Origin of the sequence: Geobacillus proteiniphilus, assembly GCF_001908025.1 — a bacterium.
GTDB lineage: Bacteria > Bacillota > Bacilli > Bacillales > Anoxybacillaceae > Geobacillus > Geobacillus proteiniphilus.
The window spans coordinates 1-57318 of sequence record NZ_MQMG01000013.1 but is presented as its reverse complement, the minus strand read 5'-3'; the positions used below and the strand labels follow the sequence as shown (position 1 = coordinate 57318).

Here is a 57318-nt window from a genome sequence, read left to right as displayed (position 1 = left end):
CAAACAGCATTGAAATCGCCAAGGAAAACGAGCGCGGCTTGGTTGATATCGAAACGTTGAAGCGAACGCAAGAAAATTTGATCGCTACGCTCGAAGAAACGTTGAAAATCCAAGCGGAAGGCCGCTTAAAACGGCAGCAGGCCGAACGCGAGCTGGCGGCGATGGAAGCGGAATTGAAACAGACGCTGCTGGCGCTAAAGCGGCCGGAGCAATAAGGGCGGATAGGAGATCGTCCTGTTTCGGCTTGCGGCCAAGCGGTCGATGGATCGCCCATGGCTGCAGAGGAAAGCGCCGAAAAACCAAAGATCCTCATGCGAAACGGGTGTCTAGCGAACGAGAAGACACCCGTTTCTTCGTTCGCCATCTGTTTTATGATTTCCCGATCGAAGATCCCCACTTCCATTTTGTACAGGGCGCAACCCAAAACGAAGTGGAGATGCAACCATTGAATGTTCCAAACAAAGGTGGAGTCGTTCACGTTGAGCCCCTGTTTGGAAAGAAGAAGCGGCTGGCGTCCCGACTGCAGCCGCCCAACATTTGTTCCTCCTTCATAGGATGGGGGGATGGGGAGGATCTTGTTCCCGTTCATGCTCCTGGTTATCGGGACGGGCGATGCGGACATCAAACTCTTCTGCCGCCTCCGTTTGCCATTGGCGGCCGATGAGCGGGGCGCCTTCTTCGCCGTGCTGGACGGTGACAAATCGCAGCACATAAGCGTGAAACAGCAATTCTCCGAACGCCGTGAGCAGAGCAGAGAAAAACGCTGCGTTTAAAATGGCGGCGCCGGCGATGTCATAAAACGCGCCGATGCCGATCCATACCGCCACAAACACAAGCCCAAAGTCGGCGATCGTCGCCGAGACGTTGCCAAGGCGCGGCAGAACGTACAAGTCGCCGAGCGCATAGGCGACGAGCGTCAGCCAAAGGCTGAACCATAAAATTTCCGCTGATGAAATGCGCAAAAACAGCGGTAAAATGGCAAACATCACCGTGGCGGTCAGCAAATATTTCAGTACTAACGCAAGCAAATGTCTCATTGGGACTCGCCACCTTTATTCTGCTGGATGGTTTGGGCCTTCCAATTTTTTATCGCCGTATCCCGGCTGTTTTTCCATGTCTTTGTCCGGTTGTTGTTTTTTTTCTTGTGGTTCAGGGCTGTTGTTTTGCTTTGGCTGTCTCATTAGCCATCATCCTCTCTTTCCATTTGTTTATCGTTAGTTTGCCGCGTTTGTCTTGATGTATACATACATGATCCATAAACTTCCTCTTTTTATTTTCCCCCCTGTTCCACATTAATATAATGAACGGCATGAACAAGGAGAAATAAAGATGGCGGAAAACAAACAATCGCTCGAGATGGCTGGACGGCAGTATGTCCCGTCGAATGATGAGGCAGCTTCGTTTCTTGGTTCAGCATTGGCTGAAACACATGAACAAGTGAGCGATATGTATGCGGAGGGAACCATCGAGGCCACGGTCGAACACAAAAATGGCTCAGACTTCTCCCTTTCTCCGCGGGAGTAAGAAACGTCAAAGAACTGTTCCTTGGCGTTTTGATTTATGTTTGTGAAACGGGAGGGGAAAAAGGAAAGAAAAACAGTTCGTACTTTCCCCCATCGTCGTCTATACTAGTAGTGCGCACGGCGATTCACCGATATAAGGGGGATGATCATCGTGAGATGGCAGCGGGCTTTATTGGCGTTGCTCAAAGAGCGGAAAGACCATTCAATCGCGCTGGCGATCGACACATCAAATCGTCCGGAGCGGCCAATGCTCATTCAAAACATTGTGAAGCTGTTTGAAAAGCTGCGCCCGGACACGCTGCTCGTCCAAGCGGATTTTAAAATTCGCGATGTATCTCCGGTTGGCGTGGCGACGATTAAATATTTCAAGCACGGGAAATCGTCGTACACCGAAGTGCTGGAATGGGCCGCTGCGCAAAAAATCGATACGTTGTTTTACATCACCGATGTAACCGGCTATTTTTATGAAGAGCTGCAAGTCGACTATGAAGTGTTTTGGCTTGTGCCGGACGATTATATGCCGCGCGTGCCGTTTGGCAAGCCCATTCGCGTTGCGTAACACCGTGAGGAATGCCCTTCGTGATGAGGGGCATTCTCTTTTTGTTAGAAAACTTAACAAATTTTTTGCGTATGGAACCGATTGCAACAGAAAACAGGCATTGCTTTTAGTTGATTTGTGTTATATATTATGACATATATAAGGAATGATAAATGACAAAAAGGGGGATGCGTAAATGGATGAAAAAACGTTGACGCTTGGGCTTGATGCCCTCTGGGTCATGCTCTCGGCGGTGCTCGTCATCGGCATGCAGGCAGGGTTTGCTTTGCTTGAGGCCGGATCAACGCGCATGAAAAACTCCGGGCATGTGGCCGGCAAACAAATTTTAAGCTTTGCCATCGCCTCATTGGCGTTTTGGGCGTTCGGCTTTGCCATTACGTTTGGGGCTGGGAATAGCTTCATCGGGACGGAAGGCTGGTTTTTAAAAGAAGGAAAAGGGACGTTTGACTCGTTGTCGTGGGCGAATGTGCCGCTCGAGCTCAAATTTTTATTCCAGCTCGGCTTTGCCGGCGTGTCGCTGGCCATCGCTTGGGGCGGCTTCGCTGAGCGGGCGAAACTGTCTGTTTATTTTCTTTTCGGCACGATTTTTACGATCGCCATTTACCCGGTGATCGGCCATTGGGTGTGGGGCGGCGGCTGGCTTGGAAAAATGGGAATGCAAGATTTCGCCGGTTCGACCGTTGTTCACTTGCAAGGAGCGATTGCGGCGCTCGTGGCTACAATTTTGCTTGGGCCGCGCATCGGCAAATTCAATAAAGACAAGACGCCAAACGTCATTCCTGGACATAACCAAGTATATACGGTCATTGGCGGTTTGATTTTATGGATCGGCTGGTTCGGCTTTAACGCCGGCAGCACGATGGCTATTGGCGACGGGTTTTTTGGCTATGTCGCGCTGACGACGAATTTGGCCGCCGCGGCGGGAGCGATCGCCGCGATTGTGACGGCGAAAATTTTGGTCGGCAAAGCGGACATTCCAGCGATGGTCAACGGCGTGCTCGCGGCCTTGGTCGCCATTACCGCTGCGTGCGCGTTCGTCGAACCGTGGGCGGCGGTTGTGATCGGTGCAGTGGCGGGGTCGTTTACGTTCTGGACATCCATCTATTTTGAACGCAAAGGGATTGACGATCCGATTTACGCTTTTTCCGTCCATGGTGTCGCTGGCATTATTGGCACGATTTCAACCGGGTTTTTCGCCTCGCCGCGTTTAGTCGAGATCACGGGCATCGGGAAGGCTGGACTGTTTTACGGCGGCGGATTTGATCAGCTGATTGTGCAAACGGTCGGGGTGCTCGGCGCTGCGGTGTATGTCGCTGCTGTTTCGTTTGTCATCTTATATGCCATGAAGAAAACGATCGGGCTGCGTGTCACGGCGGAACAAGAAATTTCAGGTCTTGATATTAGCGAGCACGGCTCTTATGGCTATCCGGAACAGCTCGATCCGGCGTATCAGCCCAAGACCCTCGCCCAGCAGTAGCCAGGAGGGGAAAGGTGATGGAATCGTTGGCGGCAAAGGTGGTCGAGCGACTAAACCGAGCCGAGTCGGCCGCCGAACTTCGTTTTTGTCATGATGAACTGGCGCGCGAACTGCGGCGCTGTCTAGCACCTGAACAAATGAAGCAGCTTGCAAGCGACGTCGTTTGCGTGCATGAAGCCATCCTTCGCCGCGCGTTTTTCCTTGCGGAGCGGGAGACGATGAAACGATCGGTAGGCACTCGGCCATCGGCGTGGTGCTGGTACGTGATGGGAAGCATCGGCCGGCGCGAGCCGACGATTTGGACGGACCAAGACCACGGCATTTTATTCGACTGCCCCGAGGAGGAAGAGGCAGCCTGTTATGAATTCATCCGCCATACGGCGGCGGTTGGGGTGGACATGTTGCATGAGGCCGGCTATCCGTACTGTCCCGGTTATGTGATGGCGACGAACAAGCGGTGGGCGCAGTCGGTTCGCGGTTGGGAGCAACAACTTTCTTCCTATTTAGACAGCGGGTGGCCGAACGACATTCGCTTTTTGTTGATCGCGATGGATATGCGGCCGCTTTATGGCGATGCCGAACTCGCTGAAGCAGGAAGAAAGGCGCTGTTTTCGGCGGTGGCCAAACGGCCGCCGCTGTTGGCGCGCATGGGCGAACACGTCCAATTCCCTGCGGTTCCGCTCGGTTGGCTGGGCAACGTGCAAACGGAGCGATGGGGGCCGCGCAGCGGGGCCGTTCATATGAAACAAAGCGGCTACGTGCAGCTCACCAACGCTTTAAAATGGTTGGCCTGTTTTGCGCGCGTCCCGGCGGCGGACACGGCAGAGCGGCGGCGGGCGCTTGAAGCGGCTGGCGTATTGACGGCGCCGCTTTCCGCCGCCGTTTGCGAGGCGCTGTCTGTTTACTATTCGATTCGCCTTAAGTACAGCACCGAGGCGGGGGACGGGCGTGAATATGTGTTATGGCGGACGCTTGAGCGGACGGAGCAAAAGCAGCTGAAGCAGGCGATGCGCATCGCGAAGCGGCTGCAGCGCTTTGTCGCCCGGCGGGTGGCTAACATTCATGCATGAGCGGCACCGTTTTTGGCAGCGGGCGCTCCGCTTGTTGTCGCTCGGCGTTCCGCGCGAGGCATCATCCGCCTTATTTGGGCATGATCATTCGCTGCAACAGGAAACATGGCTTCGCTCGCTGCAAAAGGAAAAACAGCAGATCATCGATTGGCATGACCGTTTGGTTGACATCCCGTTTGTCATCATCGATATGGAAACGACTGGCTTTTCCCCGGAGCAAGGCGATGAAATTTTGGCCATGGCGGCAGCGAAAACGGTCGGAGGAGTCGTGACGGATGCGTACATGACGCTCGTCAAGCGGAAAAGCCGATTCCGGAACATATTTCCGCCTTGACCGGCATTGAGGCGAGGGATGTGGTGTTCGCTCCGCCGCTCGCGGAGGCGCTGCGCACATTTGTGCCATTTATCGCCGCCGGCGTCTTAATCGGCTACCATATCGGCCATGATTTGGCGTTTTTGCGCCATGCCCTTTGGCGCCATTACCGGCAAAAATGGAGCGGACGCTTTCTTGACTTGCAGCCGATGATGACGCTGATCGGCCATTCGTGCCCGACGTTTGACGATGCGTTAGCTTGTTATGGCATCCGTTGCCCGCGCCGCCATACGGCGGATGGCGACGTCGAAGCGATGGCGAAGCTATGGGCGATCTTGCTTGATGAATTCCGCCAGCGCGGCATCGAAACATTGCATGACTTGTACGCCGCGCTCAGCCGGTGTTGATGTTGCCCGTGCTAGAAGCCTTTGTCGATTTTTTTTGGCAGGGGAAATCAAGTTCCAACAGCCTATTTCTCTTGACCAAAAAGCAGTGGGCGCTCGGCGGGACAAACGGGGGACTGGCTGCAATGAAAAAAGCGCCGGATTTGGCGCTTTTTTCATTGGTATTAGAGCGGCTTCGTCGGCGTCGGTTCGGCATAGCCTTCTTTATATTTTTCATCGATCATGCGCCGAATGTCTTTGATCGATTTCCCTTGATCGTAAGCGGCGATCGATTCAGCGGCGATCTCGAGGCAGACGCCGCATTTGGTCGCATGGTCATCCCAGACGACCGAGCCGTTTGGTTTATTTTCATAGATAAAGCAATCGTAATTGTTTTTGTGGCCGGCCGATTGCCCGCAGCCGCAATAGCACGGGATATTCTCAAGCAGCTCGCGATGTTCGGCAGCCTGTTGGTACAAGACAGCCATCTCTTCTTCAAACGCGCTCAAAAAGCTTGGCAAATGCTCGACCGATTTTGTCGTTTCACGAATATCGCCGGTGGCGGTTTTCGTCATCTGCGAGTGGCTTTGTTCCTGGACGCCGTCATCGGTGCAGCTTGACAGCAGAACGCTGAGCGACAACATGCATGTGGCGATCCATGTCAGTTGTTTCATCCTCTTCTTCCTTTCCGTACAGTCTGCATTTTGAATGTACCATACTTCGCGGCAGGCGGCAACCGTCGTATGGTCAGGCGCGTTGCTGTTGTTGGGTGTGGCGGTGTTCGTGTTTTCGTCGTTTTTCGATCATGGCGAAATAAAGGGCAAAAACAGCGAGCAGAAACAATGCATCTCCGGCGTAAAGCGGTCGGAATCCGATTGAGGCCATCAGCACGCCGGTGAGAAAAGAGCCGGCGCTGATGCCAACGTCAAAAAACGATAAAAACGTGCCGAGGGAAGAAGAACTGCGCGACAAAGGGCCTGATTGAATCGCCATCGTCTGCAAAACCGGAAACAAATTGCCCCAGCCCATTCCGATCAAAGCTGCACTCAATAAAAAGATTCCTGCCGTTTTCGCTATGCTTAACAAAAACAGCCCGACGGCAAATGAAGATGTGCAAAATACAATAAGCGCCTTCGGTCCGTGTGCGTCAAACCATCTCCCGGTAAACGGGCGGGAAACAAGCAGCACCGCAGCATAAATCACGAAAAAGAGATTGCTGCTTTCCCCAAGATGAAGCGATTTGGCGTAGACCGACACAAACGACAGCACGGGCGCGTACGTCAAAGCGAACAATGCACCGATGAACGCCAGCGGTAGCACGGAAGGCTCGATCATCTGCTTCAGCGACAGCTGGATTCGCAGCTTCGAAGATGACTGCTTCACCTGCGGCGCCGCCGAACGGATAGACAGCGCAGAAAGGAAAGAAGCGACGGTGCATACAAGCGCAATGATCAGCATCCAAAACGCCCCAAGGCGTTCAAGAGAAAAGAGGCCGAAAAACGGCCCAGCCACCATAGCGAGATTGGAGGACAAAACAAAATAGCCCATTCCTTCCCCTTGCCGTGTCGATGGAACGATATCAGCGACGAGCGCTCCGCCTACCATCGTGGCAATGCCGAACCCTAAGCCGTGCAAAAAGCGGATGGCAAGCAAACTGAGCAGGCTGTGGGAAAATAGGTACAATACGGAAGATGTAATGAAAAGAAGAAGAGACCATCTCAGCATCAATCGCTTCCCGTAGCGTTCGACAAACTGGTTGGCGGCAAAACGGACGATAATGGCCGCCGCCAAAAAAACAGCCGACACAAGCCCTGACAGCGATTCCTCGACGTGCAAGTCATGAATGGCGTAAATCGGCATGGTGACCAAAAGAAAATAATAGTTGGCAAACAAGAAAAAATTGCAAATAAAAAGGCTGGCAAAGTGTTTTGTCCACAATGCTTCTTGGCCCATGAATCACGCTCCTTCCCCCATAAAAGGAAAAATGGCAGGGGGAGCGGCGATGTGACGCCTCCGCCTGCGTTGGATAAGAGTTGTGTAAAAATTATGATAATACTTCTGATTTGATTTTTCTAGTTGTATGCTCATAGTTGTATAAAAAGTCAGCCGCCTCGTAATTTTGCGGGGTGCGCTGTTTAAAAATCGTGTTGCGCAATAAAATCGTGATCGGATCGGCCGCATGGAGAATCTCTCCCCATGTCCGGGCGCTCCGTTGCACTCTGGCGGTGCGTGGAATCCGTTCTTTTTGATACGCTAAAAACGCTTTTTCATAGTCATTTGGATATTGTTTCAACATATCCGCCAAATATGAAGCATCTTCAAGCGCTTGGCAGCCGCCTTGGGCCAAATATTGAAGCATCGCATGAGCCGCGTCGCCAAGCAAGGTGACGTTTCTGTTCGTCCAGTTGTCGATCGGAACACGATCGTACATCGGCCAGCGGAACTGGCGGTTGATAAACGACAGCGCATGCCACACTTTCGGATGGCTGCCTTTGAAGCGCCGCTCCATTTCATCCGGCGTGCCCCAATCATCGCTGTTTTCTTTGTAACGGTACGATTTAAACACGACGACTTGGTTGTACAGCTGTTTGCTTCTGACCGGATATTGGACAAGATGCAAATATGGTCCGATCCACATAATGACATCATCTAACTCATGAGGCTCAGCTTGAATTTCTTCGATCGGAATTGTGCCGCGATAGGCGACATATTCTGAACAGATGGGTTCATCATCCGAGAAATATTTGCGGATGTTTGAGTGAATGCCGTCTGCGCCGATGGCAGCGTCAGCAGTGAACGTATCGCCGCTTTCGCTCGTTACCGTAACACCGTTGCTATTGTGGTTGACGGAGACGATCGTTTGGTTATTGACAAACGTCACTTTGCCCGTGCGGACGCACGCTTCAAACAAAATGCGATGCAAGTCAGCGCGGTGGAGGACGATGTACGGATGCCCGTAGCGCTCAAGAAACGCTTGGCCAAGATCCATCGCGCTCAGCTCTTCACCGGTGTAAACGTCTTTTAACACGAGCCGTTTCGGAAAGACAGCCACTTTTTCGATTTCGTCCATCACGCCAAAGCGTTTCAATACTGACGTAGCGTTTGGCGCTAATTGGATGCCGGCGCCGACTTCGCCGAATTCCGGCGCCCGTTCCAATACCATCGACGTTTTTCCGTTTTCGGCGGCGGCTAAAGCGGCAGCCAAGCCGCCAATTCCGCCACCGACAATGATCAAATCTGTTTTGGTCATGATGAAAACCCCCTATATTAGCATTTGAAATGATCGAACATGAATTATCCAAGAACGGGTTTAAATTCCCCAGTCACCGTTTGATAGCCATTGTTGTCCTCCAATGCCTCTTCGCGTTCTAAGCCGAATTTCTCGAGAATCGGCAAGTCGTTTGTCGAGAACAAATAGCTGTCTTCTTCAGCGACATGTTCATGCCACGCCCAGTTTGGCACAACGAAGAAGTCGCCTTTTTCCCAGTCGAAGCGGATGCCGTTGATAATCGTATACCCCGATCCCTCAAAAACGTGATAGATGGACGCATGTGTATGGCGATGGGCTTTCGTATGGAAGCCTTTGGGCAGTTTTTGCATCCAAGAAGCGATCGTCGGGCACGCCGTTTCGCCGTTGGACGGATTGATATACTCGACTGCGTACCCGTCGTACGGATCGGGCTCAAAGCGGCTGAGTCCCTCGAGCGCTTCGTGTGTGCGCTTCCATTTATATGCGGCCAGCGGCGCTTTTTTCGGATAACGGTCAGAAATCGGGCGCACCATTCCGCCTTCATAGCGCTGCGCTGAATAGTTGTCTGGCACTTCTGGATTTTGAAGCTTCTCTGGATATGGCTCAAAAAACGTACCGCCCAAGAAATAGATTGTCGGAATATCCAAGCAGTCCATCCAAATCATCGGTTGTGAGCCCGGATGGCCATGGCCGTGCCAAAGTCCGTTTGGTGTCGTCAAAAAGTCGCCGCGCTCCATGAAGATGCGTTCTCCTTGTACAATCGTGTAAGCGCCTTCGCCTTCCATCACAAAACGGAGAGCGTTTTGTACGTGACGGTGGGAAGGAGCCGTTTCGCCCGGCAAAATGAGCTGGACAGCCGCATATAACGTTTGGGTCGTTGATGCCCAGCCCCATGGCTTTCGGTAGTTCAGTCCTGGATTTTGCAAGTAGATGGCGCGCCGTTCACCACCGCGATCTGGGGTGAAAATTTGCGTCGCTTCCATCAACTTTTTCTTCAGGAGGCTGTATTTCCATAAGTACGCTTTGGCGTGCGGCTCCGGCTGATGCTTCATCAAATCGGGAATCGCGTTCCAAAGCGGGCCCAAATGGTATTGCTCAATATCGCGGTTGAAATCAAGGACATCTTGGTCTTGCAGAAAGTTCCCTTTTTCCGCCATACGGATCACTCCTTTTCATTCCATTTTTTGATGTTGCGCTTGATTTGGTTGAGGTGTTTTTGCACATGCTCGACAATCAAATGGTCGATGATAAAGCGCAACGGCTGGCCGTTAAACTTCGGGTTGCGGCTTGGCGCGACGATGGCTAAATCGCGTTCATCCAGCCTGCGGAACGCTGTTTCTACAGTTTCCGGGACCGTTTTTAGCTGCGCCAATAGTTCCGCTATAGAGAAGCGATTGACATGCGCTTCGTCGACAGCAGCCAGCCGAGCTTCATCCGCAAGCCCGCGGCCCCATGTGGTCGAGGTGTCTTGTTTGATTCGTTTGATTTCTTCCACCCAATACGGAATCGCTTCGTTTAAGTGGGAGAGGATTTGTGCGATCGACCATTCGTCTTCCGACGGCTTCCAGCGGATCAGTTCTTCGGAAAGCGATTGTACGAGTTCGACCATGTTGTCAACGGTTTCTTTGACTGTTGCGGACGAAGATTGCAAGAATGATTTCGTCATGACGGCACCTCCACCTTTTTCACCCGATTTTCGAGTACGCCGATTTTGTCCACCTCGATGCGGACGACATCCCCGTCTTTCAAGAACACTTGCGGGTTGCGGGCCACACCGACGCCGCCTGGAGTGCCGGTGAGGATGACATCGCCCGGTTCGAGTGTCATTAAACCGGATAAAAATTCAACGAGATACGGAACGGTAAACACTAAATTGGCGGTGTTGGAATGTTGCCGTTCTTCTCCGTTGACGAAAAGGGCGATGTCAAGCCCTGACGGATCAGCCAACTCATCGGATGTAACAAGCCATGGCCCCATCGGCGCGCTGCCGTCGACCGTTTTTCCTTGCAGCCATTGCAGCGTGCGGCGCTGTAAGTCGCGGTACGTCACATCGTTGACAATGGTGTAGCCGGCGACATAATCAAGCGCTTCGGCTTGTGAAACGTTGCGAGCCCGCTTGCCGATCACAAACGCGAACTCTGCTTCATAGTCGAGCTGCTCGGAAATCGGATAGAACGGAATATCGTCTTCCGGACCGATGATTGTATTGGCAAACTTCGCAAACACGACAGGATAAGGGGGGATTTCCCGGCCCATTTCCAAAATATGCTCTCGATAGTTATGACCGACGCAGATCATTTTTCCCGGATTCGGAACCGGTGCATTGAGCTTCACTTCCTCTCGTTTGAACACAAGCGGGACGTCGCTGTCATGGGAAAGGGCGAATTCCACCGCTTGTTTCGCATAGTTCATGCTTTCTTCGCCGCCCTGCAAAAAGCCGACCATATCGCTTGGAACGTAGGCCTCGGCGATTTGCCGGGCGCGCAATTTCCCTTCCGCACGCAATTTTTCATAGAACGCGCGGTGAAGGTCAATGATGGAACCGTTTTCTATGGCTCCGATGCGGGAGACTCCATCTTTTGTGAACGTGACCAGTTTCATCTTTCAACTTCCTTTCGCTTATAATCTAGCTGGCGTTCCATTCTTTTAATTCATAGATTGCTTCGTTCGGGTCGTTCATCGGGTCGCGGCGTATGATCGCTTCCGCTTCGCTGTACGAAGAACATTGCAAAATATAGGCGCCGCCCGTTTGGTCAGTGAACGCTCCAGCAGAAACAAGTGCGCCGGATTCCCGCAAACTCGCCAGAAAATCGCGGTGGGCGGGAAGAGTGCGTCCAGTGAAGTGTTCCGTCCTGCGAATAAAGACAAGATATTTGTTCAAGCCACGGCCTCCTTTCTTGTTTGTTCACTATTAGATAACTATGTTATCTATTCATAGAATATTAAAATGTTTGGATTATTGTCAATATTTATTTTTGAAAAAAGAAACATTGATTTTTTTGGCCTCTGCTGTTACATTCGTAATGATAAAGAGAGAAAACAGAAGGGGAACGAAGCATGGAGAAAAGTGAAAAAAATGCGAATGTTATTCAGTCGCTCCAAGTGGGCATGAGCATTATCGATGTTGTTGCCGCGCAAAACCGGCCGTTGAAATTCACAGAGATTCAGGAGCTGTCCGGGATCACCAAAAGCAATTTATATAAATATTTAAATACGTTGACAATGCTCGGGTTATTATATCGCAATCGAAAAGACGGCACGTATTCACTGGGCGGGAAGCTGATGAAGTATGGAACGGCCGCATTGGGAGACCGAAATGTGATCGGCAAAATTACGCCGTATTTGCGGGAAATCAGCGCCCATACATCCCAAACCGCCTTGCTGGCGCTTTGGACGCATGATGGCCCGGTAATTGTTGATATATGCAGCGCCAACTATGGGTTGAACATTGGAGCACAAGTGGGGACGAGGCTTCCGTTATTGTCGGCGACAGGGAAAGTGTTTGCGGCATTTAAGGACGAAAGCGATCCGCAAGTGAGGGAATGGAAGCGAAAGGAGCTTGGCAAACTGTCAGATGAGCGCCGCAAGCAGCTCGAGGAGGAGATTGAACAAATAAAAGAACGTTTTTTCTCATATGCGTTAGAGCCGTTGGTGAAGCACGTCTCGTCGTTCAGCGTCCCCGTGTTCGATTTTCAACGCGATCTCGTCGGCGCGGTGACGGTTGTCGGGTTTACGGAACAAATCCCGCAGACGGCGGAAGAGGAGATGGGCAAATATATTGTGGAGGCTGTACTCGAGATTTCCAAGTCGTTCGGTTTTGTTGCCGGCTAGCCGTGGAAGGTTGGCCGGTTTTTGTTTATACTCAATATAACCATATTAAAAATAACCCGTGGTGCTAGTTGAGCGTCAGCGCTCAACCAGTCCTAGTGTGACCAGGGAATACGCCAACAAGATGCCATCGAGTGCCACTTCAAACCCGGCAATGGAATTCGCCCGAATGTCGGTGATCCGGTATTGGTCCACGAGAATCGAAAACACCGTCTCGATGACTTTGCGTTTTTTTCTGATCCATTCTTCCCATGCCTTGGATGAGACGTGCTTTTGATTGTTTCGAGACGGTGTCCACAACGCGGCTTGGTGTTCTTCGTACAGCTTTTCTCGAAGAGCGCGGCTGATGCATCCTTTGTCCCCAAAGTTGTCAGGATGAGGGATTTGAGTCATCACCGTTTCAGCGGCTTTGACGTCGTGGCAGGACGCTTCCGTCACGACATCGGCCATCCCTTGATTGGTCACTTGAAGATGCTGCTTGAAACCGTAGTACCATTGCTTTTTGGAAGCACAATACCCCATATCCGCGATCCCTCGAAACCGCTTGACGCGCTGCATTCTCGCGGGATGGCACAACGGAAGAGGCAGACTGTCGACAATGTCTAGCATGATGTTGACCACGTTTCGCCAGTTCATGACGAATCCATTTGACCGCGAAGCCAAGCGCTCGGCAGCGGCGGTTGTATCGGGAGCGTTCAAGAAACGAGCCGTTTGTGAACAAATTTCCCGTGACAAAGCGATGCCAGGCTCGTTCGGAAGAAAAGCCCAGCAGCTTCCCCAAAAGGTGAACCGCCATGACCACTTCGTCTTCTTGCTTGACCAAGTGACGGTTGCGGCGATGAAGATGCATTTGAATCAACGGCAGTTGGGCAGAAACAAAACAGAAAATGGCGGAATATTGCTTTTGCAGTTTGGCTTGATCTGTAGTAAAATGAAAGTGCCCTTGCATGGGGGATCTCTCCTTTCGAATGATGGGTCGCACTTTCATTCTACAGGAGATCCGCCAGCAAGGGCTATTTTTATGCTTGTCTGAGTTTTATCTAGCACCACGGGTTAAATATGTCGGGTATTCAATCAGGAAGAATTCAGACAGTTATGGGACAAAATCAAATATAAAACGGTCTATTCCGTCGATTTTGATAGCGAACAATTGATTCAAAAGTGCGTCGAAAGCATTCAAACGATGCCGCGCATTGAGAAAATTCGCATTTTAAGCCGCAAGGGAAAAGTGGAAATTGACCGCGTGACAGGGGTGCAGGCGCAACGGTAAGCGAAAGTGTCGAAGATTACGTCAGCTTGCACCATACACTTCCAGACGTCATTACCGAACTGCAAAACCGCACGAATTTAACGCGGAAGACGATTGTCCGCATCTTAACCCGCTGCAAGCGGCTTGAGGATTTCAAAAACAATCCGCAAAAATTTATCGAAGAAGTGACAAAGATCATCCAGCGTGAAATGAAGCAGCTGTTAAAAGACGGGGTGAAATATTATAAAATCGGCAACGATGCGTATTATGCCGTCGAATTGTTCCAAAACGAGGAATTGCTTGCCTATTTAAACGACAATGCGATTCCGAGCGAAAAATCGCCGTTTGACCATGTCGTCTATGATTCGGATGTGAAAGAGCGTTTTGCCAAACGCTTTGAAAACGATGAAAAATAAAAGTATATGTGAAGATGCCAAGCTGGTTTAAAATTGACACGCCAATTGGCTCCTACAACCCTGACTGGGCACTTGTCATTGAGAAAGACGGAGAAGAAAAGCTGTACTTCGTCCTAGAAACGAAAGGACAGGAATGGGAAGGAGATTTGCGTCCGGGCGAATCGGCAAAAATCGAGTTTGCCCGCAAGCACTTTGAAGCAATCGGCACGGATATTGAATTTGTCGGTCCGGAGAATGATGTGGAGGCGTTTATGCTGCGGGCGGTTAGCCGTTAGTGATACATTTACAGGAGGCTGTCCCAAAAGGTGGTACAATGACCTTTTGAGGCCAGCTTTTTTTATTGAATGCTCTCTCCTCTCTTTTTTCTTTCCAGCATTTGTGGCATACTATAGTCAAAGAGGAGGGGCAATACAATGGTTAAGGTTGAGGTTAAACCCAATGTCCTACAATGGGTGATCAAACGCATGGATAATTTTGATCGGCTGAAGGATCAGTTTCCTAATATTGATAAATGGATCAATCAAGAGAGCCAGCCGACGCTTAAGCAGTTAGAAAAGCTTGCAAAAATGACAGCTGTACCTCTTGGTTATTTTTTTCTCCCTAATCCACCAGAGGAGAAGTTGAGAATTCCTCATTATCGCACGGTGAGAGATGAAGGAGCTGTTCGCCCGAGTCCAAATCTTTTGGAAACGGTTCAAACGATGGAAAGACGGCAACAGTGGATGCGAGATTATTTAATTCAGCTAGGCAATCCGCCTTTAAATTATGTGGGGCGTGCGAACTTGTCAATGGATCCAAAACTCGTTGCACAAGATATGCGAAGGACGTTAAATTTGGAAGATGGATGGGCATCAAAACAATCAACTTGGCAGGAAGCTTTACGCAATCTTATTAGAAAAACTGAAGATATCGGCATTATTGTAGTCATTAATGGAGTAGTTGGCAATAATACACATCGAAAACTGGATGTTGCGGAATTTCGTGGTTTTGTCCTTATTGATGACTATGCCCCTTTAATATTCATAAATGGAAGAGACGGAAAAGCCGCGCAAATGTTTACATTGGCCCACGAACTTGCTCATATTTGGTACGGGGAGAGTGCCGCATTCGATTTGAAAAATCTTCAGCCTGCTGATGCTGAAATTGAAAACGCATGCAACAAAGCAGCCGCTGAGTTTCTTGTTCCTGAAGATGAGTTAATTATTATATGGAAACAGGTTGGTCAATCGGAAGATCGTTTTGAACAGGCGGCTCGCTATTTTAAGGTTAGTGAAATTGTGGCGGCACGTAGAGCTCTAGACTTAAACCTTGTGACAAAAGAGGAGTTTTTTTTATTTTATGAAGATTATATGAAACGGCTTCGACAACAAACGGAACAAACGAAAACAAGCGGAGGCAATTTTTACGCAACTCAAACGATGCGTATCGGCCGTCATTTTGCGGAAGCAGTCATAAGCGCGGCAAAGGAAGGAACGATCCTTTATCGTGAAGCCTATCAATTGACGGGGCTTTCTGGTGACACTTTTGCTAAGTTTGCCGAATATGTCGATACGGGGAGATATGTATGAGTTCTAGCCATAAATTTGTAATGGATACGAACATTTTTATTGAAGCCTATAAAAGGTATTATTCTTTTGATATCGCTCCTTCCTTTTGGGATGCCCTGCTTCAACATGCCGAAAACGGCAACATCATAAGCATTGACCGTGTTAAACAGGAAATTAATAGCTTTCATAAAAATGATGAATTAAGTGAGTGGGCCAACCATTATTTTGCCCGATGGTTCGAGTCAACCGATAAAATTGAAGTTCTTAGAACATATCAGGAAATTATTACTTGGGCTGTTCAGCAGGGGCAATATTTTGAGGCGGCAAAAAGAGAGTTTGCTAGTGCAGCAGATAGTTGGTTAATAGCGTTTGCAAAGACATACAATTTTATTGTAGTAACACATGAACAATTTCATCCTAATTCTAAAAGCAGAATTTTTATTCCTAATGTTTGCCATGCATTCAATGTGCCCTATGTCGATACATTTGACATGTTGCGCCGGTTAAGTATAAAGTTTTGAGCCTATGTCTGTCATTCTCTGGAGTACTAGTCTTTTAACATTTGCGGTGAACGGCCTATTGAATTGAAAGAAGAATTGGGTAAAAGAATATGAGTGATTGGTGTAAATTAGCACATTATTTTAGAATCCTTTTTCAAATTACAAAATAAACACACCTTGGCGACATAGATGGAGCATGGCAGCGACGTCTTTTCCAAGATATCCTTCCATGACCAAGCGAACAGCCATGACGCGTTGGCGCAGGGCAACATTTTGTCGTGCGCGTGCTCTTTCGCTTTCCGGCGCTTTCATGGTTGCCGGGGGACAATCCGGTCCATGAGGCCGCCCGTTCCGGCGTTTCAAAGACGCTCATGTCGGTTCCCATCTCGGCTATGATGACGGCGGCGGTTTGTTTTTTCACTCCGGGCATGGTCATCAGCAATTCGACTTCCTCGCGATACGGCTCGAGCAGGCGGTCGATGTGCTGGTCGACTTCTTCGATGAACTGCTCCAATTCCTCAACGTGTTTCCACAAGAGGCGAAGGAGACGGAGCTCGTGTTCGGTCAAGGTGCCGAGCAGCGAATCGTACACCGCTTGCTTTTTCTTTTTGAGCCTTCCGCGCAGGCATTGATCCAACTCGTCCTTGTCCACGTATCCCTTCTCAAGCAGCCGGGCAAGGATGTCTTTTCCAGAAACGCCGAAGAGATCGGAGAGGACCGAGCCGATTTTGACATTGGAAGACTCGAGCACTTTTTGAATCCGGTTTTTCTCCGAAGTCAGCTGTCCGACCCACTTTTTGCGGAGGCGGGTAAAATCCCGCAATTCGCGAATATCCGCTGGGGGGACGAAACTTTTTTCAACGAGTTCATGGCGGAGCAGCTTAGCGATCCACTCGGCGTCAGAGACATCGGTTTTTCTTCCCGGGACATTTTTGATCCGTTGCGGATTGGCCAGTGTCAAGTCGACATAGCCCTCGAGGAAGGCGAAGACCGGTTTCCAATACACGCCGGTGGATTCCATGGCGACACGGGTGACGCCATGTTCTTCGAGCCACTCCAGCAGGTCGCCAAGTCCCTTCGAGAACGTGGAGAAGGTTTGAATGTCCTTTTGAATGTGTCCATCTTCTTCCCATAGTGCGCAGGCGACGATGGTTTCGGCATGAACATCCAATCCTGCGCAGCGAGGATAGATGACATCCATGATGAAAATCCTCCTTTTCGATGATCGAGTGCGCAAACAGCGAATCCACGGGAGACATGCGGCAGTTTTCCGTTCGTCGTCACCTTTCCTCCGCATCGGGAAAGGGCGGACAATGGGTGGTGCACCCAGTGGATTCGAACGCTTTTCTGTACAGGGTCCAAGCCACCATTAAGTATAACGTCCTATTGAGCTGTTTGCGCCTACTCTTCATTATGGGAAGAAAAAGGGGATTTTCATGCCCGGGTGGAGGGCAAAACGTTGCCCATGGATCTTTTCCGTCTTAAGGCAAATTGTGATCATTCCGTCATAGTAAACTCCCAACTTTATGTCTTTGCCGGGCAGAGGAGTAATGAGTGCATGGCACATGGAAAAAGAGGGCTGTGCGGAAGGCGGATACGCACCCCTCCATACAGCCCTTGCTGAAAGCTTCACTGTTTTTGCAAGAAATATTTCTCAATATCATCCAACATCAAATGAGCCGCGAGCACACCGCCAGCCGTGTTCCAAATCGTGTCGCTCACTTTGTATACTTTTCCTTGTTTAGCGACATTTAAGTTTTTAAAGAGCGGGTCGTTGATCCATTCTTTTTCAAGTTCGCTCGCTTTGCCGTCCCCCGTCTCATATGTAAAGTAGAACAGGATGTCGCCATCCATTGCTGGAATGCGTTCTCTCGTCACGCCGGTTTCCGCAAAGTCGTTTACGTTTTGCGATTCCGGGCGGGCGAAGCCAAGTTGATCCAAAATGACGCCGGAGAACGAGTCTTTATGGTAAATGCGCACGTCGCCGGCCATAAAGCGGACGATCGATACTTTCATCTTCAGCTTGTCGCCGAGTTTTGCTTTTAAGTCTTCAATGCGTTTGTCATATTCAGCAATGATTTGTTTCCCTTTTTCCTCTTGGTTCACGGCTTTCGCATACAGCATAAAGTTGTCTTTCCAGTTGCCGCGCAGCGTTTCTGAGAACACGGTCGGGGCGATTTGGTTCAACTGTTCATAAATTTTTTCATGGCGCATTTTATTGCCGATGATTAAGTCCGGTTTCAAGGCAGCGATCGCTTCGACGTTCGGCTCTGACTCCAAACCGAGTTCTTTGACGCCTTCCATTTTATCTTTAATATGGTCGTACCACGGATCGCCCGTCCACGATTTGACGGCGCCGACTGGTTTTACGCCTAACGCGAGGAGCGCCTCGGTTCCTTCGTTCGTCAAAATGACGACTCGTTTTGGCGTTCCTTTGATTTCGGCCGTGTCCATGGCGTGTTCGACCGTGTAGCTCGCTTCCGCTTTCGCCCCATTGTTTTCCGCTGGTTTGGATGTTTTTTCTTCCTGCTTTCCGCCGCAGCCGGCAAGAAGCAGGAGGGAAAGGATGAAGGCGGAAAGAAGGGTGAGATGCCTTGATTTCATTAGCTAATCCCCCTTTGAATTTGATAATGAATTTCATTTACGTTGATATAATAAATAAAATTGAGAATCATTGTCAACTATAAATGAAAAAATGATAAAAAAATCATAAGAAAATGAGAAAAAAACATTGACGATGAGAGTCATTATCAAATAGACTTGACGATAGAGATATAGAAAATGAAGCAAGGGAGATCTCAGAGATGCTGGCGACAAACCGTCAAAAAATGGTTGGCCTCATCGGTTTGCTGATTGTGCTGCTTGCCGCCATGTGGATGAGCATCGTTTGCGGATATACCGACACGAGTTGGCGGCAGGCGGTGGCGGCTCTTATCGACAATAATGGATCGAATGCTCATTTAGTCGTGGCGACGGTTCGGCTGCCGCGAGCGTTGATTGCGGCTGCAGTTGGCGCCAGCTTGGCGATGGCCGGAGCGCTCATGCAAGCGCTGACGCGAAACCCGCTCGCTTCGCCAGGCATTTTCGGTATTAATGCCGGGGCCGGTTTTTTCATTGTTGTGATGGTCACCTTTTTTTCCATTTCTTCATTGCAAATGTTGTCTTGGGTCGCATTTATGGGGGCGGCGATGGCGGCGTTGATCGTGTTTGTGATCAGCGCCGCGGGGAAGGACGGGCTGACGCCGCTCAAAATGACGCTCGCCGGCACGGCGGTCGCGGCTTTATTTGCCTCGCTGACGCAAGGAATGCTGGCGATGAATGAAAAAGCGCTTGAAGAAGTGCTCTTTTGGCTGGCCGGGTCGGTCGCCGGCCGGAAGCTCGAGTTGTTGGCGGCCGTTTTTCCGTATTTGGCGGCCGCCTGGGCTGGGGCCATGCTGCTGGCGCGCCATGTCAACATCTTAGTAATGGGGGATGATGTGGCGAAAGCGCTCGGGCAACGGACGAATGTGATCAAGGCCGCCGTTGCGATTTTAGTCGTATTGTTGGCTGGCGGGTCGGTGGCTGTCGCCGGTCCGATCGGCTTTATCGGCATGATGGTGCCGCATATGGCGCGGGCGCTGGCCGGCGTCGACCACCGCTGGCTGCTCCCGTATTGCGCCTTGCTCGGCGGGATTTTGCTTCTTATGGCCGATATTGGGGCGCGCTACGTTCTGATGCCGCGCGAAGTGCCGGTCGGCATCGTCACCGCCTTGCTCGGCGTTCCATTTTTCATCTACATTGCCCGCAGGGGGATCGCCGCAAAATGAAAAAATACATCACGGTCCGAATGGGAAAACACATCTCGTTTTTCTATGACAAAAAAGCTGTTGCGGTGCTCGCCGCGCTCATAGCAGCGGCCGTCTTACTTTTCCTTATCAGCATTGGCAGCGGCGAAATGCGCATGTCCCCGCTTGAGGCCGCTGCCGCGCTGTTCGGATACGGAGAGGAAATTCATCAGACGGTGATTGTGACGTTCCGCCTGCCGCGCGTGTTGGTTGCCTGGATGGCGGGGATGGCGCTGGCTGTCGCCGGCGCGGTTTTGCAAGGAATGGTGCGCAATCCGCTCGCTTCGCCGGATGTGCTCGGCATCACTGGCGGAGCGGCGGCCGCGGTCGTTGGCTTTTTGGCGCTGTTTAGCGATGAAAACAACTCTTTGACCGTCAGCATCCACTGGCTGCCGCTTGCCGCCTTTCTCGGCGCTACGGCCGCTGCTTGGCTCGTATATATGCTGGCGTGGAAAAACGGCCTCGCCCCGCTTCGGCTCGTGCTTGTCGGCATCGGCGTTTCTGCGCTCATGCAGGCGTTGACGACACTGTTGATGATCACAGGACCCATCTATCGGGCGAGCCAGGCAAACGTGTGGATTACGGGCAGTGTGTATGGTGCTTCTTGGCAGCACGTTTCGCTCATGGCGCCATGGGTCATCGGACTGCTCCTTGTGGCGATATTGGCCGCGCGGCATGTCAATGTGCAGGAGCTGGGCGATGAGCTGGCGATTGGGCTTGGCGGCGCGGTCGAACGGCAACGGCTAGGACTTGTTTTGCTTAGCACCGCGCTCACCGGCAGCGCGGTCGCTTTCGCCGGCGGCATCGGCTTTGTCGGGCTGATGGCGCCGCATATGGCGCGCCGCCTTGTCGGTTCGGCGTTTGGCGCTCTTCTTCCGACCGCTGCGCTGTTAGGCGGTGTGTTCGTCATGGGGGCGGATTTGGCTGGGCGGCTGCTGCTTGCGCCGACGGAAATTCCGGCTGGGGTGTTTACCGCCGCGATTGGAGCGCCATATTTTATTTATTTGTTGTACCAGAATCGGAAAGCATAAAAAGGAGGGGGTTCGCGTGTCCGCACTGCAAGCGAAGGAGTTGACACTATCATACGGCGAGACGACCATTATTGACCGTTTAGACTTGACGATTCCAAAAGGAAAAATAACGGTGTTCATCGGCGCGAACGGCTGCGGCAAGTCGACGTTGCTGCGCGCCTTGGCCCGGCTGCTAAAACCAACAAGCGGCGCTGTGCTGCTGGATGGAAAAGAAATCGCCAAACAGCCGACAAAAGAAATCGCCCGCCGGCTCGCCATTTTGCCGCAATCGCCTATGGCTCCGGAAGGACTGACCGTGTTGCAACTTGTGAAGCAAGGGCGCTACCCGTATCAAACGTGGTTCAAGCAATGGAGTGACGAAGATGAGCGGGCGGTCGAGCGCGCTTTGGCGGCAACCAGGCTTACAGAGCTGGCCGAGCGGCCGGTCGATTCGCTTTCCGGCGGACAGCGCCAACGCGCATGGATCGCCATGACATTAGCGCAAGAAACAGACATCATTTTGCTTGACGAGCCGACGACGTATTTGGATCTCGCGCATCAAATCGACATTTTAGATTTATTGTTTGAGCTGAATGAAAAGGAACAACGGACGATCGTCATGGTGCTTCACGATTTGAATTTAGCGTGCCGCTACGCCCACCATCTCGTCGTCATTCGCAATAAAACGGTGTATGCCGAAGGGAAGCCGGAAGACGTCATTTCCCGCCAGCTCGTGAAAGACGTGTTTCAGATGGATTGCCAAATCACGTACGATCCGATCTTTGGCACCCCGCTTTGCATCCCGTATGGGAAAGGGAGGCGCATTTTACAGAAAGAAGGCGTATCATGATGAGACTGCGTGAAGACGAAATGAAAGCGTTGGAAACGTACCGTTTTTCAAGCGGGGCGGCTGATGGCGCCACATCATCGATGTTGTTTGCCCAGTTGCTTAATAATGACGACCAGCTCGTTAAGTATGTCGCGCATGTGCGCGCTGAAATGGGGGCGGCGAACGATGCTGTCTCGGCGTCGATGCTCGTCAAACGATTAAGCTTTTTGGCACCGATGACGCTATACGCCATGTCGGTATGGAACAAGCGGCTTGTGCTCGATCCTGGGCGAATTTGGCTTGACACGGACGGCGAAGGGGAGATGTGGATGCCGCGGTTTCGCTTTGAGCCGCCGGAAGCGGAGGCGTGCCGTGGAGAACGCAGTCGTTGGCGAGAACAAGTCGTGCGCGATGTGTTTGCTGGCTTGTTTGCTCCGCTGGTCGCCAAGCTGCGTCGCCTGACTCGTGTGTCGCCGCTTATCTTATGGGAAAACATTGCGATTTATGTGTATTGGGTATATGACCGATGGCTTGAGGACGAGTTGCTTGCCTCGATCGCTGACCGGCTTCGCGACGATTTCCACTTCCTTGTTTATGAAGCCGACGGCCGCCTGTTTGGACAAAAAGACAACCCGCTTCGCCGCTTTTTTAAAGGAGCAAGCGGCATGCAGCGGACGACGTGCTGCCTGTACGTGCACACAAAAGGAGGGACGTGCTGCCAAACGTGTCCCATTCGCGCCCGCCAGCGGCAAACCGGGTGACCGGTTGTTGGCGGGCCGTTTCATGTTTTTGGAAAAATATTTGCGAAATTTGTTGATTTTTGCCGATGTTTTCGCAAAAATGGAAGTGAGAGCAATGGGTTATTTTATATGATGAACGGCGAGGTAACGATCGCATGGACAAATATACGGCCTTTTTCCATCACTTCACAGAAGCAGTGGTCATCTTGAATTTGCAAGGCGTGATCATTTACAACAATCCGGCTTTTGTCGGCTTGGCGCTGAGTGAAGAAGAACAGAGGACGCTGTCCGTCGAAGGACGGGCGTTGGTTGAACGGGTGAAACAGCGCCCGGCTGCCTTTCGCTGGGAGTTGCTTGACGGCTTATTGGTTGCGGGCGTGTCGCCGATCATCGGTGAAAACGGACAGACGGCCGCCGTCTTATGCGTCCTTCGCCGCCAAGCGGAGGAGAGCGGCCTGCAAGCGCGGCTTGCCGAAGCGGAACGGCGTCTGCAGCTGATTGTTGAGCATTCGAACGATTACGTGTTGATTTTTTCTCCCAATCGTGAATTGTCATACATTCCGCCGTCATGGAAGCAAAAAACAAACAAGCGTCTTCCAGTGTCATACGAAGAGGTGCTGACGTTTGTCCACCCTGATGACGCCCCGGTCGTGGCACAAAAATTGGCTGAGCTGTACGATACATACGAGACGCAATCCGCCGAATTTCGCAAGCAAGGCGAGAAAGGCGAATGGGTTTGGATGGAGGCGCAAGGGAAGGCGATCATCGATGAGGCGGGGACGCTCGATTGCGTCATTGTGACAGTGAAAAACATCAGCGAGCGGAAGCGGTACGAAGAAAAGCTGCGCCAACTTGCCTATTTCGATTCGCTCACGGGCATCGCCAACCGCAGCTATTTCGAGCGGCACATTCATGAGCTGATCGCCAGCCAGACGCCGTTTGCTCTTTGTTATTTAGATTTTGACAAATTCAAATGGATCAACGATCATTTTTCCCATCAAGCCGGCGATTACTTTTTGCGCGAGGCGGTCAAGCGCGTCGAGCGAGTGTTGCGCCAAGGCGATTTTTTCGCTCGCATCGGCGGCGATGAGTTCGTTCTGTTGCTGCCGAACATAACGAAAACAGAGATGACTGCCTTGGCGGAACAGCTTGTCAGTTCGTTTCACGAGCCGTTTTATTATGAAAAACAGCTGATCCAGTCAACATTGTCGATCGGCATCGCTTTTTTCCCGAAAGACAGCGATCGGATCGAGCAAGTGATGAAATATGCCGATCAAGCGTTGTACGAAGTGAAAGAGCGGGGGCGGAACGGCTATGCCTTTTACCGGCCGACCGAGCATCGGCACGCGGTGATCGAGCAAGATTTGCCGTTTGCCATTATGCGCGGGCAGTTGTATTTATGCTACCAGCCGAAAGTGCAACTTGCTAAAGGAAAGGCGATGGGGATTGAGGCGCTTTTGCGCTGGCGTCATCCGTCGCTCGGTGAGATTCCGCCGCTTGATTTCATTCCGTTGGCGGAGGAAAGCGGGTTTATTTTTGAAATTACGTTATGGGTGTTGGAACAGGCGTGCCGCCAAGTGAAAGAGTGGAAAAGAAAATTTCCAGGCCTCAAGCTCGCAGTCAACTTGTCGCCGTTTTTGCTCAATCGTCCGGAGCTCATCGAGCATGTGAAGCGCATTTTGCGGGAGACGGGGCTTTCGCCTGATCAGCTCATTTTGGAAGTGACCGAAAGTGGACTGATGGAAAACATCGAAACAGGGCGGCACATTTTAACCGAGCTTCAGCGGCTCGGCGTGCAGGCGGCGATCGACGATTTCGGCACCGGCTTTTCCTCGCTCGCATACATCCGCAATTTGCCAGTGTCGCTATTGAAAATCGATCGCAGTTTTATTCAAGGCATTGCGGAAAATTCGAAAGATGCAACGATCGTTGATACGATCATTCATTTAGCAAAAAGCCTGGATATCGAAGTGCTCGCCGAAGGAGTGGAGACCGAATCGCAGGTGGCGCTTCTTTCGCAAATGCATTGCGACTATGCGCAAGGGTTTTACTTCAGTCGCTCGCTCGAGGCGGAAAAGTTGCAGCAATGGCTTGAGGCGTACAACCGCACGGCCTGCAATGGGCCTTCGTCATAAGTCGGTCATTTCCACTCATGAGTTTCCTCGGCTTGTCGCAAACTACACTTGATGACTAGGCAAGAGGAGGAAAAACCATGGAATTTGCGCCGCGAAGCGTCATGATCGAGGAGTTCATCGACACGCTCGAGCCGATGATGGAAGCCTATGGACTCGACCAAGTCGGCATTTTTGAAGAGCATGGTGAAGGCAATCGCTATTACCAAAGACGATGAGATGATCACCATTCACATGCCGTTTGTAAAAAACGAACGCGGTGAACTGGCGCTCGAGAAGCAGGAATGGACCGTCCGAAAAGACGGCCGAGAGAAAAAAGGCTTTCATTCGCTGCAAGAGGCGATGGAGGAAGTCATTCATTGAAAGATAAAGCGGCCGGGGTTCGGCCGCTTTTTAGCCATAGAAAGGGGGAGGCGCATGATGATTGAACTCAACATAGCAGACTACGAAACGGCCGTTAAGGTGCTGCACCTACAGCCGCGCGCGTATACGATCGAGGCGAAGATCATCGGCAGCACGGCGCTCCCGCCGCTTCACGATACGATCGCTTCTCTGCAACGATGCGGCGAGCGCTTTTTCGGCTATTTTTAAGGCGAACGGCTCGTTGGGGCGATCGCTTGCGAGCGGAATGGGAAGATGCTTCACCTTTGCCGGCTGATGGTCGACCCGGATTGTTTCCGCCAAGGGATCGCCAGCGCGTTGCTCGACTTTGTCATCAAGCAAGAGCCGTCGATAAGCGAGATCGTCGTGACGACCGGAAGCGGCAACGCGCCGGCCATTCGCTTTTACAAACACCATGGGTTTCGTGCCATCGAGCGCATCGAAACGCCAGAAAGAATCGAGTTAACGAAACTCGTGAAACGAAGCCGATGACACGCGGGTACGAGTTTCCGGTTGTGTATGATGCCGATTTTAGCCATACAGATCCGATGGCAGTGTTGCCAAAAGGCATTCAAGCAGAGATGAAAACTGACAAAAAAGGATCTGTTGCGTTTCGCTTGCCTGAGCGGGCGGTTGAATGATCGATAGATGGATAGAGAGGAGAAACAAAGGAAAACATGGGGACAACCTTGTATTTGACAAGACATGGGGAAACGAAGTGGAACGTCGAAAAGCGGATGCAAGGATGGAAAGATTCGCCGCTCACGGAAAAAGGGCGGCAAGACGCCATGCGGCTTGGAAAGCGGCTTGAAGCGGTGGAGTTGGCCGCGATTTACACAAGCACAAGCGGCCGGGCGCTTGAGACGGCGGAGATTGTCCGCGGCGGGCGGCTTATTCCGATTTATCAAGACGAGCGGCTGCGCGAGATTCATCTTGGCGATTGGGAAGGAAAGACGCATGACGAGATTCGGCAAATGGATTCGGTTGCGTTCGACTATTTTTGGAACGCGCCCCATCTGTACGCTCCACAGCGAGGCGAGCGGTTTCTCGATGTACAGCAGCGGGCGCTTGAAGCGGTGCGGCGCATCATCGAGCGGCACGAGGGGGAGACCGTCTTGATCGTCACCCACGGCGTCGTGCTGAAAACGCTCATGGCGGCGTTCAAAGACACGCCGATTGACCACCTGTGGTCGCCGCCGTATATGTACGGCACGAGTGTGACGATCGTTGAAGTGGACGGTGGGACGTTTCACGTGGCCGTTGAAGGAGATGTGTCACATATTGAGGAAGTAAGGGAAGTATAGCGCTGAATAATTGATTAAGACAGGAAGGACGGGCGCTTGACCGCTGCTCGTCTTTTTTTGTGAAACAACAGCTTCTTAAATATAGGTCATAACGATCCATCGCAACAATGTTGGATGGCTGACTCCATTGTTACGTAGGGGTTGCGGCTATGAAAACGGAGATGTCTATGCATCATCATCCGTTTTTTTGTTTGTCTGTCGATCGCTATTTCATTTTTCGCTTCGTTTTTGACATTGTTTATCCTGTTTGTTGCCTGCCGTGTAAAGAACGATCAGTTTTTAAAAAAGGCGGTTCGTTCCGTTGTCCTGGGAGGAGGAATCGCAGCAATGCATTATATATCGATGAAAGGAACATTGTTCCAACTGCCTTATGACCAAGAAATAATGCGAGCGGAATCGGCATCCTTGATTTCGGTTAATAGTTTGGCTTACATCCTCGCTTTTATTACAATGGCTATATTGATCATGACTAATGTAATTGCTTATCTCGAACGGCGTGAAGTTTTGCGAAAAAAAAAACTTTACTGAAGCTCATTACAAATGTTTAGTCGATTACAATCCGCATCTTGTGTTGTCTGCTGGCCTTAATGGAGAAATTGTAAGCATCAATCCAAAGGCGATGGAGATCCTGCATGTTCATCAAGATGCACCGTTGACCAGTTTATACGACCTATTTTATGAGCATGATGATGAAAAAATTGATGAATGTTTAAGAAAAGTAGAAAAAGGTCAATCGTGCTTCTTTAAGGCTTCAGTGAAAACGTCTCGGGAAGAAAGAGTTGTCATGGAGTTTACTTTTATTCCGATAGTGGAAGAGAAAGATGTCATAGGGTTGTTTGTGGTGGGAAAAGATATTACAGAGCTAATAAAATATCAGGAGCGCATCAAAAAAGTGCAACGAGATTTATGGAATGCCATGTGCCAGCAGCAAGGCATGATTTTTAAATTTGTGAAAAGAGGGGAAAGTTTTATTCATACGTTATGCGGAGGGGAATTACTCAATGATTTCGGCATAGATCCTAAACAAGTGCTAGGTAAGAGATTACATGATTTTTTACCGAAGCCTATTGCCGATCAAAAAGAACAATATTATCGGTATACATGGGAAACCGGGGAAACATTGTACTATGAGGGGAATATAAACGGGATTGATTATTTAGTCAGTTTACGTCCCATAAAAAAAGATGGCAAAGTGATTGAGGTTGTCGGCTCGGCGATTGATATTACAGAAAGGAAAATGATGGAGCAAGAGATGCTGCGGGCAAAAGAGGAGGCAGAAAGAGCCAATCAAGCAAAATCCAACTTAATTTCGCGCATGAGCCACGAAATTCGAACGCCATTGAACGGAGTGCTAGGGTTCGCCCAATTGTTGGAGATGGACCCTTCCTTAAACGGCCGGCAGCGGGAGTTTGTGCAAGAAATATTGGGAGGTGCCCGCCATTTATTAAATTTAATCAACGAAATGTTAGACTTGGCAAGGATCGAAACAGGAAGGCTGCCCTTAACTTATGATGTAGTCCATCCGGACGACATTATTAAAGAAAGCATTAAATTAGTCGAACCGTTAGCCAATAAGAAAAACATCGATATTCAAGCTCGATCGAGCTTTAGTGAACAAGTGTATTTATACACAGATGCGACGAGAGTGAGACAAGTGTTATTAAACTTGCTTGACAATGCCATTAAATACAATCGTGATGGCGGTACCGTCCTTATTGAAGGGAAATATGATCAGGAAAAAGTGGTTATACATGTAAAAGATAATGGGATAGGCATCCCGGATGAAGAACAAGAAAATATCTTTGAACCATTTTATCGCATAAAAGGCACTCATGTCGACGGCAATGGCATTGGGCTCGCTTTTGTCAAGCAGATTATCCGTCTTTTGGGCGGCACGATTGAGGTGAAAAGCAAGTTGGGCGTGGGAAGCGACTTTTCGTTCAGCCTTCCGGCTGTCAGTTATTTTCACGGCTGGCCGCATTCATCACGAAACAAACCGGTGAATCAGGAGAGGTTATTGAAGCTCGGAAACAAAAAAATTTTATACATCGAAGATCATATATCCAACTTGAAACTGTTGGAGCATATATTGAAGCCGTTTCCCAATCTTTTGTTAACGTTTGCCTGCAATGGCGGCGAAGGCTTGCAAAAGGCTATCAGTGGCTGGTTTGATTTGATTCTCATCGATATTCATCTCCCAGATATAAGCGGATATACGGTGTTGGAAATGTTGCAAAGCGATGAACGAACAAAGCATATTCCGATGATTGCGCTCAGTGCCAATGCGGTACCAAAAGAGATTGAAAGGGCTTTAAAAGCAGGATTTACGGATTACATGACAAAACCGTTGGAGGTAAACGTGTTTCTTGAAAAACTAATAAAAATATGGGAGGAAAAGCGCCCTCATAAGTAAGGGGCGTTTTTGCATTTTATGACAAGAAATAACAGAAACGAGAGTTGAACATGTCGTAAAAAGTCGAAAAAAAGGTCTAATATGTCCTTTTATGTGTTGATAAGGGCTGTATAGATGCTTGATGTGCGTGAACGAAGTTAGACAGATGCATGGAAAAAGGTTATATTGAAAGCTAAACGAAAGGTATTAGGCGAATTTTCATGTTCGTCGACTAGTATGATGCAGGGCGAATATCCTATGAAAGGATAGTGAAAGTGTGACTTTAGTCTCCATCCGAAAAATGATCGACAAACAACAGTTTGAACATGTGTACCAGCCGCTGTGGGACTTGTTTAACTGGAGCATCTTTGGATATGAATCGCTGTTGCGGGTAAACGGGATCAATAACGTTGAGCATCTCTTTCAAAAGGCTCGGGAGGAAGGATGTTTATACGAACTGGATCGCGTACTGCTGGAAAGTTCCATCTTTCAGTTTCCTTTTTTGGAGAATAAGGGAAGGCTGCTTTTTTTAAACTCATATTTCGCAACCTTTGCATAATATACAAAAAAACAACCCGGATATTCGCATAAAAATAATTTTTTATACAAAAATTGTAAAATAATTAATTTTTATTCGGTCAAATCGGGCTTATTTCGAATTTTTATTCAGGGTGCGAAATGTGAGTTTAAATGTATATCCCTCCACTATTTTGCATCATGAATTTAAACCGTTTTTGAAAAGAGTAGTTGAACGCTTTCCGTATATTGAAAACCGAATTGTGTTCGAATTGAACGAGACAAAAGAAGAAGAGGGTATATGGAAGGATGGAGAGTTAAAAGCAGCTATAGAGTTGATGAGAGGGTATGGTTTTTACATTGCTATTGACGATGTTGGCAAAGGGGCATCGACCTTGCAAAAAATTATTGAATTGCAGCCTGATTATGTGAAGTTGGATCGGTACTTTGCTCAAGGGCTGGCAGCCAATGAAGAAAAACAAAAAATGGTCAGTTTGTTGGCAAGCTACTGCGGCCGCAAAATGGTGCTCGTTTTAGAGGGAATTGAGGAAGAAGTGGATCTCGCCCAAGCGAAGCTTTTGAGAGTGCCGGCAGCGCAAGGGTATCTTTTAGGAAAACCGGGTAAGTTAACATAAGCGAAAGATCAATACTGGCAGGTGTATAAACATACTTAATACGTGCAATTGCGGTTTCGGCGACACACCGTTATGGATCGAGGTTGGAGTGCGGAAAAAATAAAGCCGTTTTTGGTTTATGCAGCAATCCGAACGGGCATGGCCATGACTACCGGCTTGACGTGACGGTGAAAGGACCTGTCAACCTGCTTGCTGGCATCACCGTGAACATGAAGGTGGATAGTGGCGAAACTTTTTAAATTAAAAAGCTTCTTTCGTCATTCCTAATGAAGAAACCGTTCCGGGTCGTCTGCCGGATGGCTGGTTTTGTCCGTGTACAACGGGGCCACCCAATCGTGAATGACGGAAAAATCCACGGCTTCGTTGATTTGGCGCAGAATATGGCTTTTGAGTGCATTAGGAAAAATAGTTGTTGCCAAGGGGGAGCGGCGATGGGGCAAACGATCATTTCGAAAGGAAAAAACATCGATGAGGCCATTCACGTCGGCTTGGCGATTTTGCAAAGCAAACGCGAAGAGGTGCATGTTGAAATCATCCAAAAGGAAACTAGAAGAATTTGGTTTATCGGTTCCCAACCAGCCATTGTCAAACTAACGAAGATAGAAAGGCAAACGGAATCATCAGGCGCTGTCAAAGAAGAGAAATTTGGTTCAACAAATGCGAATGAGGCGCAGATCAAAGCAACAGAAGATCATTTGAGTGGAAAAGCATGGGTGCGAGGAGGGAAAATTTTTTATCGTTCGTCGCCGTTATGCTATCCTACTATTACTGTAGGGCAAGGTGTTCTTCTGTTAAAAAATGGACATCCAGTGGCTGGAACGACGGTTGTCACTGAAGGTGACCAATTAGAAATACAAACTACAGAGGAAACGGTCGAAACGAAATGGGATATTGTCCTTGATGAAGACAAGTTGCACGCCATTTTGCACATAGAGCCGGGGATGAAAAAGCGGTTTCGAATTAAAGATGCCTCCCCTGATTACCATATTGAGTTAAAAGCCGAACAGCATATTGAAATACAAAATACACTTGAGTACAAGTCAGTTTTGCAAAAACTAAAATCGCTGAATATTGTTCAAGGATTTGATTTTACCGCGATGGCTGAAGCAGCGAAGGCGACAAAACCGGGCGATTTTGTCATCGCTAGAGGGGTGAAACCGCAGCAAGGAAAAAACGGTTGGGTGGAGTTAACGGTCAATTTGGACAGTAAACAGGCGGGGCCGAAACTTCGGGAAGACGGCACCGTTGATTTCCGTGAAGTAAACAATATTCCTTCCGTTCATCCGGGACAAGTCATCGCGATCGTTCATCCTCCGATCCCGGGCGTTCCGGGCGTGACGGTGACGAATGAGCCGATTCTGCCTAAACCTGTTCACCCGGTGGCTGTCCATTTAGGAAAAGGTGTAACAGCAATTGAAAATGGGACGAAAATTGTAGCGTTGGCTAGCGGGCGGCCGGTTTTTCGGCAACAAGGACTCGATGTGCATATATTTATGATGGACAAGCTTACTCATCAAGGCGACGTCGATTTGAGTTCAGGCAATATTCGGTTTCATGGCGACGTCGACATTACCGGCAGCGTCGAAGACGGGATGAGCGTCGAGGCGGAGGGCAATATTACGATATTCCAAAATGTCACTCGAGCGACGATTACGTCAAAACAAGCTGTCTTTATCAGACAAAATGTCATTGGAAGCATCATCTCGGCGGGAACAGGCCATATACTGGCTTCCGAGCTCGCACATTTGTTAATGACAATTGAAGAATATATTGAAAGAATGATTTCCTCTATAAAACAGTTAGTAAGTTCTCCAGCGTTTAAAAGGATAGATTGGAAACAGAACGGACTGTTCCCGTTGATTAAGCTTTTAATGGATCATAAATTCCGCTCTTTGGCTGTGACAGGACAAAAGTATATCGAAACGGTCAGGAAAAGCGGCCGCCAGCAGCTTCACCCGGTTTGGCTCGATTTGGCCGAGCGGTTTCAACTCTGTTTTTTCTCGAGCATCCCGAACGAGCTCCATTCCCTTGAACAGCTCGCCAAGCTGCTTGAGGACATAAAGGCAACAACGAAACAATATGCGGACACAAATGACGGAGACAGTTATATCGAGATGGCCTACGCGTTGAATAGCACGATCTACTGCAGCGGCGATATAACCGTTTTTGGCCAAGGGTGCTATAACTGCACCATTCATTCCAATGGTTTTCTAGATATAAAAGGGACCATGCGCGGGGGTCGCGCTTACGCCCGAAAAGGAGCGTTGATTCAAGAAGCCGGTTCGGATTCCGGAGTGGTTACACGCATCGTAGTGCCGCATGGCCAAACGGTGAAATTCGGTGTCGTAAAAGAAGGGACGATTGTCCAAATTGGAAAAACATCCTATACGTTTCAAAAAGAACACCGCCAAATTGAGGTCGTGTTAGATGAGAACGGTCAAATCATTTTGGACGAAAAAAGTTGAGGGGGATATAAATGTTCTGTTAATCGAGAGATCACTAGTTGGAATAGGAGGATAGAAAGAAGGGAAGGAAGCAATGAATGATTTAAAAATCGTGATTGCTGATGATGATGCGTCTTCAAGAACGATTTTGCGGCATTTTATCCATTTATTCCCCAATTACGACGTTGTGGCTGAGGCGACAAGCGGAGAGGAGTTTTTGCAGCTTGTCCTCCAAGAACAGCCGGATATTGTATTGGTCGATATCAATATGCCTGGGCTCGATGGCATGGAGGCGGTCAAAATATGCAGGCAGCTTTTGCCTGCCCTCCAGGTGATTTTTATTACTGGATACGATGAATTTGCCGTAGAGGCTTTTGAAGTGTCCGCTACGGATTATATCGTGAAACCGATTGAGCGAACGCGTCTCTTTTATGCGTTGGAAAAGGCCCGCAAACTGATTGAAATGGCTAAGCAATGCGCCGCTGTAAAAGCGAAACAGCCGAGCAAAAGGCTTGGAATCCGATCGAAAAACTCTATTGTTTTGTTGCCGATGGAAGATATTTTATTCGTGGAAAAGGAAAGCAGAAAAACGGTCATTCACACGGCAAATGAGCAATATGAAACAACGGAGACGCTGAACGAAATTGAAAGGGAGCTGGACAATTGTTTTTTTAAGACTCACCGATCTTATATTATCAATTTGAAAAAAATAGTAAAAATTACGCAAGTTGGCGAAACGTATTTGGCTCATTTTTTCGATAGTGAGAAAGTCGCATATATTTCGAAACTGAAATTTCATGAAGTGCAGAGAAGAATTTTCGATATGAATAATTAGGTGAGTTTTTCAGCAGAAAGCAGAGAGCAGCATGGAATTGCTGAAAGACAGCGCTGGGCACCCTACAATCAGCATAGGAATCGTTGTTTGCCCATCGGATGGAAACACCTCGAAAAAGTTGAGCCTCCACGCCGACCAGGTCTTTATGAGGCAAAGGGTGAGCGCAACAGTTATAAGTTTTACGGCCGGAATGTTCGAAAACTGTCAAGTAGACTCTGTATGATCTGCAGGTGTTAGCAAAGAACATCAATGCCAAAAATGAAGGATGTCCTCAAAAAAAAGCGGGACATCCTTCTTTTATCGCGAAATATATGTCAGCACTACTTACTGAGAAACCCTCTCCCCTTGAAACAAAAGGTGAGAGAGGAGAAAGTTCGGAGCGGGACAGCCTGTTAAGCCAGTCTCGAGAAGAGATCAAATAAGCCCCGACCATCTCGCCAGCTGTGCGGTCGTAAAGGTGACCGCAATGGCAATCGCTGTCGGCAAGGCAAAGGCGACGAACGTCCATTTCGCGCTTTTCGTTTCTTTGTAAATGTTGACGAGCGTCGTGCCGCATGGGTAGTGAAGCAGGGAAAACAGCATCATATTGAGGGCGGTGAGCCACGTCCAGCCGTGGTCGAGCAAAATTCGTTTTAGAGAATGCAGGCCATCGACTTCAGTGAGCGCCCCCGCGGATAAATAGCCCATCAGCAAAATCGGCACGACAATTTCATTGGCTGGCAAGCCTAAAATGAACGCCATCAAAATGTAGCCATCCAATCCCAATGCTTTGGCAAATGGGTCAAGCCAGTCGGCTAAATACGCCAGCACGGTCGTATCTCCCACGTGAAGGTTGCCGAGCACCCATGTCAGAATGCCGGCCGGCGCCGCAACCGTTACCGCCCGTTTCAGCACATAGAGTGATTTGTCGAGGGTGGCCCGGATGATCGTGTCCATGATTTTCGGGCGTCGGTACGGCGGCAGCTCCAGAGTGTAATGGGTCGGAATGCCGCGCAAGGCCGTCTTGGATAAGACCCATGAAACGGTCAACGTGACGATGATGCCAAACAACACCATGGCGACGACCACACCCGCCGTAACGAACGTTTTCCATCCGCCTGTATAGCCGGCTGCCATAAATAAGGAAGAAAGCAGGATCAGCGTCGGCCAGCGTCCATTGCAGGGGACGAAGTTGTTGGTCAAAATGGCCAGCATTCGTTCGCGCGGTGATTCGATAATGCGCGTCGACATGATGGCCGCCGCGTTGCAGCCGAAGCCCATGGCCATCGTCAGTGATTGTTTGCCGTGTGCCCCCGCTTTTTTAAACAAGCGATCCATGTTAAAGGCGACACGCGGCAAGTAGCCGTAATTTTCGAGCAAAGCGAATACGGGAAAGAAAATCGCCATCGGCGGCAGCATTACGCTGACGACCCAAGCCGTGCCGCGGTATAGGCCAAGTACAATGAGGCCGTGCAGCCAGTCGGGGGCGTGAATCGCTTGAAAGGCCATGGTGAGATACGTTTCGATTGTCCCGAACAAGCGGGCGAGCGAATCGGAAAATACGTTGGCGCCGGCGATGGTCACGTAAAGGACAGCGGCGAGCAGCGCCAGCATAATTGGAAATCCCCACCGCTTCGATGTGACGATCCGGTCAATCTGTTCCGTTCGATCACGTTTCACGCTGTTTGTATGGGTGACACATTCCCGATAAAGCTCGGCCGATGTTTGAAAGATGGCGGCAACGATTTGCTCGCGCACATTGTCCGGCGCCAATGATTTCGCTTCTGTCATTAAGCGGTCAAATCGATTTGATGGATCCGCAGCAGGCATACGCGTTCCCCTCCTTGATCAATGGTTGCGGCGGCTGTTTCAGCGCTTGAAGCAGCGATGTATCGCCGTCAAGGAGACGAAGAGCAATCCAGCGAGCAGGATACGTGTCTCCCATCACTTCTTTAACGAGTGGAAGAAGTTTGGCAATGCCTCGTTCGATTTCCGGACTGTACCGGATGGAAAGCGGGTTGGTGTTGATGCGGCCATGCGCCATGGCATCCACCGTATCAAGCAGTGCATCGATTCCTTCCCGGTTGCGGGCCGAGATCGGCACGACCGGCACGCCGAGTCGGGTTGCTAATTTTTTTGTATTGATCAGGATGCCTCTCTTTTTGGCTTCATCCATCAAATTGATGGCGATAATGACGCGGTCGGTCATTTCCAATACTTGAAGCGCCAGATTTAGGTTGCGCTCTAATGCCGTAGCGTCGACCACAACGACCGTGACGTCAGGACGTTGAAACAGGAGAAAATCGCGCGCCACCTCTTCATCGGCTGAATTGGAATAGAGCGAATACGTTCCCGGCAAGTCGACGATCCGGTACAATGTGCCGCGGTGGCGGCATTCTCCTTCGGCATGAGTGACCGTTTTCCCGGGCCAGTTGCCGGTATGTTGGCGCAGGCCCGTTAAGACGTTGAACAACGTGCTTTTGCCGGTGTTTGGATTTCCCATTAAGGCAATCGTATACGTCATATCAGTCATGGCTGATCTTCTCCCCGTAAATATAGTCACTTTCTTCTTTCCTTAATGCGATCGTCGTTCCACAAACGCGATAGGCGGTCGGGTCGCCAAGCGGGCTTCTTTGTCCAACCTTCACTTCCCCGCCGGGCACAAATCCCAAATCAAGCAACCGCCTTTTTAACATAGGATCAGGAACATCAACCTTTTCGATGCGAAATCGATCGCCCGGTTTCATATCGGAGAGGCGGCAACGTTTTCCTTGTGCCATAAAAGTTTCCCTCCGGTTAATATTTTTTATAAAAGACATTTTTTTTACTTAGACCAACTTTTGTGTTTATCATATTCCAGTCGCCTCGCTGTTGTCAACAAATTTGTTTCATCTTTTTCTGACAGAGTTGTCGAACCAACAACTATTCAAAACAGTAGGAAATCATGTTATTATATGAATAGTCTGAACAAACTATCGGCAGAAAGGCGGTGACGGCGTCCATTGACGCACGATGAAATGAAAGCGATTACGGAAGGGACGATTCTTTGGCAGCCGACGGAGGAACAAATCAAGAGCTCCAACCTTCATCGATATATGGATTGGTTGAGAGAACATAAAGGGCTCTCCTTCTCTTCATACCGCGAGCTGTGGACATGGTCGGTCGAGGAGCTTGAGTCATTTTGGGAAACCGTTTGGGAATATTGCGGTGTTCAGGCGGCAACGCCGTATGAGTGTGTGCTGCGGGAGCGGAAGATGCCAGGGGCGGAGTGGTTTCCAGGCGCTACGCTCAACTATGCGAAACATATTTTCCGGCATGCGCGCGCCGACCGCCCGGCCATCATTTTTCGTTCGGAACGCGTGCCGTACCGGGAAGTGTCATGGCAGGAGCTGACCGAAAAAACGGCGGCGATCGCCAAAGCATTGCGAGCGATGGGAGTGAAGCGCGGCGACCGCGTCGTCGCCTATATGCCGAACATTCCCGAGACGGTGATGGCGTTTTTGGCGTGCGCCTCGATCGGCGCCATTTGGTCAAGCTGCTCGCCGGATTTTGGCGCCGGCAGCGTCATTGACCGGTTCGCGCAAATCGAGCCGACTGTCTTGTTTGCGGTCGATGGCTGCCAATACAACGGCAAAGAGTTTGACAAAATGCCGGTCGTATCCGAATTGCGCGCCAAATTGCCGTCATTGAAAAAGACAGTGCTGCTTCCGTATTGGCGCGGGCAGATGGAAGCACCGGATGAGGGCGTCGTGCTGTGGGATGATGTCGTGGCGGACAAGGCGGAGCTCGTCTATGAAGACGTTCCGTTTAGCCATCCGCTTTGGATTTTGTATTCTTCGGGAACGACCGGTTTGCCGAAACCGATCGTCCAAGGGCATGGCGGCATTTTGCTTGAACATTTGAAAGCATTGACTATTTCGGAAAACTTGACGAAAGACAGCACGTTTTTCTGGTTTACGACGACCGGATGGATGATGTGGAACTTTTTGATCGGCGGACTGCTGGCCGGGTCGGCCATCGTGCTCTATGACGGCAGCCCGACGTATCCAGACGGCAACGTCCTATGGGATTTGGCCGAAAAGGCGGGCATCACCCATTTTGGCACAAGCGCGGCATTTATTAACGTCTGCATGAAGCTCGGCCTGAAGCCAAAAGAGCAATATGACTTGTCAAAGCTGAAGGCCGTGCTCTCGACCGGTTCGCCGCTTACGGTCGAAGGGTTCGCATGGGTGTATGAAAACGTCAAGGACGATATTTGTCTAGCGTCATGCAGCGGGGGAACGGATGTGTGCACCGCGTTTGTCGTCGGCTCCCCCATTTTGCCGGTGCGCGCCGGCGTCCTCTCGTGCCGCGCGTTGGGCGCGGATGTGCAGGCATTTGACGAAAACGGTCGGCCGCTTGTCAATGAAGTCGGTGAACTTGTCATCACAAAACCAATGCCGTCGATGCCGCTCTTTTTCTGGAACGATCCAGACGGCGAACGGTACCGGAACAGCTATTTTGATACGTACCCAGGCGTTTGGAAGCACGGCGACTGGATTAAAATTGACGAACAAGGGGGATGCGTCATTTACGGACGCTCCGACTCGACGATCAACCGCGCCGGCGTCCGCATGGGCACGAGCGAAATTTACCGTGCGGTCGAAGCGGTCGACGGGGTGTTCGAAAGCCTCATTGTCGATTTGGAAATGATGGGCAAGCAATCGTTTATGCCGCTGTTTGTCGTCCTCAAGCCGGGCGCAGTGCTCGATGACGAGCTGAAAGAACGCATCCGCCAATCGATTCGGCAACACGTCTCGCCGCGCTTTGTTCCAGATGAAATTTACGAGGTGAAGCAAATTCCGAAAACGCTAAACGGCAAGAAAATGGAGATTCCGATCCGGAAACTGCTCTTAGGCTTCCCGCTCGAAAAGGCAGTCAACCCGGGCTCAATGGCCAATCCAGAGGCGCTCGACTTTTTCCTCGAGCTGGCGAAGACGCTGGCGGCAAAGACGCAGACAAGCTGAAATGCGAAAGGTTGTTATTAAGTGACGACGCTTAATAACAACCTTTCTATGTATTAGTGATTATAAGTAAAGGAGTCGGGGGCATGGAAGAAAGCAAGCGGACTAGGCTAGTTTGGAAATCCATCGGTGATTGAGGAGCGGACGATGGTGAAAGGGGTGTTGGGCCGATGAGACGAGACCGTGTCCGTTTTCATGATGAGAAAGTCCGGAAGATCCGTTTAGGAGAACCTTCCGGGCTTCATTTGCGGCGAAGATGATTCGGAGTTTTAGTATGACGTAAGCAGGGGAATGTTGTTTGATGATGGCTATGTTCACACAGGATATGGAACAAGCGTTAAACGTCGAAGAGATCAAGGAAATGGAGCGGACTGACGTCTAGTACATATTGAGCGCCGTTTTGACGCGCTTGATCTCCTTTTTGTTTTCAAACAGCTCTTCGACCAAAATTTTTTGGCCGTTGGCGACATCGGTGAGCCGTTTGTCCATGTCGGCCACTTGCTGGCTTAATTGGTTGAGTTGTTCATTGGTTTGCTGTGCTTGTTTGGCGAGCTGCTCGACTTGCTCATGGGTTTGCTGTACTTGATGGTTGAGTTGCTGCACTTGGTTGTGAAGCTGCTGTACCTGTTCGCCAAGTTGTTCGACTTGCTCGTTCGTTTGTTGCACCTGTTGGCTAAGTTGTTGTACTTGTCTATTTGTTTGTTGCAGCTGCTCGGCAAGTTCTTTAATCGCTTGCCAAATCATTTCATTTGAGATCGCTCCCATTCGACAATCCCCTTTCTGGTTCGATTCTCCTTCTATTATACATGACGAAAGAAAGAGATGATAGAAGAAAGATGACGAAACGTTTTTCTTTGCGGCGCGTCCTTCGAATGTGATATAACAAAAGAATGTCAGTAGTATGCACATACTGGAGGATGAACATGGTGATCCGTGTCAGCCATTTGCATAAATCGTTCCGCGTCCATCGCCGCGAAGCGGGATGGCTTGAGGCGGCGCGCAGTTTATGGCGGCGCGACTACCGCGTCATTGAGGCGGTGAAGGACGTTTCGTTTACGATTGAAAAAGGGGAGATTGTCGGCTTTTTAGGCCCAAACGGGGCGGGGAAAACGACGACGATGAAAATGCTTGCCGGCCTCTTGCATCCGACATCAGGAGAGATCACGGTCGGCGGCTTTGTGCCGTTTGAGCAAAAGCCGGAGTTTAAAAAAATGATGAGCTTAGTGATGGGACAAAAAAGCCAGCTCATTTGGGACATTCCGCCGATGGAGACGTTTTTGGTCAATAAAGCGATTTATGACATCGACGATCGGTCGTTCCGCCAGACGCTCGAGGAGCTTGTTGAGCTATTGGATTTGGCGCCGCTGTTGGACAAGCCGACGCGCAGTCTGTCGCTCGGGCAGCGGATGCGCTGCGAGCTGGCGGCGGCGCTTTTGCATCGGCCGCAAGTGTTGTTTTTGGATGAGCCGACGATCGGGCTTGACGTTCATACGCAAGAAAACGTGCGTCGCTTTATCGTTGACTACAATCGGGAGCACGAGACGACGATTTTGTTGACATCGCATTACATGGGTGATGTCGCAGCGCTTTGCGACCGGGTGATGATCATTAACTACGGGCGATTGATTTACGACGGGGAACTGTCAGTGCTGACGGAGAAGCTGGCGCCGTACAAGCGGTTGGAAGTCCGGTTTTCACGGGTTCCAGACATGGATTGGGGAGAGTATGGCGAAGTGGCGGAAATCGAAGAAGGAACAGTCGTATTGCGGGTGGCGCGCGAGAAGGCGGCGGGGACAGCAGCGCGGTTATTAGAGCGGTTTGATGTCCGCGACATCAATATTGAAGACCCGCCGCTTGAGGAAGTGATTACGCGCGCGTTTCAGGAGGAGCGTGTATGATTCGCAAATATATTGCTTTGTTGCGGATGAAATACATCGAAATGCTCGCGTATCGTTTGGCGACGTTCGTCTGGATGACGGGCGCGATCACGCAGCCGCTGATCACGATGTTTGTCTGGATGAACATTCATCCGGAAGAGAGCGAATCGTTTGTTTTTTATTTTATGGCGGTCATTTTTGTCGAACGAATGACGAGCGCGTGGGATGTATGGGAGCTGGACCGCGAAATTCGCGAAGGGACGTTTTCGAATTGGTTGCTGCGGCCGCTTCACCCGATCCATTGGGCGATCGCGGAAAACATCGTTTACAAATGGTTGTTTGCTGTCATTTTAGTGCCTGTCTGGGTGGCGGCGGCGGTATTTTGGCCAGCGCTTCGCCCGCACATGACGGGAAGCCAAGTGGCGTTGTTTTTGACGGCGGTTGTGTTTGGCGCGGCGCTTCGGTTTTTGCTGAGCTACTCATGCGGGCTGCTCGCGTTTTGGGTGACAAAGGTGGCAGCTGTGTACGGCGTAATCGATGTTATTTCCTTGTTTTTGTCAGGACGGATCGCGCCGCTCGAGATGCTTCCGCCGGCGCTTCGCGAATGGAGCGAGTGGCTGCCGTTTCGCTATATGATCAGTTTTCCGATCGAAATCGCCACCGGGACGGCGGATGGAGGAGAGTTGGCGCGCGGCTTTGCAATCGCCGCTGGGTGGATGATGGCGCTGATTGGTGCTTTGCAATGGCTGTGGAAAGCGGGGATGAGAAAAAATCAGGCGGTAGGTGGATGAACATGCGGCGATACGGGCGGGTGTTCCGCGAGTTTTTCCGCGCTTGTTTGGTCGAGGAAATGGAATACCGGAGCGAATTTTTCGGCAATTTCATCGCCAGCTTTTTTGGCATCGCAATCGCTCTGTTGACCGTCCATATCTTTTTTTACCAGACGGACCGCTTAGGCGGCTGGACGTATGGGGAAGTGCTTGTGCTGCTCGGCGTCTTTAATACGCTGCGCGGATTCATCGATTTTGCGCTCCGCCCGAACATGCCAAGGCTGCTTGAGCATGTCAGGCGCGGCACGCTCGATTATATTTTGACGAAACCGGTCGACAGCATGTTTTACGTCAGCTTCCGCCACCTTGTCTTTTGGCGGCTTATCGATGTGGCGCTTGGCCTTGGCGTCATCGGCTACGGCTTGTATGTCGAACGCTACGTGCCATCGGCGGCGGACGTATGCATGTTTCTGATCGTGATGGTCGCTTCTCTTTTGCTTATTTATTCGCTATGGATGATGTTGATGACGACATCGTTTTGGGTTGTGCGCATCGACGATTTGTCGTTTATTTTTGATTCGTTTTTTGACACGGCCCGCTTTCCCGGCAGCATGTACCGCGGCGCGGTGCGGTTGGTGATTACCTACATCCTGCCGGCGGTGTTGATCACAAATACGCCGGCTTTGGCGCTGCTTGGAAAATGGCGTGTCCCGACAGCGCTTGCGGCTTTGGCTGCGGCCATTCTCTTTTTATGGCTGGCCCGTCGCTTTTGGCGGTTTGCCTTGCGCTTTTACACCGGGGCGGGCGGGTGAGGGAACGGCTCCCTAGACGGGGGCTTTTTTTCTTTGGTCATGGCTATTTGGCCAAGATATCGGCGGTGATCGGCAGTATATCGACGAGCATCATGCCGCTCGATTCGCTTCTGGCCGCCGTGAATGATGGGGAAGCGTTCCAGTGTTTATGACTCCAGCGTTCGGTTGACTGTTTCTTTCCTTGCATTGGCTCGGGATGCTCACCTTTCGCCGGCGACTCCCAGATCCATTTTTTTATATTGATGGTTGGATGGCGGAGAGAATGGACACAGAGAAGGGAGGATGATGGTTTCTTTGCTTTCATATCCGTTGACTTTTACGTCAACGTCAATTAAAATAAAATTCAGAATATTGATTCTAGAAAAGGGATGGCCATGCACTATTTCACCATTTCCGATTTGGCGCACGAGTTTGATGTGAGCACACGGACGATCCGCTATTATGAAGAACGCGGATTGCTCTCCCCGATTCGGACCGAGTCAGGGCAGCGGCTGTATACGAAAAAGGAGCGGGCGAAACTCAAGCTCATTTTGCGCGGCAAACGGTTCGGCTTTTCGCTTGACGAAATTCATGAGATGATTGCGCTGTTTGATGAGGATCGCACGGGGAAGAAACAGCTTGAAAAAACGGTGGAATACGGACGCCGAAAACTGAAGGAGGTGGACGAGAGGATTGAAGATTTGCTGCAGCTGAAGGCGGAGATGGAAGCGCTGCTTTCCGATTTTGAAAAACGGTTGTGTGAATGGGAGGAATCGGGTGGATGAACATTTCCGAATTGCTCGCCCGCAATGCGAGGAAATTTCCAGAGAAAACGGCGGTCATAGAAGGAGAATCAGCGCTGTCGTATGCCGAGGTCAACCGCATGGTCAATCGCTTGGCTTCGTCATTGGCTCGGCTTGCTGTCGGACGCGGTGAAGCATCCGCGGTTTGCTGAATACGACCTTTCTTTGGTCCGTTGTTGGATGTACGGCGGGGCGCCGCTGTCGCGCGAGGAAGTGCGGTTTGTCGCCGACTGCTTTGGTGCCGAGCGGATGATGTGTTTATACGGTTTGACCGAAGCCGGCCCGAACGGCACGTACTTGGCGCCTGAGGAGCATGCGGAGAAAGCGGGAAGCGTCGGCCGCTATGCCGCCCTCCATTGCGAAGTGGCGATTGTGGACGAAAACGGACAGGAAGTCGCGCCCGGCGAGGTCGGGGAGATCGTGCTGCGCGGCGAGAGCGTGATGAAAGGATATTACAAAGACGAGGAAAAAACGAATGAAGCGATCAAAAATGGATGGCTATACACCGGCGATTTGGCGCGCCGCGACGAAGACGGCTACATTTGGATCGTCGACCGGAAGAAGGACGTCATTATTTCCGGCGGTGTGAATATTTACCCGAAAGAAGTGGAAGATGTGCTGCGAACGCATCCGGCGATCGCGGACGTCGCCGTCATCGGCGTGCCGCATCCGGAGTGGGGCGAAACGGCAAAAGCATTTGTCGTGCTGAGCGTGCCGCTTGAACCGCTCGCGGAGGAGTGTAAGCGCTTCCTATCCGACAAGCTTGCTGGTTACAGACCTGCGAGCGAGAAAGCCCGCTCCTTTAGGGGTGGGATGAAAGCGAGCCGTTTTCTTATATGGAATGATTCTAAAAAAAAACGGTATCCTATCATCGTCGCCAGGAGGTGAATTCATGCCGACGATCACACTAAGGCTGGAACTGCACAAACCAACGAAAGTCAAACAAGACATGTATGAACGGATGACAGAAGTGAATACAGCGTTTGCGAATTGGCTGTTGGATCATCCTAAACTGAATCAAGCGACGAGCAAAATTTTTAAAGAGTTTTCGTCGCAACGGTTTCCTTCTGCCGTCGTGAATCAAACGATTCGAGAAGTGAAGTCTCAAAAGAAAAACCAGAAAACAAAGAAGTTTCGAACATTATGGTGTTGCTTTAACAATCAAAACGTAAAGGTGGAAAAGAAGGGAGAGTTCTACACGGTTTCATTCCCCACACTGGAGAAGCGAATTGGCGTGCCGGTGGTCACGCGTCCCTATCAAGAAGCATGGCTGAATCGGCTGCTTAATGGAACCGCCAAACAAGGGGCAGCCAAGCTCTACAAAAAGAGAAAGAAATGGTGCTTGGCTGTTGCGATCACATTTGAAGTCCAACAACGGGAAGAAACCAAGGTAATGGGCGTTGATTTGGGACTTCGTTATATCGCCGTTGCCAGCGTAGGAACGAAATCGTTGTTTTTCAAGGGCAGCCAATGCGCTTTCATTCGCAGGCGATATGCGGCTTTGCGGCGAAAGTTAGGCAAAGCCAAGAAGCTCCATATGATTCGCAAAATCGGCCGTAAAGAGTCCCGCTGGATGAAGGATAGGAACCATAAAATCAGCCGTCAAATCGTCCGTTTTGCCCTCGCCAACGGTGTTGGCGTGATTCGGATGGAAGAGTTGACGGGGATTCGAAAGCGGGCAACATCGGCAAAAGAAGCAGGACGAAGTCTCCATTCCTGGGCGTTTCATCAATTGCAAACGATGATTGCCTATAAAGCGGAAATGGCGGGCATTCGGGTGGAGTGGGTGAAGCCGACCTATACAAGCCAAACATGCCGATGCGGGCATCGGGAGAAAGCGAACCGAAACGGCATCCACTTCCAATGCAAAAAATGCGGATATGCGATTCATGCCGACTTGAATGGCGCGATCAACATCGCCAAAGCGATTTCGGGCTTCGCCGCCTAACCTAGCGCACTGGTCACAGGTGCGCCGCCCATTGGGGTACAGGCTAACCCGATGGGACGGGGTGATGACACACCCCCGAACTTGGGCGTTGTCCGAACCAGAAATGGATGAGGACGCGAACGACCCAAGAATCCCACGCCCTTTAGGCGTGTGGAGTGTCAATGCCCGGTGACGCTGACGATGGCGACCGCCTATGTGCTCGAGCATTTCGCCGATGAAAAGCTGAAAGCGACGTATTTGCCCCATGTCATCTCCACTGGGGAAGTCGAGCTGTACGAAGGGGCGACGTTTTTAACCGAGCGCCAAGGCGGGTCGGACGTTGGCGCCAACGCGGTGCGTGCCGTGCCGTGCGGCGACCATTATAAACTATATGGGGAAAAATATTTTGCCAGCAATGCCGGCCGCTGCGGTGTAGCGCTCGTATTGGCGCGCATCGACGGGAGCGGCCCGGGGACGAAAGGGCTGAGCTTGTTTCTCGTCCCATGGCGCAAGGAGGATGGGACGTTAAACGGCATCTCGATTCGCCGCCTAAAAGATAAGTTAGGCGTGCGCGCCGTGCCGTCGGCCGAAGTCGTGTTTGACGGGACCGAGGCGTATGTGGTTGGTGATCCGCGAAAAGGCTTCTATTATATGATGGAAGCGCTCAATTTGTCGCGCGTCTGCAATGCGGTCGCCTCGGTCGGCATCATGAAGCGGGCGCTCGAGGAAGCGAAACAATACGCCGAACAGCGCACCGCTTTTGGCCATCAACTGACCGATTACCCGATGGTGCGCCATACGTTGGCTGACTTGACGGCGAGGCAGGAAGTGGAAACGAGCGCCTGCTTTGACATGATCGCCTTGTTTGACCGCGTGATGACTGCGCCGCATGAAGCGGGCGAGGCGGAGAAAGCATGGCTTAGGCTTCTGATCGCGCTCCTTAAGATGCGCACCGCTGAAGAGGCGATCGCGTTCAGCCATGAGGCGATTGAAATGCATGGAGGCAACGGGTATATTGAAGATTTCGTCACGCCGCGCCTGTTGCGCGATGCGCAAGTGCTGACGGTTTGGGAGGGGACGGCGAACATTTTGGCGCTCGAGGTGCTGCGTTTGATGCGCAAATATCGCATCCACGAACGGTTTGCCGCCGAGATGCAGGAGCGCCTTGAGCATTTGGCAGCTGACGTGAAGCCGCTCGCCCGCCCGGTCGAAGAAGGGCTTAAGGAATGGGGGGCAGCACTGGCGCGTCTTAACGGCCAGGCGGAAGAGGTCCAGACGTTCCATGCGAAAGCGATCGCCAATCGGATGTGCGATCTGTATTTGAGCGTCATCGCTTTGGAACGCGGGCAAGAAAACGAACGGAATAGGCTGATCGCTGAGCTGTTTTTGCGCCATGTTTGGGAGCGCGGGCTCGTTGATGAACGCATGACGTCGGTGCGTGAGTTTGACTTGATCGTCAGATGTAAAGGAGCGTCTGCGCCGCTTGCGCATTCGTAAGTTGGCGGTATGGCAGATTGTGTTTCAAGCGGGCCATTGGCGGAAGAGATGTTCGTTCTTTTGCGGACATCTCTTTTTTGTTTGCCAAATGACCAATTGCACAAGTAGGATGAAAGAAAGGGAAAAAGCAAGAAGGGGGAAATGCGCATGGAATTGGTGCGCACGCCGCGCCGGACAAAACGGCGCGTTTGGATTTCTGCGGCCATTGGCGTTGTCATTTTGGGGTTGCTCGCTTGCGTCGGTTTGTCCGTTTATGTCGGCTGGCAGCTGACGCATAAACCGCGCGAGCCGATTGCCGTGACGCCGAAAGACTATGGCATGGCGTATGAAAGTGCGACATTCACAAGCAAAGATGGGAAAACGGCGCTCGAAGGCTGGATCATTCCGCCTAAAGGAGAGGCGAAGATGACGGTCATTTTTGCCCATGGGTACGCCGGCAACCGGATTCAGAAAAACGTGCCGTTTTTGCCGCTCGCCAAGCGGCTCGTGTCTGAAGGGTACCGTGTCATTTTGTTCGATTTCCGTGCGAGCGGTGAATCGGAAGGGGACATGATTACGATCGGCGTCAAAGAGAAGGACGACTTGCTCGGCGTCATTGATTACGCGAAACGTCATTACCGCGAGCCGATCGCCTTATACGGCATTTCCATGGGAGCGGCAACGTCGATCTTGGCGGCGGCAGAGGACGGCGATGTTCGCGGGGTGATTGCGGACAGCCCGTTTAGCGATCTTGAATCGTATTTGCGCGCCAACATGCCGGTTTGGACGCATTTGCCGGATGTACCGTTTACGTATTTGATTTTGGCCATCATCCCAGCGCTTGCCGACTTGGATTTGAGCGTATCTTCTCCCATCCATGCGGTCGATCGTGTCGCGCCAAGGCCGATTTTGTTCATCCACAGCAAAGACGACCATTCGATTCCGTATGAGGAAAGCGTAAAACTGTACAAAACCCATCCGGATGCGTTTCAACTATGGCTGACGGACAAAGCGGATCATGTCAAAAGTTTCTCGTTGTATGGCGACCAATACGTGAGCCGCATGCTTTCTTTTTTACAGTCGCTTGAGTGACAGAGGCTAGAAAAAATTGATTTGATCGTGTACAGCACAACAAAAGCCATATATAATGAAAAATAGTGGAACGGCTTCGGCGGTTCCTTCTTTTTTGTGCCGTTAAGGAGATGAGATGAAAACAGGAGGGGCAGCGTCCGGCCATGGACAAATATAAGGAGCATTTTTGGCGCAATATTCGCGCCAAATTGGAACAATGGGAGCGGGCGGAAACGATTACGTATGAAGAGGTGTATCGGTTCTTCCATAACATTGCGGGGACGGCAGCGGTTATCGGCATGGAAGAGCTGGGGAAAAAAGCGCGCCGCCTCATGAAGCGGCTTGAAGAGGAAAGCGGAAACGTATGGACGTCCGCTGCATTGAAGGAGCATGTTTATGAACTGATGCATTGGTATTACGATGAGACGTATCGCGACATTCCGCCCCATTTTTCGCTTTCGAAAGCGGAGGTCGAGGAAGCGCCATTGATGTTGATGATTGACGACGATCCGCTTTTTCTTATGTTTATGAAAGAGCAAATGGAAAAAGCAGGTTGGCATATTGTCACCGTCGCCCAACCGGAAAAGGCGATCGCGCAATTTTATGAGGTGAAGCCCGACTGTATTGTCATCGATGTCCACATAAGGGGAACGGACGGGTTGACTGTCCTTAAAGAATTGAAAGCGGCGCTTGGCCAACAATTTGTACCAACCGTCATCATCAGCGCCGATGATCGTGAAGAGGTGCGCCTGCAAAGTTATGCGTTGGGCGCTGACGATTTTATGGTCAAACCGTTTTCTTTATCCGAATTTCTTATTCGCGTGAATCGGCTGCTGGAGCGAAAAAGGCAGTTGGAAGGTCTTTTGCTTGTCGACGAATTGACGCGATTATACAACCGCAAATATTTGCCCGAGGCCTATCGCCAGTTCGAAAACGAGCGGGAGCGGCTCGGGAAGCCGTATTGCATTGCATTGCTTGATCTTGATCATTTTAAAAAGATTAACGATCAGTACGGCCATCTAGTCGGAGATGAAGTGTTGCGTGAATTTGCGGCGCTTCTTCGGAACGGAACACGGCCCAATGACTTGGCGTTTCGTTTCGGCGGTGAGGAATTCCTTCTCTTTTTGCCGAAAACGCCGCAACAAGACGCGATCGAAGTCATTGAGCGGCTTCGCGACCAATTTCGCTCCTGCTCTTTTTCCGGGGGGAACACGGTGTTCCATTGCACCTTTTCTTGTGGAATTGTGGAAGTGAACGCAGGAGGCGCGGCGCTTGATGATTGGCTCGAGCAGGCGGATGCGGCGATGTATGCGGCCAAAAACGGTGGTCGTGATCGGACGGTGGCTGCTGAAAAGCTCGGCGGCAGACAACAGCGAAAAACCATGAAAATGGCGGTCGTTGACGATGATGTGATTGTTCGCACGATTGTGGCAGATCTTCTTGAACACATTGCCCGGGATCGAAAAGAACGGTGTGAAGTGCGGGCATTTGCGGATGGGCTGTCGTTTGTCGAGTCATCGTGGCACGAGGACCGCTCGCCGTGCCTTGTCATTTTGGATGGAGTGATGCCCAAAATGGACGGGCTTGAGGTATTGCGCCGTCTTCGTAGCCGACGTGATGCCTCACGGTATAGAGTCATTATGTTGACCATGCGGCAAAGTGAAGAAGATATCGCGCGGGCGCTTCAGTTGGGAGCGGACGATTATATAACGAAGCCGTTTAAACGGCTTGAGCTCGAGGCGCGGGTCAGCCGATTGCTGAAACGGATGTAGAGTTGCGTCGACCGTTCTATGCTTTTATGGGATTCCCCCGTCGGGCATCGGGGAGAGCGGAAGAGGATTTTCCTTTGGCCGGCAAGGGGAGAAGCAGGCGGCGAACATGATGAAGCAGGGGGAGGAAGGACGATTGAAACAGATTTTGCTTGTTGAGGATGAAGATGTGTTGCGCATGTTGGCAGTCGATTTGTTGACCGATGAAGGGCATCAAGTGGACGATGCGGCGGACGGAGCAGAGGCGCTCGCGCAGCTGCGCGAACGCGATTATGATTTGGTGGTGCTGGATTATATGTTGCCGTTTTATAGCGGTGTCGAGGTGCTCGAACATGTTCGCCGTGACTGCCCCGGGAAACGTCCGAAAGTGATCATGCTGTCGGAGAAAACCCAGCCGGCCGACCGAGAGCGGGCGCTTTCAACCGGTGCGGATTTGTTTATCGAAAAACCGTATCACCCGTTGGATTTTGTGAAAAAAGTGAATGAGGTATTGAATGAAAGATGACAATGCGCTTTCGTCGCAACCTTGCATCCCGATTTGTATCGCTGATGGTTTTATGTACGATGTTGTTTATTCTCGGTTCGGCGTTGTTTGTGATGTACCAGCAGTCGCTCGTCCGTTCATTTGAGGCGGCGCAACAAAGGCTCGAGCAAAAGGAAATTCTCACCCGCCAGCTTGATCGGGCGTTTACGCAAGCGTTTTTTGATGTGCGCGGCTATTTTGCATTTGGACGTCCGTCGTTTAAAGAAAGCGTCTTTCAGCAACAAGAAATCGTGAAGCAAGTATTGCGGGAAATGGAGCCGTTGGCTTCTCATCCGGAAGATGAGCGGGTTCTTCGCGATGCCCGCGAGTTTTTCATCCGTTATTTCGAACAGCTTATGCCGAAAGCGATGGAGGCGTTTGAGCGCGGGCGGAAGTGGATCGGATGAAATCCGAGTTGGTCAGCACGGTCAGCCATGAATTGCGGACGCCGCTTGCGGGCATTCTCGGTTTGGCGGAGTTGCTGCTGAACAAACCGCTTGCGCCGGAACGGCAGCGAAAATATTTGACCGCCATTGGCCAAGAAGCGGAGCGGCTGACGGCTTTGATCAATGATTTTCTCGATGTGCAGCGCATGGAAGCCGGCCGGCAAACGTATCGTTGGGAGCCGGTGGATCTTGTTCCGATCATGGAAAAAGTCATCGATGCCGAAAAAATGGGGACGGATATTCATGCGTTTTCCGTCTTGATCGAGACAAAGCGGACGATGATCCGCGGCGACAGAGAGCGTTTGCGGCAGCTGTTTACGAACTTAGTTCATAATGCGGTGAAATATTCTCCAGACGGTGGAGCCGTTGTGATCCGGTTGTATGAACATAGCGGCTGCCTGTGCGTCGATGTGCAAGATGAAGGGCCTGGCATCCCGGCGGAAGCGTTGCCGCATATTTTCGAGAAGTTTTTCCGCGTTGATAACTCCGATCGCCGCCGCATCGGCGGAACAGGGCTCGGCTTGACGATCGTCAAAGAAATTGCGAAAGCGCACGGCGGTGAGGTAACCGTCGTTTCGGAAGAGAAAAAAGGAAGCACGTTTACGGTTCGGTTTCCTCTGGCGCCGGTGCCGCAAGAGGTGAACTGATGCTTCTTTTCATCAAGCGGCCGGATTTCCCTCTCGGCCGCTTTTTTTATAAACTGAGAAGGAAAGGATTTGGATCATCACTCAACTAGGAAGACTTACACTTTCATAAAGATGAGCGCACATGGGGAGAGCGTTGTTGACAGTTTGCTGGTAGAAGATGGTTTGCTTCCATCGAGCTAACGAGAAGAAGGGAGGAAGAGGCATGTGCGGGCGGTTTACATTAACTGTCGATTTGTTGGCGTTGCAGGAGCAGTTTCACTTCCGTTATCAAGGCCCGCTCGCGCCCCGGTTCAACATCGCCCCGAGCCAGGAGGTGTTGACGGTCATTGTGGAAGAAGGGGAGCGAATCGGCAAAATGATGCGCTGGGGGCTTGTGCCGTTTTGGGCAAAAGATGCCCGCATCGGCGCCAAGATGATCAACGCCCGGGCGGAAACAGTCGATGAAAAGGCGAGTTTTCGCCATGCGTTCAAGCGGCGGCGTTGTTTGATTTTAGCCGATGGATTTTTCGAATGGAAAAAGGAAGGAACGAAAAAAGTGCCGTACCGGTTTACCCTCAAAACGGGCGAGCCGTTTGCCTTTGCTGGACTGTGGGAGCGCTGGGACGGGCCGAGCGGGCCGCTTGAGACGTGCGCGATCGTCACGACGAGGGCGAACGAGCTCATCGCCCCCATCCACGATCGGATGCCGGTCATGTTGCCTCCCGAGCGGCATGACGACTGGCTTGATCCGCGTTTGGACGACAGCGAGTACTTGAAATCGTTATTGTCGCCGTATCCGAGCGGCGAGATGCGCATGTACGAAGTGGCGCCGCTGGTCAACTCGCCGAAAAACGACGTGATCGCCTGCATCAAGCCGGTCGACAGCCGGTCAATGGAGGGAACGTGATGCATCCTGTCATCTTATTTGATGGCGATTGCCTGTTTTGCCATGCGAGCGCGCACTGGATCGCCGCCCGCGACCGCCAGGCGGTGTTCCGCTTTGCGGCGCAACAGAGCATCGTTGGCCAAGCGTTGCTGGCAAAGCAGGAGATGTCAGCAGAAGACAGTGTCGTCCTCATCGAGAACGGGTGCTGTTATGTAAAATCTGACGCTGTCCTGCGCATCGGCCGGCGTCTAGCTTGGCCGTGGAATTGGCTGACAGCGGCTGGATTTCTCGTTCCACGGCTGTTGCGCGATCATATGTATGACGCGATTGCCAATCGTCGGCATCGTCTCGCTCCGAAGCGCGATCATTGTCAGCTGCCGCCGCTTGAGCTGCGATCCCGTTTTCTTGATGAATTGCCGCGGTGAAGAAGGAAAATACGCCCGTTTGTCGTATTGAAAAGGGAAAGAAACGAGGGAGGGGAAATGTGCATGACAAACGGAACAACACGGTGGCTTGATGAATGCACGCCTCGGGCGCTTGAGCGTTTTGCCGATGAATTGATCGCTATGGCCGAGCAAAGGGAGGATGAGGCTCGGCGCCGGTTTTACGAAGGGATGGCGGTGGCGGCGAAACTCATCGCGCTCCGTTGGGAAGGAAAATGTGCCTATATTGATGATCATTTGCTTGATAATGTATACGAGGCGTTGGCTGTCTTCTCATTGGAAAAACTTGAGGAAACGCTGGCCATGGAGGTAGAAGAGGCGCATGGCGGCGGCCGCTGCTCGTTTTGTCTCAAAGAAAAACCAAGGCTGGCCAAAGGTCCGCTGGCGGCGATTTGCGACGATTGCCTGCAGTTTGGGTTGCAAGTGATCGCCAAGCAGCCATAATCGAGGCGGCGGTCATCGTGAAGGCGATGGCCGTCGTTTTTCCGCATAGCGGATAAGCGGGTAGGACAAGGCGAGCAACACGGCGATAAAGGCGATGACGCCGCTCCAATGAAAATGCGCCCAGACGTAGCCGCCGGCTGTTCCGGCAAGGCTTGATCCTAAATAATAGAAAAGAAGATACAAGGACGACGCCTGCGCTTTATAGACGTGCGTCCGCTCGCCGATCCAGGCGCTGGCGATCGAATGGCAACCGAAAAAGCCGAACGTAAACAGCGCCAAGCCGGCGATTTTCACGAACACGGACGGGGCGAGCGTGGCGAGCGCCCCGAGCGCCGTCAAGGCGACCGACAGGCGCAGGGTGCGCGCATGGCCGTATATATCGGCTTGACGCCCCATATAGACAGAACTGAAGCTGCCAAACACATAAACGATAAACAAAAAGCCGAGCACGGATTGGCGGAATGAATACGGCGGCTCGCTCAGCAAAAAGCCGATGTAATTGTACATCGTCACAAACCCGCCCATAAACAAAAAACCAAGGACGATCAGCGCCGCAAGCGGCTTGTCGCGAAGGTGAACGGCGTACGCCCGCCATACCGTTTCGCTGCTCCGTCGTTTGGTCGCTTGTCTTGGGGCAGGTAGAAGGACGGTGAAGGCGAGGCAAAGCGCCAATGATAGAAGGCCGATGATGGCAAGCGCCGAACGCCAGGAAAAGAGATCGGTCAGTACGCCCGTCAATATCCGTCCAGCCATGCCGCCGATCGATGTGCCGCTAATATAGAGCCCCATCGCCTTGCCGATGCTTGCTGGGTGGAATTCTTCGGCGACATACGCCATCGCCAACGAAGGGATGCCGGCTGCCGTGATGCCAACGAGCGTGCGCGCCGCAAGCAGCATCGGAAAATTCGGGCTGAACGCCATCGCGATCGCCAACAGCGACGTCAGCCACATCGAGGCGATCATCACCCGTTTTTTGCCGATTCGGTCCGATAAGTTGGCAGCGATCAGCATCATGACGGCGAGCGTGCCGGTCGATGCTGATACGGTTAAACTCGCCGCCGCGGCAGAAATGTGAAACTGTTTGGCGAAAATCGGCAACAGCGGCTGGGGCGTATATAGGACGGCAAACGTCACAAAGCCGCCAAAAAAGAGCGATATGCTTGCTTTAAGGTATTTGTTGCTTCCTTTTTCGATGTGCGTCAATGTTGGTCGCCTCTTTTTTGACTTTTACGGGATTGCCTATTTCTACTATACTCCTTTTTTGCCTATATCGTCTACAGACAGTGATGATTCGCGCCTGCGGTTTGGCTGATGAATGATGTGGCGCCCATTCGGTGCAAGCGCGGTTGGCGTTGAGTTGAACCGCTCATTTTCTTGCGTCGAACGTTATGCTATATACATTGATGATGGGAAGGCGCGGCAGGGAACGCCAAACGTTTCATGAACGCTCCATAAAGACCGCTCCATCGGGCATCGTGGTTCGTTCTCGAAGCCTGATTCTCCCATGGCCAACATGTGTAAAAGATGGAGCGTCAAAGGGGACGGAGGCCAAAAGAAGCGAGGAGGAAGGAGAATGATTCCGATCGTAACAGCTGATGAAATGTACGCCATCGACCGGGAAGTGACGGAGCGGATCGGCATTAGCGCTGATTCATTGATGGAAAACGCCGGGCAGGCGCTGTTTTCAGCGCTGAAAGAACGAATTCCACGCGCCGCTAACGTGGCGGTGCTTGCCGGGACGGGCAACAACGGCGGGGATGGGTTTGTCGTTGCCCGCATGTTGAAAAGCTACGGCTACGAAACCGATGTATGGCTCGTTCCACCAAAGGAAAAGGTGAAAGGAGCAGCGCGCACGGCGCTTGAGGTGTACGAGCGGTCCGGGTATTCGTGGATTCCGTATGAAGGGAATGAACGAGAGTTTGCGATGCGTGCGCCGCACTACGACGTGATCATTGATGCGCTCCTTGGCATCGGCGTGAAAGGTGAGGTTCGTTCTCCGTATCAAGAAATCATTGAACAAGTGAACCGCTCGCGGGCTGTTGTGTATGCAATCGATGTGCCAAGCGGGGTGCCGGCGGATGGCGGTGATGTCGCCGCGGCCGTTCGCGCGGATATGACGCTCACCATTCAATGTCCAAAGCTTGGGGCGTATACCTTCCCCGTTGTCGATTATTACGGAGAAATGGTTGTCGTTGATATCGGCATTCCGCCGCTGGCGGTCAAAGCGAATGCAGACCATCGGTTCGTGTGGGAACGAAGCGATGTCATACGAACGATGCCAAAGCGGAAGCGGTTCTCTCATAAAGGAACGTACGGCAAACTGCTTGTTGTCGGCGGGTCACAGGCGATGGCCGGAGCGGTGACGCTCGCCGCCAAAGCGGCGCTGCGAAGCGGGGCCGGACTTGTGACCATGGCGGTTCCGGAAACGGTGTACGAGGCGGTCGCCAACCGGGTGCCCGAGGCGATGTGTAGGCCGTGGCCGGCTGATGACGGCGCATTTGCCGGTGCGACCGATTGGGATGGGCTGGATGTCGATGCGCTCGCCGTTGGTCCAGGCATGGGGCGAACGGAAGGGGTGCGCCGCCTGGTCAGCGAACTTGTGCGCCGTCCGGTGCCGCTTGTCCTCGATGCCGATGCCCTATTTTTCTGGGATGATTACGCCGAACAGGTGCGCGTCCGAAGCGCGCCGACGGTGATCACCCCGCATCCGGGGGAAATGGCGCGCATCGTCCATCGCTCCATTCGCGAGGTGGAGCACGACCGCTTTGGGGTATCCAAGCGGTTGGCGATGGAATATGGCGTGTATGTCGTGTTGAAAGGGCCGTATACGATTGTTACGGGGCCGGATGGATCGCAATATGTCAACACGACCGGCAACCCGGCTTTGGCGAAAGGCGGCAGCGGTGACGTGTTGACGGGCATCGTGGCGGCGTTTTTGCTGCAGCACGAGGCGGTGCAGCCGGCGGTGAGCAATGCTGTTTTCGTGCATGGAAAGGCTGCTGATTGGCTTGTTCAACACGGTCATTCGCCCTGGGATGTATTGGCGTCGGACGTTGTGGATGCCTTGCCGGCTGTGCTCGCTTCGCTGACATGATCAGCCGATCCATTGAAAGGGGCACTGACTAGAGAAGGGAGATGGGAATCGTGCGGCAATTCGTTTGGCTCGAAACCGAAGAAGAAGTGAGAAGCGCCTTTCCGGTCATGCGCGAGCTGCGCACCCATTTGGATGAAGAAACGTATGTTGCGCTTGTGCGTGAAGCGCAAGAAAAAGAAGGGTATAAGCTTGCGGCGTTATATGATCAGGACAAAATGGTTGCCGTTGTCGGATTCATGCCGATGATTACGCTCTATAACGGTCGCTTTATTTGGGTGTGCGATTTGGTTACCGCTTCGAGCGAACGTTCGAAAGGGTATGGAAAAGCGTTGCTGTCGCATGTGCACGAATGGGCGAAGGAGCACGGCTACGGGATTGTCTCGCTGTCATCCGGCCTCCAGCGGGTTGACGCCCATCGCTTCTATGAGGAAAAAATGGAATATCAAAAAGTGAGTTACGTGTTTTTGAAACGCTTATCGATTTGAATTCAACGGCGTCCGTTCAGCGGGCGCTTTTCATTTTGTGGTAGAAAGTTGTTCCACTTTTCATTATAATAAAAAATATATAACTCGTATTTTGGAATTGATATTCTGATATTCGGAACAGAGGGGCAATGGTGAATAAAACGGTCTTAAAAACAAAAGAACTGCTTGATTTGTTTCTCGATTGCGAACGGTTGACGCTGCCGGAAATGGTCGAGCGGCTTCGGATGCCCAAAACGTCGGTGTACCGGATGGCACAGTCGCTTGTTGTCCTTGGTTTTTTGCAAAAACGAGGCGATCACTATGAGCTCGGTTTAGCCTTCTTGACGTTTGGCGCGCTCGTCGCCGAGCGGCTCGATATTCGCCGGGCGGCGCTGCCAGTGATGAAGCGGCTGAAAGAGGAGACGAACGAAGCGGTCAATTTAGTCATCCGCGACGGCGATGAGGCGCTGTATATTGAAAAAGTCGAAACGTCCGAGCCGGTGCGCGTCTATACGAAAGTTGGGCGGCGCGCTCCGCTGTACGCCGGTGCGTGTCCGCGCGTGTTGCTCGCGTTTATGGACAAGGCGGATCGGGAACGTTATTTAGAACAAGTCGAGCTTGTCAAAATCGCCAAACATACGGTGACCGACAAAGAAGCGTTGCGCCGGTTGTTGGAAGAAGACCGGGACCGCGGCTATACGGTCAGCTATTCTGAGCTGGAAAACTATTCGGCCGCCGTTGCTGTGCCGATTTTCAACCATGAAGGCGCGGCGGTTGCCGGGCTGAGCGTTGCCGGGCCGGAACAACGCTTTTCGTCGGATGATGTGGCGCGCATCGTTCCGCTTCTGAAGAAGGCGGCGATGGACATTTCGCGCGAACTCGGCTTTCGAGGGAAGGGATGATGGTGGAGTATACGTTGTTTCCGCTATGCGAATATGCGGTGACGGTTCGGTTCGCGGACTGCATTGATGAGGCGGTGAACGAGGTCGTCCATGGGACGGCAGCCCGTCTTGAGGCAGAGAAAAAAGAAGGCATCGAGGAGATCGTGCCGGCGTTTTCGTCGCTCACCATCTACTATGATCCATTGGTGATCGATTACATCGGCATAGGCGCATGGCTAAGGAAAAACATCAGGCGGTCTGAACAAGCGGCGCGGCGTTTGGCGCGTACGGTCGTCATTCCCGTCTGTTACGGCGGCGAATTCGGTCCGGATTTGTCGGATGTCGCCCGCTTTCATGGGATGACGGAAAACGAGGTGGTGACGCTTCATTCGACCGGACGCTACCGAGTTTATATGATCGGCTTTTCTCCTGGATTTGCCTATTTAGGAGGGCTGTCGCCGCGCTTGGCGACGCCAAGGCGGCCGGTGCCGCGCACAAAAGTGCCAGCCGGTTCGGTCGGCATCGCCGGCGGACAGACGGGCGTCTACCCGCTTGCCACGCCGGGCGGCTGGCAGTTGATTGGCCGGACGCCGCTGAAGCTGTTTGACCCGCGCCGGGCTGAGCCGAGTTTGCTTGCCGCTGGCGACATCGTCGAGTTTCAGCCCATTGACGCCAAGGAATTTGCACGTTGGAGAGAGGAACATGATTGACGTCATCGAGAGCGGATTTTTTACAACCGTCCAAGATAGCGGACGCACCGGTTACCGGCATGCCGGTGTGCCAATGAGCGGAGCCATGGACGCATGGGCATATCGTCTTGCCAATGCGCTTGTCGGCAACAGCGGTGATGAAGCAGTGCTGGAAGTGACGATGGCCGGACCGACGCTT

53 protein-coding genes and 9 pseudogenes (1 of these 62 only partly in view) are annotated in these 57318 nt (G+C 51.3%); 45 read left to right on the top strand and 17 right to left on the bottom strand.

Going from position 1 to position 57318, the window contains the following annotated elements:
• On the top strand, nt 1-215 hold the 3' end of the coding sequence (locus tag BRO54_RS06490; protein WP_074043472.1) for a toxic anion resistance protein. Its footprint begins 976 nt before the window's first position; only the last 215 of its 1191 coding nucleotides appear in the window; its start codon lies beyond the left edge, outside the window; the stop codon is at nt 213-215.
• Nucleotides 216-548: 333 nt separating this feature from the next.
• Here BRO54_RS06490 and BRO54_RS06485 read toward each other — a convergent pair whose 3' ends face one another.
• A complete protein-coding gene (locus BRO54_RS06485; protein ID WP_074043471.1) occupies nt 549-1037 on the bottom strand; it encodes a YndM family protein in 489 nt (162 codons plus the stop codon).
• Nucleotides 1038-1329: 292 nt separating this feature from the next.
• Between BRO54_RS06485 and BRO54_RS06480 the strand changes: the two genes are divergently transcribed.
• From BRO54_RS06480 to BRO54_RS20900, 5 genes and pseudogenes are all read left to right on the top strand, one after another.
• A complete protein-coding gene (locus BRO54_RS06480; RefSeq protein WP_074043470.1) occupies nt 1330-1524 on the top strand; it encodes a YozQ family protein in 195 nt (64 codons plus the stop codon).
• A gap of 150 nt (nt 1525-1674) precedes the next feature.
• On the top strand, nt 1675-2082 hold the full coding sequence (locus BRO54_RS06475; RefSeq protein ID WP_013523547.1) for a VWA-like domain-containing protein: 408 nt from the start codon (nt 1675-1677) through the stop codon (nt 2080-2082).
• Between the two features lie 175 nt (nt 2083-2257).
• Nucleotides 2258-3559, top strand: a complete 1302-nt coding sequence (locus tag BRO54_RS06470) for an ammonium transporter (protein WP_074043469.1) — start codon at nt 2258-2260, stop codon at nt 3557-3559.
• 17 nt (nt 3560-3576) lie between these two features.
• The gene (locus BRO54_RS06465; protein ID WP_074043468.1) at nt 3577-4629 is read left to right on the top strand and encodes a DUF294 nucleotidyltransferase-like domain-containing protein; all 1053 of its coding nucleotides are present in this window, start codon (nt 3577-3579) and stop codon (nt 4627-4629) included.
• Nucleotides 4622-5349 (top strand): annotated as a pseudogene (locus BRO54_RS20900) (exonuclease domain-containing protein). The gene BRO54_RS06465 and the pseudogene BRO54_RS20900 overlap by 8 nt, the downstream one beginning before the upstream one ends.
• A gap of 161 nt (nt 5350-5510) precedes the next feature.
• On the opposite strand, the gene BRO54_RS06450 reads toward BRO54_RS20900, so the two are convergent.
• The 7 genes from BRO54_RS06450 to BRO54_RS06420 form a co-directional block, all read right to left on the bottom strand.
• A complete protein-coding gene (locus tag BRO54_RS06450; RefSeq protein ID WP_074043466.1) occupies nt 5511-5999 on the bottom strand; it encodes a PCYCGC motif-containing (lipo)protein in 489 nt (162 codons plus the stop codon).
• Between the two features lie 73 nt (nt 6000-6072).
• Nucleotides 6073-7278 carry an MFS transporter gene (locus BRO54_RS06445; protein ID WP_074043465.1) on the bottom strand — a complete coding sequence of 402 codons (1206 nt, stop codon included), beginning with the start codon at nt 7276-7278 and terminating at the stop codon, nt 6073-6075.
• Nucleotides 7279-7369: 91 nt separating this feature from the next.
• Nucleotides 7370-8575, bottom strand: coding sequence for an FAD-dependent monooxygenase (locus BRO54_RS06440; protein WP_074043464.1), 1206 nt, complete (start codon nt 8573-8575; stop codon nt 7370-7372).
• Nucleotides 8576-8619: 44 nt separating this feature from the next.
• The gene (locus tag BRO54_RS06435; protein WP_074043463.1) at nt 8620-9732 is read right to left on the bottom strand and encodes a cupin domain-containing protein; all 1113 of its coding nucleotides are present in this window, start codon (nt 9730-9732) and stop codon (nt 8620-8622) included.
• A gap of 5 nt (nt 9733-9737) precedes the next feature.
• The gene (locus BRO54_RS06430; protein WP_074043462.1) at nt 9738-10241 is read right to left on the bottom strand and encodes a DinB family protein; all 504 of its coding nucleotides are present in this window, start codon (nt 10239-10241) and stop codon (nt 9738-9740) included.
• Nucleotides 10238-11176 (bottom strand): fumarylacetoacetate hydrolase family protein, encoded by a 939-nt coding sequence (locus BRO54_RS06425; protein ID WP_074043461.1) that lies wholly within the window; start codon nt 11174-11176, stop codon nt 10238-10240. The genes BRO54_RS06430 and BRO54_RS06425 overlap by 4 nt, the downstream gene beginning before the upstream one ends.
• Nucleotides 11177-11201: 25 nt before the next feature.
• The gene (locus BRO54_RS06420; protein ID WP_074043460.1) at nt 11202-11456 is read right to left on the bottom strand and encodes a YciI family protein; all 255 of its coding nucleotides are present in this window, start codon (nt 11454-11456) and stop codon (nt 11202-11204) included.
• Between the two features lie 176 nt (nt 11457-11632).
• Here BRO54_RS06420 and BRO54_RS06415 point away from each other — a divergent pair, with 176 nt between their 5' ends.
• Nucleotides 11633-12406: an IclR family transcriptional regulator gene (locus BRO54_RS06415; protein ID WP_013523557.1), complete on the top strand. Its 774-nt coding sequence runs from the start codon at nt 11633-11635 to the stop codon at nt 12404-12406.
• 75 nt (nt 12407-12481) lie between these two features.
• Here the strand turns inward: BRO54_RS06415 and BRO54_RS06410 are convergent.
• A pseudogene (locus BRO54_RS06410) lies at nt 12482-13352 on the bottom strand (IS982 family transposase).
• A gap of 117 nt (nt 13353-13469) precedes the next feature.
• On the opposite strand from BRO54_RS06410, the pseudogene BRO54_RS20895 reads away from it, so the two are divergent.
• The 3 genes and pseudogenes from BRO54_RS20895 to BRO54_RS06395 form a co-directional block, all read left to right on the top strand.
• A pseudogene (locus tag BRO54_RS20895) lies at nt 13470-14343 on the top strand (restriction endonuclease); the annotation flags it as partial.
• A 138-nt stretch (nt 14344-14481) separates the two neighbouring features.
• Complete coding sequence (locus BRO54_RS06400) at nt 14482-15636, top strand: ImmA/IrrE family metallo-endopeptidase (protein ID WP_074043459.1); 1155 nt, start codon at nt 14482-14484, stop codon at nt 15634-15636.
• Nucleotides 15633-16136, top strand: coding sequence for a DUF4411 family protein (locus BRO54_RS06395; protein WP_074043458.1), 504 nt, complete (start codon nt 15633-15635; stop codon nt 16134-16136). The genes BRO54_RS06400 and BRO54_RS06395 overlap by 4 nt, the downstream gene beginning before the upstream one ends.
• Nucleotides 16137-16377: 241 nt before the next feature.
• Here BRO54_RS06395 and BRO54_RS06390 read toward each other — a convergent pair.
• Both BRO54_RS06390 and BRO54_RS06385 read right to left on the bottom strand, forming a co-directional pair.
• Nucleotides 16378-17316 (bottom strand): annotated as a pseudogene (locus BRO54_RS06390) (IS110 family RNA-guided transposase); the annotation flags it as partial.
• Nucleotides 17317-17744: 428 nt separating this feature from the next.
• Entirely contained in the window at nt 17745-18719 is a 975-nt protein-coding gene (locus BRO54_RS06385; RefSeq protein WP_074043457.1) for an ABC transporter substrate-binding protein, read from the bottom strand.
• A 200-nt stretch (nt 18720-18919) separates the two neighbouring features.
• Between BRO54_RS06385 and BRO54_RS06380 the strand changes: the two genes are divergently transcribed.
• From BRO54_RS06380 to BRO54_RS06305, 13 genes and pseudogenes are all read left to right on the top strand, one after another.
• On the top strand, nt 18920-19921 hold the full coding sequence (locus tag BRO54_RS06380; RefSeq protein WP_074043456.1) for a FecCD family ABC transporter permease: 1002 nt from the start codon (nt 18920-18922) through the stop codon (nt 19919-19921).
• Entirely contained in the window at nt 19918-20970 is a 1053-nt protein-coding gene (locus tag BRO54_RS06375) for a FecCD family ABC transporter permease (protein WP_074043455.1), read from the top strand. The genes BRO54_RS06380 and BRO54_RS06375 overlap by 4 nt, the downstream gene beginning before the upstream one ends.
• Before the next feature lie 16 nt (nt 20971-20986).
• A complete protein-coding gene (locus BRO54_RS06370) occupies nt 20987-21799 on the top strand; it encodes an ABC transporter ATP-binding protein (protein ID WP_074043454.1) in 813 nt (270 codons plus the stop codon).
• Nucleotides 21799-22539 carry an IucA/IucC family C-terminal-domain containing protein gene (locus BRO54_RS06365; RefSeq protein ID WP_074043453.1) on the top strand — a complete coding sequence of 247 codons (741 nt, stop codon included), beginning with the start codon at nt 21799-21801 and terminating at the stop codon, nt 22537-22539. The genes BRO54_RS06370 and BRO54_RS06365 overlap by 1 nt, the downstream gene beginning before the upstream one ends.
• A 134-nt stretch (nt 22540-22673) precedes the next feature.
• A complete protein-coding gene (locus BRO54_RS06360; RefSeq protein ID WP_074043452.1) occupies nt 22674-24653 on the top strand; it encodes a putative bifunctional diguanylate cyclase/phosphodiesterase in 1980 nt (659 codons plus the stop codon).
• A 77-nt stretch (nt 24654-24730) separates the two neighbouring features.
• Nucleotides 24731-25013 (top strand): annotated as a pseudogene (locus BRO54_RS06355) (DUF5634 family protein).
• Nucleotides 25014-25067: 54 nt separating this feature from the next.
• Nucleotides 25068-25523 (top strand): annotated as a pseudogene (locus BRO54_RS20890) (GNAT family N-acetyltransferase).
• Nucleotides 25520-25672, top strand: a complete 153-nt coding sequence (locus BRO54_RS06345) for a peptidase U61 (RefSeq protein ID WP_074043451.1) — start codon at nt 25520-25522, stop codon at nt 25670-25672. The pseudogene BRO54_RS20890 and the gene BRO54_RS06345 overlap by 4 nt, the downstream one beginning before the upstream one ends.
• A 36-nt stretch (nt 25673-25708) precedes the next feature.
• The gene (locus BRO54_RS06340) at nt 25709-26335 is read left to right on the top strand and encodes a histidine phosphatase family protein (protein ID WP_074043450.1); all 627 of its coding nucleotides are present in this window, start codon (nt 25709-25711) and stop codon (nt 26333-26335) included.
• A gap of 478 nt (nt 26336-26813) precedes the next feature.
• Nucleotides 26814-28748, top strand: coding sequence for a PAS domain-containing hybrid sensor histidine kinase/response regulator (locus tag BRO54_RS06330; protein ID WP_084544545.1), 1935 nt, complete (start codon nt 26814-26816; stop codon nt 28746-28748).
• A 659-nt stretch (nt 28749-29407) separates the two neighbouring features.
• A complete protein-coding gene (locus BRO54_RS06315; protein ID WP_239691216.1) occupies nt 29408-29878 on the top strand; it encodes an EAL domain-containing protein in 471 nt (156 codons plus the stop codon).
• Between the two features lie 431 nt (nt 29879-30309).
• Nucleotides 30310-32343: a flagellar assembly protein A gene (locus BRO54_RS06310; RefSeq protein ID WP_074043449.1), complete on the top strand. Its 2034-nt coding sequence runs from the start codon at nt 30310-30312 to the stop codon at nt 32341-32343.
• Nucleotides 32344-32416: 73 nt separating this feature from the next.
• On the top strand, nt 32417-33157 hold the full coding sequence (locus BRO54_RS06305) for a LytR/AlgR family response regulator transcription factor (RefSeq protein ID WP_074043448.1): 741 nt from the start codon (nt 32417-32419) through the stop codon (nt 33155-33157).
• A gap of 414 nt (nt 33158-33571) precedes the next feature.
• Here BRO54_RS06305 and BRO54_RS06295 read toward each other — a convergent pair whose 3' ends face one another.
• The 3 genes from BRO54_RS06295 to BRO54_RS06285 are packed head-to-tail and all read right to left on the bottom strand — an operon-like array spanning nt 33572 to nt 35916.
• Nucleotides 33572-34966: a nucleoside recognition domain-containing protein gene (locus tag BRO54_RS06295; protein WP_074043446.1), complete on the bottom strand. Its 1395-nt coding sequence runs from the start codon at nt 34964-34966 to the stop codon at nt 33572-33574.
• Nucleotides 34935-35669 carry a FeoB small GTPase domain-containing protein gene (locus BRO54_RS06290; RefSeq protein ID WP_074043445.1) on the bottom strand — a complete coding sequence of 245 codons (735 nt, stop codon included), beginning with the start codon at nt 35667-35669 and terminating at the stop codon, nt 34935-34937. The genes BRO54_RS06295 and BRO54_RS06290 overlap by 32 nt, the downstream gene beginning before the upstream one ends.
• Nucleotides 35662-35916 (bottom strand): FeoA family protein, encoded by a 255-nt coding sequence (locus tag BRO54_RS06285; protein WP_011230980.1) that lies wholly within the window; start codon nt 35914-35916, stop codon nt 35662-35664. Before BRO54_RS06285 ends, BRO54_RS06290 begins: the two co-directional genes overlap by 8 nt.
• Before the next feature lie 237 nt (nt 35917-36153).
• Here BRO54_RS06285 and BRO54_RS06280 point away from each other — a divergent pair, with 237 nt between their 5' ends.
• A complete protein-coding gene (locus BRO54_RS06280) occupies nt 36154-38142 on the top strand; it encodes an acetoacetate--CoA ligase (protein ID WP_074043484.1) in 1989 nt (662 codons plus the stop codon).
• A 375-nt stretch (nt 38143-38517) separates the two neighbouring features.
• Here the strand turns inward: BRO54_RS06280 and BRO54_RS06275 are convergent, their stop codons facing one another.
• Entirely contained in the window at nt 38518-38904 is a 387-nt protein-coding gene (locus BRO54_RS06275; protein WP_074043444.1) for a hypothetical protein, read from the bottom strand.
• 161 nt (nt 38905-39065) lie between these two features.
• On the opposite strand from BRO54_RS06275, the gene BRO54_RS06270 reads away from it, so the two are divergent.
• Genes BRO54_RS06270 through BRO54_RS06260 form a run of 3 tightly spaced genes read left to right on the top strand, consistent with a single transcriptional unit; the run spans nt 39066 to nt 41598 of the window.
• Nucleotides 39066-40037 (top strand): ABC transporter ATP-binding protein, encoded by a 972-nt coding sequence (locus BRO54_RS06270; protein ID WP_074043483.1) that lies wholly within the window; start codon nt 39066-39068, stop codon nt 40035-40037.
• Complete coding sequence (locus BRO54_RS06265; RefSeq protein WP_074043443.1) at nt 40034-40807, top strand: ABC transporter permease; 774 nt, start codon at nt 40034-40036, stop codon at nt 40805-40807. The genes BRO54_RS06270 and BRO54_RS06265 overlap by 4 nt, the downstream gene beginning before the upstream one ends.
• Before the next feature lie 2 nt (nt 40808-40809).
• Nucleotides 40810-41598: an ABC transporter permease gene (locus BRO54_RS06260; protein WP_074043442.1), complete on the top strand. Its 789-nt coding sequence runs from the start codon at nt 40810-40812 to the stop codon at nt 41596-41598.
• Nucleotides 41599-41641: 43 nt separating this feature from the next.
• Here the strand turns inward: BRO54_RS06260 and BRO54_RS06255 are convergent, their stop codons facing one another.
• Nucleotides 41642-41902 (bottom strand): hypothetical protein, encoded by a 261-nt coding sequence (locus tag BRO54_RS06255; RefSeq protein ID WP_239691215.1) that lies wholly within the window; start codon nt 41900-41902, stop codon nt 41642-41644.
• A 70-nt stretch (nt 41903-41972) separates the two neighbouring features.
• Here BRO54_RS06255 and BRO54_RS06250 point away from each other — a divergent pair, with 70 nt between their 5' ends.
• From BRO54_RS06250 to BRO54_RS06190, 13 genes and pseudogenes are all read left to right on the top strand, one after another.
• Complete coding sequence (locus BRO54_RS06250) at nt 41973-42362, top strand: MerR family transcriptional regulator (RefSeq protein WP_074043441.1); 390 nt, start codon at nt 41973-41975, stop codon at nt 42360-42362.
• Nucleotides 42341-42532: an AMP-binding protein gene (locus tag BRO54_RS20450; protein ID WP_338029254.1), complete on the top strand. Its 192-nt coding sequence runs from the start codon at nt 42341-42343 to the stop codon at nt 42530-42532. The genes BRO54_RS06250 and BRO54_RS20450 overlap by 22 nt, the downstream gene beginning before the upstream one ends.
• A pseudogene (locus BRO54_RS06240) lies at nt 42513-43157 on the top strand (AMP-binding protein); the annotation flags it as partial. The gene BRO54_RS20450 and the pseudogene BRO54_RS06240, both read left to right, overlap by 20 nt.
• Before the next feature lie 115 nt (nt 43158-43272).
• On the top strand, nt 43273-44328 hold the full coding sequence (locus BRO54_RS06235; RefSeq protein ID WP_074043440.1) for an RNA-guided endonuclease TnpB family protein: 1056 nt from the start codon (nt 43273-43275) through the stop codon (nt 44326-44328).
• A 162-nt stretch (nt 44329-44490) separates the two neighbouring features.
• Nucleotides 44491-45804: pseudogene (locus BRO54_RS06230) on the top strand (acyl-CoA dehydrogenase family protein); the annotation flags it as partial.
• Between the two features lie 141 nt (nt 45805-45945).
• Nucleotides 45946-46875 carry an alpha/beta hydrolase gene (locus BRO54_RS06225; protein ID WP_074043439.1) on the top strand — a complete coding sequence of 310 codons (930 nt, stop codon included), beginning with the start codon at nt 45946-45948 and terminating at the stop codon, nt 46873-46875.
• Between the two features lie 143 nt (nt 46876-47018).
• Nucleotides 47019-48626 (top strand): diguanylate cyclase, encoded by a 1608-nt coding sequence (locus tag BRO54_RS06220; protein ID WP_074043438.1) that lies wholly within the window; start codon nt 47019-47021, stop codon nt 48624-48626.
• 106 nt (nt 48627-48732) lie between these two features.
• Nucleotides 48733-49128, top strand: coding sequence for a response regulator (locus BRO54_RS06215; protein ID WP_239691213.1), 396 nt, complete (start codon nt 48733-48735; stop codon nt 49126-49128).
• The gene (locus BRO54_RS06210; protein ID WP_139268042.1) at nt 49125-49553 is read left to right on the top strand and encodes a hypothetical protein; all 429 of its coding nucleotides are present in this window, start codon (nt 49125-49127) and stop codon (nt 49551-49553) included. Before BRO54_RS06215 ends, BRO54_RS06210 begins: the two co-directional genes overlap by 4 nt.
• Nucleotides 49550-50239 carry a sensor histidine kinase gene (locus BRO54_RS06205; protein WP_074043436.1) on the top strand — a complete coding sequence of 230 codons (690 nt, stop codon included), beginning with the start codon at nt 49550-49552 and terminating at the stop codon, nt 50237-50239. The genes BRO54_RS06210 and BRO54_RS06205 overlap by 4 nt, the downstream gene beginning before the upstream one ends.
• 202 nt (nt 50240-50441) lie before the next feature.
• Nucleotides 50442-51125, top strand: coding sequence for an SOS response-associated peptidase (locus tag BRO54_RS06200; protein WP_074043435.1), 684 nt, complete (start codon nt 50442-50444; stop codon nt 51123-51125).
• Nucleotides 51125-51529 (top strand): thiol-disulfide oxidoreductase DCC family protein, encoded by a 405-nt coding sequence (locus BRO54_RS06195; RefSeq protein ID WP_074043434.1) that lies wholly within the window; start codon nt 51125-51127, stop codon nt 51527-51529. The genes BRO54_RS06200 and BRO54_RS06195 overlap by 1 nt, the downstream gene beginning before the upstream one ends.
• Nucleotides 51530-51592: 63 nt before the next feature.
• Complete coding sequence (locus BRO54_RS06190; RefSeq protein WP_074043433.1) at nt 51593-51991, top strand: hypothetical protein; 399 nt, start codon at nt 51593-51595, stop codon at nt 51989-51991.
• A gap of 12 nt (nt 51992-52003) precedes the next feature.
• On the opposite strand, the gene BRO54_RS06185 is transcribed toward BRO54_RS06190, so the two are convergent.
• The gene (locus BRO54_RS06185) at nt 52004-53194 is read right to left on the bottom strand and encodes an MFS transporter (protein WP_074043432.1); all 1191 of its coding nucleotides are present in this window, start codon (nt 53192-53194) and stop codon (nt 52004-52006) included.
• Between the two features lie 370 nt (nt 53195-53564).
• On the opposite strand from BRO54_RS06185, the gene BRO54_RS06180 reads away from it, so the two are divergent.
• The 5 genes and pseudogenes from BRO54_RS06180 to BRO54_RS06160 form a co-directional block, all read left to right on the top strand.
• Nucleotides 53565-55085 (top strand): bifunctional ADP-dependent NAD(P)H-hydrate dehydratase/NAD(P)H-hydrate epimerase, encoded by a 1521-nt coding sequence (locus BRO54_RS06180; RefSeq protein ID WP_074043431.1) that lies wholly within the window; start codon nt 53565-53567, stop codon nt 55083-55085.
• 41 nt (nt 55086-55126) lie between these two features.
• Nucleotides 55127-55570, top strand: a complete 444-nt coding sequence (locus tag BRO54_RS06175; RefSeq protein WP_074043430.1) for a GNAT family N-acetyltransferase — start codon at nt 55127-55129, stop codon at nt 55568-55570.
• Between the two features lie 131 nt (nt 55571-55701).
• Nucleotides 55702-56451 (top strand): IclR family transcriptional regulator, encoded by a 750-nt coding sequence (locus BRO54_RS06170; protein WP_074043481.1) that lies wholly within the window; start codon nt 55702-55704, stop codon nt 56449-56451.
• Nucleotides 56448-57140, top strand: a complete 693-nt coding sequence (gene pxpB / locus BRO54_RS06165) for a 5-oxoprolinase subunit PxpB (RefSeq protein ID WP_074043429.1) — start codon at nt 56448-56450, stop codon at nt 57138-57140. Before BRO54_RS06170 ends, pxpB begins: the two co-directional genes overlap by 4 nt.
• Nucleotides 57133-57318, top strand: a pseudogene (locus BRO54_RS06160) (KipI antagonist); the annotation flags it as partial. The gene pxpB and the pseudogene BRO54_RS06160, both read left to right, overlap by 8 nt.

Bases quoted from the DNA above. Each gene is read 5' to 3' on its own strand.
- BRO54_RS06485 (WP_074043471.1), bottom strand. From the start codon at position 1,037: ATGAGACATTTGCTTGCGTTAGTACTGAAATATTTGCTGACCGCCACG.
- BRO54_RS06480 (WP_074043470.1), top strand. From the start codon at position 1,330: ATGGCGGAAAACAAACAATCGCTCGAGATGGCTGGACGGCAGTATGTC.
- BRO54_RS06470 (WP_074043469.1), top strand. From the start codon at position 2,258: ATGGATGAAAAAACGTTGACGCTTGGGCTTGATGCCCTCTGGGTCATG.
- BRO54_RS06465 (WP_074043468.1), top strand. From the start codon at position 3,577: ATGGAATCGTTGGCGGCAAAGGTGGTCGAGCGACTAAACCGAGCCGAG.
- BRO54_RS06450 (WP_074043466.1), bottom strand. From the start codon at position 5,999: ATGAAACAACTGACATGGATCGCCACATGCATGTTGTCGCTCAGCGTT.
- BRO54_RS06445 (WP_074043465.1), bottom strand. From the start codon at position 7,278: ATGGGCCAAGAAGCATTGTGGACAAAACACTTTGCCAGCCTTTTTATT.
- BRO54_RS06440 (WP_074043464.1), bottom strand. From the start codon at position 8,575: ATGACCAAAACAGATTTGATCATTGTCGGTGGCGGAATTGGCGGCTTG.
- BRO54_RS06435 (WP_074043463.1), bottom strand. From the start codon at position 9,732: ATGGCGGAAAAAGGGAACTTTCTGCAAGACCAAGATGTCCTTGATTTC.
- BRO54_RS06430 (WP_074043462.1), bottom strand. From the start codon at position 10,241: ATGACGAAATCATTCTTGCAATCTTCGTCCGCAACAGTCAAAGAAACC.
- BRO54_RS06425 (WP_074043461.1), bottom strand. From the start codon at position 11,176: ATGAAACTGGTCACGTTCACAAAAGATGGAGTCTCCCGCATCGGAGCC.
- BRO54_RS06415 (WP_013523557.1), top strand. From the start codon at position 11,633: ATGGAGAAAAGTGAAAAAAATGCGAATGTTATTCAGTCGCTCCAAGTG.
- BRO54_RS06400 (WP_074043459.1), top strand. From the start codon at position 14,482: ATGGTTAAGGTTGAGGTTAAACCCAATGTCCTACAATGGGTGATCAAA.
- BRO54_RS06395 (WP_074043458.1), top strand. From the start codon at position 15,633: ATGAGTTCTAGCCATAAATTTGTAATGGATACGAACATTTTTATTGAA.
- BRO54_RS06385 (WP_074043457.1), bottom strand. From the start codon at position 18,719: ATGAAATCAAGGCATCTCACCCTTCTTTCCGCCTTCATCCTTTCCCTC.
- BRO54_RS06380 (WP_074043456.1), top strand. From the start codon at position 18,920: ATGCTGGCGACAAACCGTCAAAAAATGGTTGGCCTCATCGGTTTGCTG.
- BRO54_RS06375 (WP_074043455.1), top strand. From the start codon at position 19,918: ATGAAAAAATACATCACGGTCCGAATGGGAAAACACATCTCGTTTTTC.
- BRO54_RS06365 (WP_074043453.1), top strand. From the start codon at position 21,799: ATGAGACTGCGTGAAGACGAAATGAAAGCGTTGGAAACGTACCGTTTT.
- BRO54_RS06360 (WP_074043452.1), top strand. From the start codon at position 22,674: ATGGACAAATATACGGCCTTTTTCCATCACTTCACAGAAGCAGTGGTC.
- BRO54_RS06345 (WP_074043451.1), top strand. From the start codon at position 25,520: ATGACACGCGGGTACGAGTTTCCGGTTGTGTATGATGCCGATTTTAGC.
- BRO54_RS06340 (WP_074043450.1), top strand. From the start codon at position 25,709: ATGGGGACAACCTTGTATTTGACAAGACATGGGGAAACGAAGTGGAAC.
- BRO54_RS06310 (WP_074043449.1), top strand. From the start codon at position 30,310: ATGGGGCAAACGATCATTTCGAAAGGAAAAAACATCGATGAGGCCATT.
- BRO54_RS06305 (WP_074043448.1), top strand. From the start codon at position 32,417: ATGAATGATTTAAAAATCGTGATTGCTGATGATGATGCGTCTTCAAGA.
- BRO54_RS06295 (WP_074043446.1), bottom strand. From the start codon at position 34,966: ATGCCTGCTGCGGATCCATCAAATCGATTTGACCGCTTAATGACAGAA.
- BRO54_RS06290 (WP_074043445.1), bottom strand. From the start codon at position 35,669: ATGACTGATATGACGTATACGATTGCCTTAATGGGAAATCCAAACACC.
- BRO54_RS06285 (WP_011230980.1), bottom strand. From the start codon at position 35,916: ATGGCACAAGGAAAACGTTGCCGCCTCTCCGATATGAAACCGGGCGAT.
- BRO54_RS06280 (WP_074043484.1), top strand. From the start codon at position 36,154: ATGAAAGCGATTACGGAAGGGACGATTCTTTGGCAGCCGACGGAGGAA.
- BRO54_RS06275 (WP_074043444.1), bottom strand. From the start codon at position 38,904: ATGGGAGCGATCTCAAATGAAATGATTTGGCAAGCGATTAAAGAACTT.
- BRO54_RS06265 (WP_074043443.1), top strand. From the start codon at position 40,034: ATGATTCGCAAATATATTGCTTTGTTGCGGATGAAATACATCGAAATG.
- BRO54_RS06260 (WP_074043442.1), top strand. From the start codon at position 40,810: ATGCGGCGATACGGGCGGGTGTTCCGCGAGTTTTTCCGCGCTTGTTTG.
- BRO54_RS06255 (WP_239691215.1), bottom strand. From the start codon at position 41,902: ATGAAAGCAAAGAAACCATCATCCTCCCTTCTCTGTGTCCATTCTCTC.
- BRO54_RS06250 (WP_074043441.1), top strand. From the start codon at position 41,973: ATGCACTATTTCACCATTTCCGATTTGGCGCACGAGTTTGATGTGAGC.
- BRO54_RS20450 (WP_338029254.1), top strand. From the start codon at position 42,341: ATGGGAGGAATCGGGTGGATGAACATTTCCGAATTGCTCGCCCGCAAT.
- BRO54_RS06235 (WP_074043440.1), top strand. From the start codon at position 43,273: ATGCCGACGATCACACTAAGGCTGGAACTGCACAAACCAACGAAAGTC.
- BRO54_RS06225 (WP_074043439.1), top strand. From the start codon at position 45,946: ATGCGCATGGAATTGGTGCGCACGCCGCGCCGGACAAAACGGCGCGTT.
- BRO54_RS06220 (WP_074043438.1), top strand. From the start codon at position 47,019: ATGGACAAATATAAGGAGCATTTTTGGCGCAATATTCGCGCCAAATTG.
- BRO54_RS06215 (WP_239691213.1), top strand. From the start codon at position 48,733: ATGATGAAGCAGGGGGAGGAAGGACGATTGAAACAGATTTTGCTTGTT.
- BRO54_RS06210 (WP_139268042.1), top strand. From the start codon at position 49,125: ATGACAATGCGCTTTCGTCGCAACCTTGCATCCCGATTTGTATCGCTG.
- BRO54_RS06205 (WP_074043436.1), top strand. From the start codon at position 49,550: ATGAAATCCGAGTTGGTCAGCACGGTCAGCCATGAATTGCGGACGCCG.
- BRO54_RS06200 (WP_074043435.1), top strand. From the start codon at position 50,442: ATGTGCGGGCGGTTTACATTAACTGTCGATTTGTTGGCGTTGCAGGAG.
- BRO54_RS06195 (WP_074043434.1), top strand. From the start codon at position 51,125: ATGCATCCTGTCATCTTATTTGATGGCGATTGCCTGTTTTGCCATGCG.
- BRO54_RS06190 (WP_074043433.1), top strand. From the start codon at position 51,593: ATGACAAACGGAACAACACGGTGGCTTGATGAATGCACGCCTCGGGCG.
- BRO54_RS06180 (WP_074043431.1), top strand. From the start codon at position 53,565: ATGATTCCGATCGTAACAGCTGATGAAATGTACGCCATCGACCGGGAA.
- BRO54_RS06175 (WP_074043430.1), top strand. From the start codon at position 55,127: ATGGGAATCGTGCGGCAATTCGTTTGGCTCGAAACCGAAGAAGAAGTG.
- pxpB (WP_074043429.1), top strand. From the start codon at position 56,448: ATGATGGTGGAGTATACGTTGTTTCCGCTATGCGAATATGCGGTGACG.